This is a genomic window from Proteus columbae (assembly GCF_002777965.1).
GTDB lineage: Bacteria > Pseudomonadota > Gammaproteobacteria > Enterobacterales > Enterobacteriaceae > Proteus > Proteus columbae.
On the sequence record NZ_NGVR01000009.1, the window covers coordinates 1 to 57,671 of the forward strand.

At 37.8% G+C, this 57,671-nt stretch carries 49 protein-coding genes, 1 other RNA gene and 1 pseudogene (1 of these 51 running past the window's edge); 16 read left to right on the forward strand and 35 right to left on the reverse strand.

All coding sequences use genetic code 11. The features are described 5' to 3' along the window. Positions 1-1,473: 1,473 nt before the first annotated feature. The 3 genes from CBE70_RS04100 to CBE70_RS04110 all read left to right on the forward strand — a co-directional run bounded on the left by CBE70_RS04100 (position 1,474) and on the right by CBE70_RS04110 (position 3,798). Positions 1,474-1,764, forward strand: coding sequence for a putative quinol monooxygenase (locus tag CBE70_RS04100; protein ID WP_100158342.1), 291 nt, complete (start codon positions 1,474-1,476; stop codon positions 1,762-1,764). A 198-nt stretch (positions 1,765-1,962) separates the two neighbouring features. Further along, a complete protein-coding gene (gene yafC, locus CBE70_RS04105; protein ID WP_100158343.1) occupies positions 1,963-2,862 on the forward strand; it encodes a DNA-binding transcriptional regulator YafC in 900 nt (299 codons plus the stop codon). A 357-nt stretch (positions 2,863-3,219) separates the two neighbouring features. Further along, positions 3,220-3,798 (forward strand): NAD(P)H-dependent oxidoreductase, encoded by a 579-nt coding sequence (locus CBE70_RS04110; RefSeq protein WP_100158344.1) that lies wholly within the window; start codon positions 3,220-3,222, stop codon positions 3,796-3,798. 109 nt (positions 3,799-3,907) lie between these two features. Here the strand turns inward: CBE70_RS04110 and CBE70_RS04115 are convergent, their stop codons facing one another. Beyond that, on the reverse strand, positions 3,908-5,458 hold the full coding sequence (locus CBE70_RS04115; protein WP_100158345.1) for a methyl-accepting chemotaxis protein: 1,551 nt from the start codon (positions 5,456-5,458) through the stop codon (positions 3,908-3,910). A 507-nt stretch (positions 5,459-5,965) separates the two neighbouring features. Here CBE70_RS04115 and CBE70_RS04120 point away from each other — a divergent pair. The 3 genes from CBE70_RS04120 to CBE70_RS04130 all read left to right on the forward strand — a co-directional run bounded on the left by CBE70_RS04120 (position 5,966) and on the right by CBE70_RS04130 (position 10,018). Further along, a complete protein-coding gene (locus CBE70_RS04120) occupies positions 5,966-6,547 on the forward strand; it encodes a histidine phosphatase family protein (protein ID WP_100158346.1) in 582 nt (193 codons plus the stop codon). A gap of 67 nt (positions 6,548-6,614) precedes the next feature. Beyond that, on the forward strand, positions 6,615-7,502 hold the full coding sequence (locus tag CBE70_RS04125) for a PhzF family phenazine biosynthesis protein (protein WP_100158347.1): 888 nt from the start codon (positions 6,615-6,617) through the stop codon (positions 7,500-7,502). 278 nt (positions 7,503-7,780) lie between these two features. Further along, a complete protein-coding gene (locus tag CBE70_RS04130; protein ID WP_100158348.1) occupies positions 7,781-10,018 on the forward strand; it encodes a TonB-dependent hemoglobin/transferrin/lactoferrin family receptor in 2,238 nt (745 codons plus the stop codon). 113 nt (positions 10,019-10,131) lie between these two features. Here CBE70_RS04130 and CBE70_RS04135 read toward each other — a convergent pair whose 3' ends face one another. The 29 genes and pseudogenes from CBE70_RS04135 to smpB all read right to left on the reverse strand — a co-directional run bounded on the left by CBE70_RS04135 (position 10,132) and on the right by smpB (position 44,443). Continuing rightward, positions 10,132-10,743, reverse strand: a complete 612-nt coding sequence (locus CBE70_RS04135; protein WP_100158349.1) for a protein-methionine-sulfoxide reductase heme-binding subunit MsrQ — start codon at positions 10,741-10,743, stop codon at positions 10,132-10,134. Next, complete coding sequence (msrP, locus tag CBE70_RS04140; RefSeq protein ID WP_100158350.1) at positions 10,743-11,753, reverse strand: protein-methionine-sulfoxide reductase catalytic subunit MsrP; 1,011 nt, start codon at positions 11,751-11,753, stop codon at positions 10,743-10,745. Before msrP ends, CBE70_RS04135 begins: the two co-directional genes overlap by 1 nt. Positions 11,754-11,861: 108 nt before the next feature. Beyond that, positions 11,862-13,220 (reverse strand): heavy metal sensor histidine kinase, encoded by a 1,359-nt coding sequence (locus CBE70_RS04145; RefSeq protein WP_100158351.1) that lies wholly within the window; start codon positions 13,218-13,220, stop codon positions 11,862-11,864. Further along, on the reverse strand, positions 13,195-13,887 hold the full coding sequence (hprR, locus tag CBE70_RS04150; protein ID WP_100158352.1) for a response regulator transcription factor HprR: 693 nt from the start codon (positions 13,885-13,887) through the stop codon (positions 13,195-13,197). The genes CBE70_RS04145 and hprR overlap by 26 nt, the downstream gene beginning before the upstream one ends. A gap of 771 nt (positions 13,888-14,658) precedes the next feature. Further along, positions 14,659-15,585, reverse strand: coding sequence for a hypothetical protein (locus CBE70_RS04155; RefSeq protein WP_100158353.1), 927 nt, complete (start codon positions 15,583-15,585; stop codon positions 14,659-14,661). Further along, positions 15,585-16,736, reverse strand: coding sequence for a DUF3696 domain-containing protein (locus CBE70_RS04160; protein ID WP_100158354.1), 1,152 nt, complete (start codon positions 16,734-16,736; stop codon positions 15,585-15,587). Before CBE70_RS04160 ends, CBE70_RS04155 begins: the two co-directional genes overlap by 1 nt. Next, entirely contained in the window at positions 16,726-18,696 is a 1,971-nt protein-coding gene (locus tag CBE70_RS04165; RefSeq protein ID WP_100158355.1) for a DUF262 domain-containing protein, read from the reverse strand. The genes CBE70_RS04160 and CBE70_RS04165 overlap by 11 nt, the downstream gene beginning before the upstream one ends. Before the next feature lie 112 nt (positions 18,697-18,808). Further along, on the reverse strand, positions 18,809-19,933 hold the full coding sequence (locus CBE70_RS04170; RefSeq protein WP_100158356.1) for a DNA cytosine methyltransferase: 1,125 nt from the start codon (positions 19,931-19,933) through the stop codon (positions 18,809-18,811). A 457-nt stretch (positions 19,934-20,390) separates the two neighbouring features. Then, a complete protein-coding gene (locus tag CBE70_RS04175; RefSeq protein WP_100158357.1) occupies positions 20,391-20,843 on the reverse strand; it encodes an IrmA family protein in 453 nt (150 codons plus the stop codon). Between the two features lie 64 nt (positions 20,844-20,907). After that, positions 20,908-21,396, reverse strand: coding sequence for a hypothetical protein (locus CBE70_RS04180; RefSeq protein ID WP_100158358.1), 489 nt, complete (start codon positions 21,394-21,396; stop codon positions 20,908-20,910). A 275-nt stretch (positions 21,397-21,671) separates the two neighbouring features. Further along, positions 21,672-22,055 carry a hypothetical protein gene (locus CBE70_RS04185; RefSeq protein ID WP_232797354.1) on the reverse strand — a complete coding sequence of 128 codons (384 nt, stop codon included), beginning with the start codon at positions 22,053-22,055 and terminating at the stop codon, positions 21,672-21,674. Continuing rightward, a complete protein-coding gene (locus CBE70_RS04190; RefSeq protein ID WP_100158359.1) occupies positions 22,052-22,759 on the reverse strand; it encodes a helix-turn-helix transcriptional regulator in 708 nt (235 codons plus the stop codon). The genes CBE70_RS04185 and CBE70_RS04190 overlap by 4 nt, the downstream gene beginning before the upstream one ends. Positions 22,760-22,970: 211 nt before the next feature. Then, positions 22,971-23,806: pseudogene (locus tag CBE70_RS04195) on the reverse strand (DUF932 domain-containing protein). Between the two features lie 13 nt (positions 23,807-23,819). Next, entirely contained in the window at positions 23,820-24,245 is a 426-nt protein-coding gene (locus CBE70_RS04200) for an antirestriction protein (RefSeq protein WP_088206864.1), read from the reverse strand. A 91-nt stretch (positions 24,246-24,336) separates the two neighbouring features. Next, positions 24,337-25,209 (reverse strand): GTPase family protein, encoded by an 873-nt coding sequence (locus CBE70_RS04205; RefSeq protein WP_100158360.1) that lies wholly within the window; start codon positions 25,207-25,209, stop codon positions 24,337-24,339. A 238-nt stretch (positions 25,210-25,447) separates the two neighbouring features. Then, positions 25,448-27,085 carry an ATP-binding protein gene (locus CBE70_RS04210; RefSeq protein WP_232797355.1) on the reverse strand — a complete coding sequence of 546 codons (1,638 nt, stop codon included), beginning with the start codon at positions 27,083-27,085 and terminating at the stop codon, positions 25,448-25,450. A gap of 106 nt (positions 27,086-27,191) precedes the next feature. After that, entirely contained in the window at positions 27,192-28,334 is a 1,143-nt protein-coding gene (locus tag CBE70_RS04215) for an SIR2 family protein (RefSeq protein ID WP_100158362.1), read from the reverse strand. A 9-nt stretch (positions 28,335-28,343) separates the two neighbouring features. Further along, on the reverse strand, positions 28,344-29,558 hold the full coding sequence (locus CBE70_RS04220; protein WP_100158363.1) for a restriction endonuclease subunit S: 1,215 nt from the start codon (positions 29,556-29,558) through the stop codon (positions 28,344-28,346). 2 nt (positions 29,559-29,560) lie between these two features. Beyond that, the gene (locus tag CBE70_RS04225; protein ID WP_100158364.1) at positions 29,561-31,039 is read right to left on the reverse strand and encodes a class I SAM-dependent DNA methyltransferase; all 1,479 of its coding nucleotides are present in this window, start codon (positions 31,037-31,039) and stop codon (positions 29,561-29,563) included. Between the two features lie 3 nt (positions 31,040-31,042). Beyond that, positions 31,043-32,815 carry an AAA family ATPase gene (locus tag CBE70_RS04230; protein WP_100158365.1) on the reverse strand — a complete coding sequence of 591 codons (1,773 nt, stop codon included), beginning with the start codon at positions 32,813-32,815 and terminating at the stop codon, positions 31,043-31,045. A 1-nt stretch (position 32,816) separates the two neighbouring features. Beyond that, the gene (gene hsdR / locus CBE70_RS04235) at positions 32,817-35,132 is read right to left on the reverse strand and encodes an EcoAI/FtnUII family type I restriction enzme subunit R (protein ID WP_100158366.1); all 2,316 of its coding nucleotides are present in this window, start codon (positions 35,130-35,132) and stop codon (positions 32,817-32,819) included. A 455-nt stretch (positions 35,133-35,587) separates the two neighbouring features. Then, on the reverse strand, positions 35,588-36,154 hold the full coding sequence (locus CBE70_RS04240; protein ID WP_232797356.1) for an inovirus Gp2 family protein: 567 nt from the start codon (positions 36,152-36,154) through the stop codon (positions 35,588-35,590). A 343-nt stretch (positions 36,155-36,497) separates the two neighbouring features. Then, the gene (locus CBE70_RS18465) at positions 36,498-37,088 is read right to left on the reverse strand and encodes a serine integrase family protein (RefSeq protein WP_232797357.1); all 591 of its coding nucleotides are present in this window, start codon (positions 37,086-37,088) and stop codon (positions 36,498-36,500) included. A 194-nt stretch (positions 37,089-37,282) separates the two neighbouring features. Further along, positions 37,283-37,864: a hypothetical protein gene (locus CBE70_RS04250; RefSeq protein WP_100158368.1), complete on the reverse strand. Its 582-nt coding sequence runs from the start codon at positions 37,862-37,864 to the stop codon at positions 37,283-37,285. Positions 37,865-38,430: 566 nt separating this feature from the next. Further along, a complete protein-coding gene (locus CBE70_RS04260) occupies positions 38,431-39,108 on the reverse strand; it encodes a DUF1963 domain-containing protein (protein WP_100158370.1) in 678 nt (225 codons plus the stop codon). Positions 39,109-39,305: 197 nt separating this feature from the next. Further along, a complete protein-coding gene (locus tag CBE70_RS04265) occupies positions 39,306-42,929 on the reverse strand; it encodes a DEAD/DEAH box helicase (RefSeq protein ID WP_100158371.1) in 3,624 nt (1,207 codons plus the stop codon). 250 nt (positions 42,930-43,179) lie between these two features. After that, positions 43,180-43,353: a hypothetical protein gene (locus CBE70_RS18270; protein WP_157925992.1), complete on the reverse strand. Its 174-nt coding sequence runs from the start codon at positions 43,351-43,353 to the stop codon at positions 43,180-43,182. 181 nt (positions 43,354-43,534) lie between these two features. After that, positions 43,535-43,901, reverse strand: a transfer-messenger RNA (tmRNA) gene (ssrA, locus tag CBE70_RS04270). A gap of 59 nt (positions 43,902-43,960) precedes the next feature. Next, a complete protein-coding gene (gene smpB / locus CBE70_RS04275) occupies positions 43,961-44,443 on the reverse strand; it encodes an SsrA-binding protein SmpB (RefSeq protein ID WP_069367807.1) in 483 nt (160 codons plus the stop codon). Between the two features lie 156 nt (positions 44,444-44,599). Between smpB and CBE70_RS04280 the strand changes: the two genes are divergently transcribed. Further along, positions 44,600-45,034: an SRPBCC family protein gene (locus CBE70_RS04280; protein WP_006533588.1), complete on the forward strand. Its 435-nt coding sequence runs from the start codon at positions 44,600-44,602 to the stop codon at positions 45,032-45,034. Continuing rightward, complete coding sequence (locus tag CBE70_RS04285) at positions 45,024-45,320, forward strand: RnfH family protein (protein WP_369961909.1); 297 nt, start codon at positions 45,024-45,026, stop codon at positions 45,318-45,320. Before CBE70_RS04280 ends, CBE70_RS04285 begins: the two co-directional genes overlap by 11 nt. A gap of 208 nt (positions 45,321-45,528) precedes the next feature. On the opposite strand, the gene bamE is transcribed toward CBE70_RS04285, so the two are convergent. From bamE to nadK, 3 genes are all read right to left on the reverse strand, one after another. Next, positions 45,529-45,891 carry an outer membrane protein assembly factor BamE gene (gene bamE / locus CBE70_RS04290; RefSeq protein ID WP_088495022.1) on the reverse strand — a complete coding sequence of 121 codons (363 nt, stop codon included), beginning with the start codon at positions 45,889-45,891 and terminating at the stop codon, positions 45,529-45,531. A 113-nt stretch (positions 45,892-46,004) separates the two neighbouring features. Beyond that, entirely contained in the window at positions 46,005-47,666 is a 1,662-nt protein-coding gene (gene recN, locus CBE70_RS04295; protein WP_100158372.1) for a DNA repair protein RecN, read from the reverse strand. A gap of 87 nt (positions 47,667-47,753) precedes the next feature. Further along, entirely contained in the window at positions 47,754-48,653 is a 900-nt protein-coding gene (gene nadK / locus CBE70_RS04300; RefSeq protein ID WP_100158373.1) for an NAD(+) kinase, read from the reverse strand. A 100-nt stretch (positions 48,654-48,753) separates the two neighbouring features. On the opposite strand from nadK, the gene grpE reads away from it, so the two are divergent. Continuing rightward, positions 48,754-49,365, forward strand: a complete 612-nt coding sequence (gene grpE, locus CBE70_RS04305) for a nucleotide exchange factor GrpE (RefSeq protein ID WP_100158374.1) — start codon at positions 48,754-48,756, stop codon at positions 49,363-49,365. Between the two features lie 117 nt (positions 49,366-49,482). Here the strand turns inward: grpE and ung are convergent, their stop codons facing one another. Further along, the gene (ung, locus tag CBE70_RS04310) at positions 49,483-50,163 is read right to left on the reverse strand and encodes a uracil-DNA glycosylase (RefSeq protein WP_075673659.1); all 681 of its coding nucleotides are present in this window, start codon (positions 50,161-50,163) and stop codon (positions 49,483-49,485) included. 334 nt (positions 50,164-50,497) lie between these two features. On the opposite strand from ung, the gene grcA reads away from it, so the two are divergent. Beyond that, entirely contained in the window at positions 50,498-50,881 is a 384-nt protein-coding gene (grcA, locus tag CBE70_RS04320; protein WP_023581591.1) for an autonomous glycyl radical cofactor GrcA, read from the forward strand. 139 nt (positions 50,882-51,020) lie between these two features. Here the strand turns inward: grcA and srmB are convergent, their stop codons facing one another. Beyond that, positions 51,021-52,385, reverse strand: coding sequence for an ATP-dependent RNA helicase SrmB (gene srmB, locus CBE70_RS04325; protein ID WP_100158375.1), 1,365 nt, complete (start codon positions 52,383-52,385; stop codon positions 51,021-51,023). Between the two features lie 264 nt (positions 52,386-52,649). On the opposite strand from srmB, the gene trmN reads away from it, so the two are divergent. The 6 genes from trmN to lepA form a co-directional block, all read left to right on the forward strand. After that, entirely contained in the window at positions 52,650-53,405 is a 756-nt protein-coding gene (trmN, locus tag CBE70_RS04330; RefSeq protein WP_100158376.1) for a tRNA(1)(Val) (adenine(37)-N(6))-methyltransferase TrmN, read from the forward strand. 295 nt (positions 53,406-53,700) lie between these two features. Next, positions 53,701-54,279 (forward strand): RNA polymerase sigma factor RpoE, encoded by a 579-nt coding sequence (rpoE, locus tag CBE70_RS04335; RefSeq protein ID WP_006533574.1) that lies wholly within the window; start codon positions 53,701-53,703, stop codon positions 54,277-54,279. A gap of 38 nt (positions 54,280-54,317) precedes the next feature. Continuing rightward, entirely contained in the window at positions 54,318-54,944 is a 627-nt protein-coding gene (gene rseA / locus CBE70_RS04340; RefSeq protein ID WP_269800193.1) for an anti-sigma-E factor RseA, read from the forward strand. A gap of 47 nt (positions 54,945-54,991) precedes the next feature. Then, positions 54,992-55,960: a sigma-E factor regulatory protein RseB gene (rseB, locus tag CBE70_RS04345; RefSeq protein WP_100158378.1), complete on the forward strand. Its 969-nt coding sequence runs from the start codon at positions 54,992-54,994 to the stop codon at positions 55,958-55,960. A gap of 13 nt (positions 55,961-55,973) precedes the next feature. After that, positions 55,974-56,438, forward strand: a complete 465-nt coding sequence (rseC, locus tag CBE70_RS04350) for a SoxR-reducing system protein RseC (protein ID WP_100158379.1) — start codon at positions 55,974-55,976, stop codon at positions 56,436-56,438. A 301-nt stretch (positions 56,439-56,739) separates the two neighbouring features. Then, positions 56,740-57,671, forward strand: the 5' portion of a protein-coding gene (gene lepA, locus CBE70_RS04355; protein WP_100158380.1) for a translation elongation factor 4. Its footprint extends 865 nt past the window's final position; 932 of the gene's 1,797 nt are visible here — the first part of the coding sequence; the start codon lies at positions 56,740-56,742; the stop codon falls past the right edge of the window.

The following is a 57,671-nucleotide window of genomic DNA, read 5'->3' on the forward strand; positions in this document are numbered from 1 at the left end:
ACTGTTATTTTTTATTTCTCACTTTGTTTTTACTTGTTTTTTATTGCTTAAAATATGTTTATTTTTTTGTTTTTAATTCATTTTTATTTTTATTTAGTGTGAAAATATAATTTATTATTACTTGTTTATTTTTATTTTTATTTTTTTTAATTTAATGATTTTAATTATACAAAATTAATATTTTTATATTAACTGTTTAAATAGATATTAATATGATTTCCTCATCAATGATTAACTTCTTTTGGTATCTAGAACCGCATAATCACTCGCTTTTGAATTGAGTTCAATTGTAATACAAATCAGCGAGATAGTGAATCTATGATAAGCAAAATAAATAACAAATGAGAATGGTTCTTTTTAGCGATCCTCAATTAAAGACATGATTNGATTAACTTCTTTTGGTATCTAGAACCGCATAATCACTCGCTTTTGAATTGAGTTCAATTGTAATACAAATCAGCGAGATAGTGAATCTATGATAAGCAAAATAAATAACAAATGAGAATGGTTCTTTTTAGCGATCCTCAATTAAAGACATGATTGACGTGATCTTGATCGTATTGGTAAAAATAAAAAGTCTATTTTTCTTATTCTTTATGATTGAGGAATCGTGAAATAAATTCTATTTAATAGAAGAGAAATGTTTATTTAAGGACATTTCTTACCTTTTTTAAAGTGTTTGATTTGACTGTTATAGAACAAAGATAAGATATGAAATACTTTTTAAGTAATAGTCTCATTTTTAGATGAAATATTAATTTTATCTGGGTAATTGTCATACAAATATTCAAAGTAAAATAGGTGATTGGAAAGTGAGTTTGCAGATAATTATTTTCAGTTTAACTACGTAATAATCTCTAGCGGAATATTTTCTTGAGTGTGTAAATGTGTTGCTGTCTATTTTGGCTCTATAAAAACGTATCTCACAATAAGTGACATAACCCTAAAATTATTATGGGAGTATTAATAGTGAAAAGATTATTTTCATCATTAAATAGCTCTGTTTTGATAATGGAAATCAGCGATTATGTTAGCGATGTTTTAGGATTTAACATTTGGCACTATCCATAACCGCTGAAATAAATTGGCAAAAGCAAACAGTTTGTCTGATATTGGTAAAATTGTTTACATTTTATTGGCAACGTTGTTACACATGAAAAAAAAGAACCAAAGTGTGAACTAGGTTCATTTTTTTCGTTGAGATGAATGCGTATTAATGGATAAATCAAATGCCATTATAGAAGCTATTGCAATCACACTAGTGACAGAACCGTGATTAACTGTTCATTATGTTGATTGGAGAATTTAACTCAGTGACAACACTTAGTCATAATTTCCTCGATGTAAATTCAGTTTCTCCAATGAAAAGTACTTTTGCCTAAATGTAAATAATGAAATGAAGAATTATGCTAGAGTAATTTCAGACCGTTATTTATTTATCATTTACACTTATGTTGGAATACAGGACATTATATGAATAATATCAGATTGATAGCTACGATTGTGGCAAAAGAAAATCATGAAAATGAAGTATTATCTGCTTGCAAAGCAATGATAAAACCAAGTCATCAAGACGAAGGTTGTATCCAATATGAGCTTCATAAGGATACTACTCAGCCAAGAACCTTTATTTTCTTTGAAATATGGGAAAACCAAGGTGCCATTGATAAACATAATGAAACGGCACATATGAAAGCATTTGTCGAAAATTTAAAAGATAAAATGGATTCACTAGAGATTAAATTTATTGAGAAATTAGCTTAACGCTATTTTTCCTCAGTGAGTGCGTTAAGCAGGTATGCCATTAAGGTCTATCTGCTTATTTTTTGGTAGGCATTACTTATAGTGGATTATGACTAATAACTCACTATTTCTCTCTATTATTAACTTAATTGCAATAATGAAAAAATATTCGTATTCTTAAATTTCAGTACGTTACTTAATGCTACCGAGGTTTATGATATGAAAGCAACATCAGAAGAAGCGCGTGTATTTGTTGAAGTTGTTGAACATAAAAGTTTTACAAAAGCTGCAGATAAACTGAATCTTGCTAATTCAGCGGTAAGTCGTACTGTAAAAAAATTAGAAGATAAATTAGGCGTTAATTTGCTTAATAGAACGACACGCCAGATCAATTTGACCGCAGAAGGTGAACTTTATTTTCAACGCATGAAAGTGATATTGCAAGAGATGCAAGCGGCTGAAAATGAGTTACATGGTACACAAAGTTCTCCTAAAGGTTTACTGCGTATCGATGCGGCTACACCTGTGGTATTACATCTTTTGATCCCTTTTATTTCTGTTTTTCGCCAACAGTATCCTGATATTATTTTGTCGTTAGTCTCCTCGGAAACCTTTGTTAATTTAATTGAGCGTAAAGTGGATGTTGCTATACGTGTTGGCCAATTAACGGATTCAAGTCTACGAGCACGCCCGCTATTAAATAGCTATCGTAAAATTGTGGCTTCACCGAAATACCTTGAGCGCAAAGGAACACCTAAGTCGGTTGAAGATTTAAATCAGCATACTTGTTTAATATTTACTGAGCCCGCTTCATTAAATACATGGCCATTAGAGATTAAAGATAACGAGTTAATAACGGTGACTGAGGGAATTTCCTCAAACAGTGGCGAAACATTAAGACGGTTATGTATTAATGGTGAAGGGATCGCCTGTTTATCTGATTTTATGTTGGATAAGGATATTCAAGATGGGAAATTAGTTGAATTATTCAATGATGAATTACAGCCTGTACCTTTACCATTTCATGCCGTTTATTATAGTGACAGAGTTGTGAGTCAGCGCATTCGCGTTTTTATTGATAGCTTAACTCAATATCTATCTGACACATTAAAGCTGTAACTTTTAGCACGCTAATGCACTTAATTTCTTACAGCTTATCTTAGTGTGATAGTAATTTAATTCTATTGGGTTAGAAGATATTTTTATTAATGTTATAACAGCCGAATGTTTAAAAAAATAGCCTGAACAACAATAGACTTTTACCTAAAAAGCAATAATCTCTATTATTAATACACATAATCGTAAAAATGGATTATTTTGGTTTTTTATGCTTTTTATTGTTCATTTATTTCCAATTTAAAGAAAATAATCCTGAGTTTTAATTTATTGCGGCATTTGGTGTTGTGTGTGGATTTCTTAATTTCCTGTTAAATTAACGCTATTAAACGTATCGTAAGAGAAAATTTAGGAATTAGAATGAATATTTTACTGATTAATGGTGGTCAAAACTTTGGTCATTCTGCGGGTCAATTAAACCGCACATTACATGATGTTGCAGCTGAACATTTAGTCACATTAGGTCATAGCGTTAAAGAAACTCAAATAGAAGAGGGCTATGATATTGATGACGAAATTGAGAAGTTTTTATGGGCAGACACCATTGTTTATCAAATGCCTGGCTGGTGGATGATGATGCCATGGAAAGTAAAAAAATATATGGATGATGTTTATACATTTGGTCATGGCAAATTATATGAAAATGATGGGCGTACGCGTCGTGATCCTAAAAAGCAATACGGTACAGGGGGGTTGCTACAAGGGAAACAATATATGATTTCCGTGACGTGGAATGCGCCTGTTGAAGCCTTTAATGAATTTGGTAATTTCTTTGATGGTAGAGGTGTTGATGGTGTTTATTTTGCTTTTCACAAATCACAACAATTTTTAGGATTATCTCAATTACCAACTTTTATGGTCAATGATGTTATTAAAGAGCCAAGTGTTGATAATGATATTGCTGAATATAAAGCACATTTAACTCATGTATTTGGCTGAGTTTATTGTTCCGTCTAGCCGTTTGGCTTATGCTTAAAACATGTTTAAAGGTCACTATGATAGAAGATTAGTGACCTTTATTTTTTCAATAAACTTATTCAACTAAATATTAGATATTTTTAATCTGAAAGTAATTTACTAATTTATTCAGATTAAGTGCTTGTTCATTTAGTGAACTCGCAGCGGCTACAGATTCCTCTACTAATCCCGCATTCTGTTGAGTTGTTGAATCAAGCTGGCTTATAGCATTATTGATTTGTGATATACCATCGCTTTGTTCATTACTGGCTTGCCCAATTTCACGCAATAGCGCACTGATCTCTTCGACATCGGTGATCATTTTTCGGATTTGTGAGCCGGCTTGCTCAACTAATTCCATTCCTTCTTGTGTTTGCGTTGATGAATTATCGATAAGTGTGCGTATATCATTAGCGGAGTCTGCACTTTTTTGTGCCAGCAGTCTAACTTCACCCGCAACAACCGCAAAACCTTTACCATGTTCACCTGCTCTAGCGGCTTCAACAGCTGCATTTAGTGCAAGAATATTAGTTTGGAATGCAATGGCATCAATTAAGTTAATAATATCTGTCATTTGAGACGATGAGCTATTAATGGCTCTCATTTTTTCAGTTAGCTGAAGCATCATTTCGCCATTATGATGTACAGCGATTTCAGTTTTTTCAGCAACACTAATCGCATCATGAGTATGATCTGCGGTGTTTTTAACAGTTGACGTCATTTGCTCCATTGAGCTTGCCGTTTCTTCTACTGATGTTGCTTGTTCTTCTGTTCTTGCCGCTAAATTTTGGCTACCAGCTGTAATTTGTTCCGCTGCCGACGAAATATTTTCAGCGCCATTTTGTACATTTTGCACAACTTCTAATAGGTGCAATTTCATTTCAGCAAGGGCTTGTAATAATATTCCTGCTTCATCCTGATAATCAGTATTCACTTCTTGTGTTAAATCACCATTAGCAATCGCTTTAGCAAAGTTTATTGCCTTCTCTAATGGAAGAGTAATGCCTTTAGTAATAAACCATCCTAAAATACTGCCCACAATAATACTGATGAGAGTTAATAATACTAAAAAGATTCTTTTCTCGAAAAAATCACGTTCAACCGCGTCACCAGCCTCCACCATTTTTTGATTTTGTAATTCGATAAACTCTAATATTTTATCGCGATACTTTAATTGAATAACGGAAGTTTTTGTGATCAGTTCATTAACGGCAGCGTGTCTGTTATTTTCATTAAATGCCTTCACCACAAAGTTTTGAGAGTTTATATATTGCTGACGAATATCATAAACCTCAGCTAAGATTTTTTTTGATTCAGCATCGTGTGTGGTTTCGTCTAACTCTTTCAGTAATTGTGCAACCTTAGCGGTTATCTCTGCTTTTTTGCTCTCTTGTTCAACTGCTAAACTTCCTTGCTCATCAAGCATAGTGAGTTGCTGAAATATAATAAATTCATTGAAATTATTAATCAGTAAATTGGCTTTGACTGTGGCTGGATAGATATCATCAACAACATCATGAATATCTTGATTCGCGCTATTTAAACCCATTAATGCGAAACCGGAACCCAACATAATTAACATCACAAAAGTTGTAAATGCGATGGTTAACTTTGTACGAATTTTAAAGTTTTTAAAGAACATGCTTAACCCTGGATAAATAATAATTAATAAGTATTGGTAACTTATTTAAGAACAAACAGTATCGGTAAGCAGTGGCAGAACTTTAGTCATTAAACTAAATAAAAGGAGATAAAAAGGCTTGCATTGATTTTTAATACATTATTTTTATTGTAAAAAAGAGATTTCTTCCCTTTTTTTATCTAAATGTGCTGAGTGTTTAAATTTCATTCAACTTTATAAATTTGAACGTAAAGTAATAGAGAATTAAAAATATTCTTTATTTTCCGTTAACGATTGTTTGTTCGATTTTAATATTTGTTAATTAATATTGTGGTATTTAAAAGGTAGAACAAAGGTCAACAGATTATAAGAGTGGCAAAATGTACGCTATCTAAGACTCGCTCACCTCTGAAATGCTTTTAGCTATGATAGACTGAGTGACTTAAAACAGGTGAGTTTATGGTTAATGTTAGATGTGTTTTAACTTTCCATATTTCTTATACTCAATTGACTTAAAGGTAACGCTGTATGCGCAGTGTATTTATATTTTTGAGCATATTTATTTTAGGATTTAGTCATATGGCGTATTCCGATCAAACACTGGTCTTTATAAGACATGGTGAAAAACCTGATAATGATAGCGGGCAACTGACCTGTAAAGGGTTAAATAGAGCATTAGCTTTACCTGATGTGCTTATAAATCAATTTGGTAAACCTGATGCATTATTCGCCGCTGCACCTAAACAGAGTAAATTAGGCAATTCATTGCGTTCACTCCAAACGATTTCGCCTATCGCTATTAAAACCTCATTGCCTATTCATCTTCAATATCATGCTAAAGAGATAAAAGAATTGCGTGAAGATCTACTAAACCAGCAATATAAAAATGCAGTTATTTTTATTGCATGGGAGCATGATAATTTAGTTAAAGTTGCACGAGATATCATGAAACAAGAGGGGGGCGATCCTAAATTAATCCCTAAATGGAAAAGTAGTGATTTTGATAGTATTTATATCTTAAAAATTATCCGAGAGGGTGATAAGAAAAGCGTTATCTTTGAACAAAGACAGCAAGGATTAGATAGAGTGTCAGAAATTTGCCCTAATTAGTGGGTATTTTATAACACTCTATTTTTACACACAGATTTAATACGATTTGAAATAATGCAGGAAATATATGCAAAATGAAGTTATAGGTTCAGTAGAGCACGAGATCAAAGTTCACCTTGTAAACTCATTTACTCGAAATAATAAAGGTGGTAATCCTGCTGGCGTGGTACTTAATCCCCCTCAATTAAGTGATGAACAGAAAATTGCTATAGCTAAAGAAGTCGGATTTTCTGAAACAGCTTTTGTTTATCAAGGTGAAGAGACTGATTTTAAGGTTGATTTTTTCACCCCTGAAGGTGAGGTCGATTTTTGTGGTCATGCTACATTAGCGGTATTTTTTACTTTATCTTCACTCAATTTATTGGCTTCTGGTCATTACACACAAAAAACGAAAGCAGGTATTTTAAGCGTCGCAATTGATACTGAAAATGTCGTTATGGAGCAAACACTGCCTGTTTCACGACAAGCTCCAAATATCGATGCTGTGGCTGCTGCACTGGGAATAAATAGTGAAATTATTTCAGCAACAGGCTTACCTATTGAGATATTTTCAACGGGATTACCCGATATTCTGATCCCCGTACAATTTGGGCAATTAGATACGCTAAAGCCTAATTTTGAAGCAATTGCAAACTTAAGTCGTGAATTTAATACTATCGGTTTTCATGTTTTTGAGCTTAGCCAAGATAAAGAAATTACTGCTCATTGCCGTAACTTTGCGCCTTTATATGGCATCAATGAAGAGTCTGCAACAGGAAGTTCTAGTGGCGCTTTAGGCTGCTATCTTGTTAAGCATGTTTTCCCTCATAAGACACATTTTCTATTAGAGCAGGGGCGTGCAATGCAATGTTCTTCGCTTATTCACGTTATTATTGATTCAACGGAAAATACAATTAGTAGAGTGAGAGTGGGTGGAAAAGCGACAATGATAGGCTCGAAGATTATTATTCTTTAAATAACTAGTGGTGTTTTATATAAAGTGATTCCTAATAGGCTCTAGTCTAAAAGCTAGAGCCTTTGTGTTTTAAAATGTTGTTTAATTTTTGTATTTATAATTCTGCAATCTTTTATTCTTAAAAAATATATTTAAACCAATATATATAAACATAAATATAATTAATTTGTTATTAATTAGATAAAGCAACTAAATTTCCAATTGTATTACAATTCCTTTTATTAAATTGAATGCTAATGATTATAATTATCATTCGTCACTTTAACTAAGGGGTGTTTATGAAAAAAACGTTATTCTATCTAGTTGTTACCTTGATATTTTTTTTTAATAATAAAACTATAGCTGAAGATATTCTTTATGTGATTGAAAAAGAAGAAGAAAAAGTTAATGAAAAAACATTAAATTCAGAACAATTGGAAAAAAACTTGATATTTAGCATGGAAGATATTGTTCGCCATCTTCCTGGTGTTGGTGTCTCATCCGAAGGACGCTTTGGTAATAATGGATATGCAATAAGAGGTGTTGATAAAGATCGTGTTGCTATACAGGTTGATGATATCCCTCAAGCAGAAACTTTCGATAATACCATTTATAAAGGTTATGGTTATTTTAATGGGAGTATGAATGATATAGAAACAGAACATTTAAAGTCTGTAATTATATCTAAAGGTGCTGATTCTATATTTTCAGGTAGTGGAGCATTAGGAGGGGCTGTAAAATACGTTACCAAAGATCCTGCTGATTTGATTAGTGAAGGCAATTGGGGGTTTGTTTCTCGAAGTGTTTATACTTCTAAAAATAATGAAAAAATGCAAACGATAGGTATTGCAACTTCCCAACAAGATGTAGAAGGGATGCTCTTATATGTTTATCGTAATGGACATGAAACTAATAATTATAAACATGAAAATGATATATTCGGTTCTGCTAGAGGAACACCAGATCCTCAAGAAAAAACGCGTCATTCTTTACTATCAAAGATTAATCTATTAGGTATTCAAAACCATAAAATAGGTGCTACTTTTGAATACAGTGAGGGTAAAACATATACAGATGAAAAATCTTGGTACTTATTTTCTTCCTATTATCGTACTGGTGATGATTTATCAAAAAGAATTAGATATACACTCTCTGATACGTGGACTCCAGAAAGATATATTGACAGTATGACGACAAGCTTTAATTGGCAAAAAATAGAACAAAAAGCATTTAGCTCTACGTTTGATGAACATTATAATGGTCATTATTATGATATTTTTGAAGAAAATAGTAGGAATATCATTCAATATGGTAGGTTTATTAATAATGAAATAGTATTAATGCCATTATCTTTATTTAATACAACGCACTCATTAGCACTACGAACTTCATATTCTACAAAAACACTTAACAATAAAAATACAGATACTAAATATCTAGGAAAACCTAAAATACCTTATCAATCTAATTATAGCATCATCAGACCTGTATATACTCAAGATATTAGTATTGCTTTTGTTGATGAAATAAAAATGTTTGATGACAAATTAAATGTAGTTTTAGGTAGTAGATATGATAATGTTTTTCATCATACAGATAATGTTAAATTATCTTTAGCGAAAGATAGTCATCTCACTGATAATCATTATCAGGCTTTATCTTTGGCATTATCAACCAGTTATAACATAACACCAAATTATACTTTCCAATATAAAATTGGGCAGGGGTTTCGTATTCCAACAGCTCAAGAGCTTTATTTTGATTATGGAGGTAATGATGCTCGTAATCGCTTAGAGCCTAACCCTAATTTAAAGCAAGAAAAAGGATTAAGTAATGAAATATCATTAAGTTATAATAATGATAAATTATTTAATAAAGTAAATGTATATTATACTAAATACAATAACTTTATTGATCTTAAGCAGAGCGAAAAGCAAGTTCCTAATCCGTGGTATAATCCTAATATGGGTGATAGTTATTGGAATAAGCCAACATTACCACAAAATCATCTTCAATATAGTAATGTTGCCTCAGCATACGTTTATGGTTTTGAGCTAACGAATGAAATTCGGCTTTCCAAAATATTTGGCTTAGATAATATATATATATTGCGTAATACATTTAACTATACACGCGGAAAAGATGCTTCTGGAGATTCATTACTTTCTGTACAACCTTTTAAATGGGTTTCTTCCTTATCTTATGATAATGCGGATAGAAAATATGGTGCAGGGATATTTATGACTTATTCAGCACGAAAAGAAGGTAATCAAGCAATACGGAATGGTCGTGAATGGCCATATCTTAGTGATCCTTATACTGTATTTGACACAACAGCTTACTATAATGTAAATAAAAATATTGTATTGCGTGCAGGGATTTTTAATTTATTTAATAGAAAATATAGTACTTGGGATGCATTAAGAAGTCTGCCAGAATTTGGTACAACAAATCAAATAGATCGTGATCGTCTTGGTTTACAACGTTTTACTGCTCCTGGGCGTAATTTTTCTATGGATATATCATTGTATTTCTAATGCTGAATAGATAGGTAACTATTTAGTTTATTACAATTTGTTAAAGCCTCTTAAATGAGGCTTTAACAAGATAACTTATATAATATTAGAATTAAATTGGTGGATAGGCTATTCTATATATTAGTTGGTTTGTTTTTTTTCTTTTGCCAAAAGTGAAAAAGGTAAGTTAATCCAATAATAATTAGATAAATAATAGGCTCTGGTGTTGGCGATTTTAATGATAAAAAATAATGAATATAGGCTAATAATAAGAGTGGATAAAATAGACTATGTATTCTTTTCCATTCTTGATTAAATTTATTTTTTAACCAATCAAATGAACTTATAGCCATCAATAATAAAATAATCCAACATAAAGCTCCTATAATAAGATAAATATGGGAAAAAACCTCGCTAAAAAAGAAAGTAATATTTTTCCAACCTATTTCAAGTAGCAGATAACTTGCTAAATGTAAATTAGCCCAAAAAAAACACCATAATCCTAATAGCTTTCTTACTTGAAATAATGTGTTTAATTTTAAGTAAAAGGCAACCATTGGGATCAGAGCTAATATAATTAATAAACGCAACGCTGTAATTCCAGTAAAATGCTGAATATCTTTTGAAGGATCTGCGCTGAATTTTTGCGTATAAGTTGCATAAATAAGCCAAGTGAAAGCCAATAAACCAATAAGATGGAATATGGTTTTTAATAACTTAACTTTTATTCCATATATTGGTTGCATTAAAAATTTCTCCGCAAATCTAAATCTTTATATAAATGCGCGACTTGGTCGCTATAGCCATTGAACAATAATGTTGGTTGTCTTGTAACTTGACCTAATCCACCTGTGCCTATAAAGCGTTCTGTTGCTTGTGACCAACGAGGATGGCTAACATCTGGATTAACATTTGCATAAAAACCATATTCATGCGGTGCTGAAAGGTTCCATGTTGTTGGTGGAATTGACTCAGTTAAACGAATTTTGACAATGGATTTGATCCCCTTAAATCCATATTTCCACGGAACAACAAGGCGAATAGGTGCACCATTTTGGTTTGGCAAGGATTTTCCATATACTCCTGTCGCCAATAATGTGAGTGGATTCATCGCTTCATCGAGCCTTAATCCCTCGACATACGGGTATTGCAAACCACCGCCAATGAAGCGACTATCTTGTCCGCGCATCTCCTGTGGTGCATAACGTGTTTCAAAGGCAACATATTTTGCACGACTATTGGGTTCAACCAAAGAAAGTAAGCTCGCTAATGGAAAACCGACCCAGGGAATGACCATCGACCATGCTTCAACACAACGCATACGATAGATACGTTCTTCTAATTGAAATTTACGATTAATATCGTCTAAGTTTAAAGTAAGTGGGCGATTAACTTCACCATCAATAGTTAATGTCCATTCTTCTGTTTTCATTGTGTGTGCATACTCAGCAGGATCGGATTTATTAAGGCCAAATTCATAGAAATTGTTATATCCGATTACTTTATCTTCATGAGTTAATTGTAATGAAGATTGATATTCTTCAGGTTGAATAAATTGTAATTCTTTACGGGATGATTTTGGTGTTGTTGGTTTGTTATCTTCAGTAAACCATGAAAATAAATCGGCTTTTACAGTGGATGAAACCGCTATTCCAGCAGTGCCGATGCCTAATAATTTTAGTAAATTACGTCGTTTCATCATAAAAACAGATTCAGGTGTAATTTCTGATAGGTTATTGTTCCTGTTTTTTTTCATGATGTTACCTCTACATAATTAAGAAGATATTAGATTGATAAGTTAATTATGCAGAGATATTTTATAAAAAAGCTGACAAAAAGATGACAATTTTGTCATATCGCGTAATTAGCATGGAAAGGTTAAAATAAATACATTATGTTTTCCAATACGCTTGTAACTGACTTTACCCTCATGTAATGTCATAATTGCTTGTACAATTGATAAACCCAAACCATTTCCATCTGTTGTCCTTGCATTATCACCACGCCAAAAACGAGTAAATATTTTTTCTTGTTGATTCAATTCATCACCAATATTACTGACACAAATCACTAACTGATTTTTTTCTTTTTTACATTGAGTGATGACTTGTGTATTAACAGGAGAATATTTAATTGCATTTGAAATGAGGTTCATTAATATGCGAGTAAAAAGTAAGTGATCTGCACTAACTGTTAATGTTGTTGGCTCTTTTAATAAGGTGATTTGTTTTTCTTCTGCATAAAATGAAAATAGATTATAAATTTCATCAATTAGATCCGATAAATTCAAAGTTTCTCTATTTAAAATAATATTTTTATTTTCAGCGCGAGCGATAAATAAAATATTTTCGATTATTTTTGCAAGTTTATCCAATTCTTCAATATTACTAATAATAATTGATTCATATTCTTCTACGCTACGAGAGCGTTGTAACATAATTTCATTTTGAACTTTTATTGCATTAATCGGTGTTCTGAGTTCATGAGCCAAGTCATCTGCTAATTGAGTTAGCTTTACAAAATCATTTTTTAACCTTTTTCTCATTATATTTAATGAGTCACCTAAACTTTTCAGTTCACTGGGAAGTTGTGAGATATTTATAGTTTGGCTAAGAGTATGTACATCTGTTTTTGCTGTAATTTGGCTAAGAAAACGGATATCTCTTAGCCCATGTTTAATTAACCAAAAACTTAATATTCCCATAAATAAAATAGAAGCTAATGAGATTATCAATGTTTTACTTAAATATTCGCTTAGCATACTGATACGCACAATAGATGCTTTGGCGATCACTACATTTAACATGCCTATTGGTGATTCTATTGTAAAGTTAATAGCAGAAACGGGGACTCCTGATTCTGTTTCCCAACAAGTAATAATATTTAAATCGATATTCTTTGTATCAACAGTTTTTAGATGATTTGTAAATAAAATATCTGAATTAGTATCAACTAAAATTTTATTATGAGCATCAGTAATATAAATAATATCTTGTTGCATATCCATCATACGTTGAAAATAGATTGGTAATGTTTTGATATCAATTCCGCTATTAATTAACTTTGCTAATTGGTCTGCACGGTTTACAAGTAAGGCATTATCGCGAGATATTAATTCATTTTTAAGCGATTGATAAAGCGTTAAAGACATAAAACCTGCATTTGCAATCATCAATATGATAAATAAAGAGATGATTTTAAATCTCAGTGATTTTGTTTTCATTATTGACTCCATTTAGCCTATATCCCATTCCTCTGACCGTTTCGATTAATTTGATTTCAAATCCATCATCAATTTTTTTTCGTAAACGACGGATAGCAACATCTACAATATTAGTATCACTATCAAAGTTAATTCCCCAAATCTCGCTTGCAATTAATGTCCTCGGTAATATTTCATTAATATGTAAAGCAAAAAAAAGTAATAATGAATATTCTTGTCGTGTCATAGGGATGTGTATATTATTACGCTCCACCTCGTGACGAGATAAGTTAATTTTTAAATCAGCAATTTCAATAATTGTTGAAATATTTTGTTGAACTCTTAATTGATTTTTAACCCTTGCTAATAATTCTGAAAATGAGAAGGGTTTTACTAAATAATCATTTGCTCCTAATTCTAGTCCTTTAACACGATCATCTACGGCATCTCTTGCTGTTAAACAAATCACAGGCACTGATTTCGATGTACGCAATATTTTTAAAATATTCCAGCCATCCATTCCTGGGAGCATAATATCAAGAATAATTAATTTGTAGTCATTTTCTAATGCTAAATAGAGTCCATCTCGACCATCACTTGTAATATCAATAGTATAGCCAGCTTCCTCTAATCCTTTTTTAACCCAATTAGCTGTTTTTTCATGATCTTCAATTAAGAGTATTTTCATTATTATTCCCTTAAATTCTTTAGAATAGGTATTTTGTATTATTTTAAACCAGTCATATATAGGATTAATAGAGCTAATTAAATATGATAGTTTTTACTAAAACTGAACTTGTAATAATAGGTTTGAGAGACTCATTACATTGTTATTAAATAGCTTTTATGTAAAAGAGTAAATAATTAGTGTTATTTCAGAAATTTTTATGACAGTAGATTCACTTGTTTTTGTATTCTCATTCTTGAGAAAAAATTGTAAAAATTATATGTATGCGGTTACGGTTTGCAATAATCTATGATGAATATGCTATAAAAGTTGAAGAGGATGGATGTATTTGTTTGGTCATTGAAAGTAAAAAAGGCCCACCGAAGTGAGCCTTTCTAAACTTTAAATGATCCGCGTGTCATTTGCGTGCCATTCATAGTCCTTTTGTTGTCAGTGTGTAGTCCTGATGATTTCGCTAACTTCTTGTTTTTGAAACCGTAGTCCTATCACTGACCCACCAAATTTGGGCTGGCGGAGTCTGAATTCGTCGCTTAACTAAATGATTTTATAGTCCTAATGTTCAGTTCAACTTTTCAAAAGTGCCTAATAAGGTGCCTAAAAATATTTTGACCAAATAATGCATGAAAAAGAACTAGCTGATAATTTAATTATAATACTATATATGGTCTATAAGCCAATAAATAAGTAGAATGAAGAAATAGCAATAGAATTAATCTGTCGTATTTGCTATTGCTTAAAAAAACATCGATAGGCTCAGTCTATCTCTTTTGATTAGCTTTCTGGAGCGTACCGATCTTGAGAATCATGAGTTGAAATATGTGGCCCTATGGCTGCGATTGCTATTTTATACTCTGATTCATTTATTGGAATAAATCCAAAGTAGATACGTTTATGGTAATGCTTAGTATCCCCTTCATTGTTGCGTTTAGAAGGTTTCAAATGGTAATTACAATTTAAATTTGGGTATATATGCCCATTATATTCAAACTTAAACTGAAAGTGCTTATGTGAATGACCTTGTGGGGTACAATCATAACCAGCTTTCGAACCAATACTTCTAGTAAGTCTAAGAAAGTTCCTATCAGTAAATGGGCTTGAATCATTTAAAGCGCGTAGACATTGAGTTATAGCTATCGAATAATTACAAAAACCATCTGAAACTCGACTTAAAGTAGCTTCACAGTCAGCATGATATTCAATATTTTTAAAATGGCTTTTAGCACGAGTGTAGTAGCTTTTCTCATTAATGGGGTAGTTGCCAAGGAGATACTCATAAAAGAAATAAAAATCATCAGTGGTACTTATTAAGTGAAGAGCATCAGCAGAGTTAAATCCATTAGGCGCGTACAAAGCGCACCAGAGGTGATTGTCTACGTCTGGTGATGCAGATATTTCTTTTAATTTTTCCCCAGTATGCTGTTTATTAAATCCGCTAAAGTATTCTCGATGCAATTTGCTGATAAAGGCTGAGACGACTAATCTGTCTTTACCATAAGAAAAATTATCAAATTGTTGTCTTAATGAGTGACCAAAGTATTGATCATCAAGAATATCATTTGCTAATGAGAGGGTTACACTGTCTCGCTTAAACTGGTCTTGAAGGCGTTTAAGTTTAGAAAATTGCTCCTCTACTTCATCAAAATTATTGAAGTGATAGCATTCAAAGCTAAAATTGGAAAATCCAATGATTATATTCATTATTTTTTACCAAATTCTTTCTCAGGTTCTTTACCACTCATCAAAATGTCCATATCAATGAGTTGCTGATCAAAAAAATCAGTAGGCCACTCAGATAGCTCTCCTTGTGGTGTTACAGTTATCGGAATAACTTTGCTGCATTTCTCCGTTGAGTCTGCTACTACTTGATAAATCTTTATTTTTTCACAGTCTACCTTATTTAACCTAGGCATCAAACGCATTCCATTAATTAAATGGTCACTGTGAGTTTCGATGATAACTTGCACCCCAGCTTGGGCTGTAAGGGCAATTAAACGTCCAAGATAGCTCTGTCCTCTGGGATGTAAATGCGCCTCAGGATTCTCAATAATTACTAAGCCACCGGGGCGAGTAAAGAGTAGAGCGGTGACAATTGAAAGAGCATAACTGACACCAAACCCAACATTTTGAGATTTTAGATTTCTATTACCATTTTGCACAAAGATATTTACTGATGTAGAAGCTTCTTCAAATAATTGCGAGGTTACTGAGATACCCGGACTAATCTCTTTCAACCAAGCATCAATCTGCCTATTTAGTGAGGTTTGTTCTTCATCAGGGTGTAATCTAGGATCTATTTGGGCATCTTTGGGATTATCAGCCCCTCCTACAAACAAACGCCTAGAAGTATCTGACTGGGATAAAAACTCTGAAGTAAACTCTCCTTTAGCTCCTAACCAATCTTTATGAAAACTATCAGATTTTTTAATCTCGTAATTAACTCTTGGCCCATAACGTTCAGCTTGAAGATATTGTATATTATTTGTTAGATATTCTAGTTCAGCAGTTATTTCAATAGGTGTTAGTGCAGTTAAGTGTTTATTAGATATCTTTTCTTGTGTATCAATATCTGTAAAACCCCAAGAAATAGTTCCTGAATTGATTTCCAACTCGATGTTTAGGCTAGTATCATCAGCATTTTGGTGATGAATATCTTTGAGAGAACCTAGCTCAACTAAATTACCATTTAATGCAACAATAGATTTAAAGCTAGATTGAATAGGTACTGATATTGCTTGAATAGCAGTACTTTTTCCGACTGAATTATTACCACAAAACACAGTTAGCATGGAAAACTCAATCAATTCATCTTTATACGATTTGAAATTATGTAATCTTAATTTATTTATCATTATATTTACCCAGCACTGGTTTTATATCTACATCTATGCCTGTTGATTTCTTAATAATATTCCTAAAAGCATTGAATCTATAAAGTATAGTAACTCTCTTACCAGTAGAAGCTGAAATTGAGTACATAAAACCACGATTCTCTATTTGATATTTATCAGATTCCCAAGTTGCAAACTCAGTTGAATCAGAGTCAATGGCTCGTGATAATTCGTTGATAAAATCATCAATGTTTAATAGAATTTGTTCTATTTGATTTTTATCTAAATTAGCAAATATAGCTATAATAACTTCAAACAAAGGTTTACTAATAGGTGCACTTTTTCCGACAGTTGATGATTTTCTAAATGCTGCACCAGCAAACACTTTATGAGCTAAACGTAACCCTTGTTTAAATTTATTTTCAAGCTTGAAAAATATAATATCACTATTTTCTGAAATTACGGCTAACCCTTCATCAATAGAATCAGCATCCTCTAGGAACAATTTATGCTTATTAATTACTTTCATAGTTAGAGATAAAAATTCATTATAAGTGCTATAATTAAAATCTTTATAACCTAACACTATATAGGATAAAGCAGATAGGCAAAGCTCCATATCTTTTTGTCGTTGAGGGCTTACCTTACTATTGGTCGATTCAATAAATTCAGGGCTAGAAGATAAATATCGTAAAAAGGTAACACTTGATCCTTGGTACATTGCTGAGCGTATTTCTTGATTACTTAATTTTACACCATATGTATTAATTCGATGGAATAACTCAACGATTAGGCTATCTTTATCAGATTCAGCATCAATAACATGAGCTGTAATTTGGTATTCTCTTATTTTACGTTTATCTAGCCTACTAAGTTCGCTAAAGTATGTTCCATTATAATTATCATCTAGAGTAGTTAAATTTGCTAACTTAAAACTATCTTTCATAAAGTCAAAAACTGTCGTAATACGCTGAAGCCCATCAACAACAATCCAATCACCATTTTTTTTCTCTGCAAAGTAAAAAGCTGGCAAAGGTAATCCCATTAGTATTGACTCAATAAGTTTAGACCTTTTTTCCATAGACCAAATACGATCTTTGCGCTGAAAATCTGGTTGTAGTTCAATTTCATTAAAACTAAGGCGATCATATATAAGGGACAACACTGGAGTTATATGTCTAATACGCAGACCATCCTTATTATTCTCGTAATGAACTATTTCTCCATTTATTATTAAGTCGTCATCAACATCAATTTCATGATCATCAGTTTCATTTTCTATTCCTGTAAATGCTTCATCTTCAATAAGCTCCTCGACTGACCTGATTTCAGTTAGTTTATTATAGGAGTCTTCGCCTTCACTTATTTGATATAATTCATTTTTAAGGGTTACTATAGAGTTGTTAACATCACCTTCCAAGCTATCTAATGTTCTGATTGTTCGGTTAAGCTCTTTACTAATTTGGGTATAGGATAATCCACTATCAATATGGTTTAAAGTTGTCTTTAACTTGGTTAATATTTCATTTTGCCGAATGGATATATTTTGATTGCTTAGGGAGAGGTAGTTATCAATTTTAGATAATAAAATGCTTAAGTCATCACCTGTGAGTTCGGATAAGGTACCTAATTCATGTACAGGCTCAGTCCGTAAAAAAATGTGTTTTTTACCCTTAAATCGAAAGTGTTGTATATATGGCAAATGAGCGAATACTGTCTCCGGTTGGTTACGGCTACTACCACTTCCATATAATGCTTGATCAACATTACAAAACCCTTTGTATATTAAGTCGTTCCAAATCGCTTCTAACTCGGTAAAAGGGCGGCTATTTCCTAACTCACTAGGAGAATTAGATATATAATAGCTCTTGAGCTCGTGATCAAATTTTGTGATATATATAGGAGCAGTTTTAGGATTGATGGCTTGAAGTGGTTTCCCAACTAATTTTTCAATGTCTAATAATATATGTTTAAATTTCATAGCGAACCTAACTTATCCTATACAATTATCATTAGCTTACCAATACTTGTTAAGATGTACTAGGGCTCAATGTACACATAAATGAAAAAGAGCCCTATAAATATACTATTTTTTATAATGTTCCGAGATATTTTCTAATTGTTTTAGCTATTCCTAGCGCAGCAAGGTATGGAACACCGTTACCTATAGTTTTAAACATGTCCGATAACGTCATTGTTAAAGGGAGATGAAAATCTTTTGGTAATGATTGGATAGCTAATGATTCAGCAGCACTGAGTCTACGAGGGTGATATGGATGTAAATGAACCTCATTATTCCCATAGGCTGCTGTTGGTGAATATCTAAAACGATGTAAACGTTTGAATGATTTTTTACTCACATCACCCTCTTCAACGGTTTGAAATCGTTCAGAGTATGGCTTGAAGTAATATTTAGCATTAGGATGTTTATAAACATCATTTTTCTCAAACCAGTATTGAATCGTAAGTTCTTTAAAAGCCTCTAATTTTTTTGGGAACATTTGTCTGGAATTAGCTACCTCTTTGAATGGATTTGTTGTTGGCCATAAATTCTTGTCAAAAACAACTTCTTTATCAAAGATGATTTCTTGTTTCCAATTAAAGTTTGTTTCTAGATGATTACTAGACAAATTTTTTACATGTTTACTCAGGATACCAAACATTAGTATTCTATCGCGATCTTGAGGAACACCATACTCAATACAGTTTGTCAGTCTATCCGTTAACACGTAGCCCGCATCTTCAAGTACTTGTTTCATTTCATCATAAAATTTGCGGTGCTTTGTTGTTCTCCATAGTCCTTTTACGTTTTCAAACAAGAAAAAATCAGGTTGATTATTAATGATTGCATCAACATAAACTTTAGTTAATCTACCATTATCCCCTTCCGAGCCTTTATGTTTACCTGCTACGGAAAAGTCTGGACAAGGGGGGCCACCGATAAAGCCTACTAAGGATTTACTTTTAGCCTCTATAACATAATTTTTTAGCTCATCTTTTTTGTCACCATTAACATATTCATCAATACTACCTAAATGGTAACCATATTTAGGGGCTGGTAAATTCATTTGTTGCCGTGAGTATGTATAGGCCTCTAGAAAAGGCTTGTGAAACTCGTTGACAAAGGAAATATCAAAGTCTGACATTTCAAAGCCAAGGTCTAAAAAACCGCTACCAGCGAAGAAAGAGAATACAGTTGGTTTGGAAGATGAAAACATAGAGCCTTTCAATGTTAATAGTACCTATAAATTAATGAGCTATATTACCTTAGATGGTAATATAGTAACACTTACGCTGACAGCTTTCCTGCATAGTTAAGCAGTTTATTGCAGATTGCAAGAGGATTGCTTTAGGCATATTGAAAAGCGCAAGTGTTAGATGAAAAAGTGCAGCATTATTATAGTATTGCACCGCGATTGTTATATCATTTTGGGGATAGAAAAATGCCGAGGTGTTTTTCACTAAAAAATCACAACCGTTTGTTTAACTTAATAAATTTATCAACGCCATTCATGGAACGAGTTGGAGTGATTTTTAGCTTTAGTAATAGGCTTATAAAGTTTTTCCCTTAAGCTATATTGGACGTTCACTCCATTTAAAATAGAATTACTAAAAACAAAAGTGGCAGATCTTTCAATCTGCCACTGGTTTCTTTGGTGTATAACTAAAAAATGATTATTTTTCCCCTGCCACCGACATCTTTGCCAGCTCCGGATTATTGGCCTGAAAGATAGATAGTGGCAATTCAACCTTACGACCATTCTGATCTTCTACCGCTTTAACAACCTCAAATTCAGCAACATCTTCACAAGGAATTTCCAATCCAGCAAAGGTGGCACGAGTGGCGCTAGAATCGCCAAAAGGTTCCACTTCCAGTACCGTATCCCCTAATACTTTTCCTTGCCCATCTTTCATTCGCAGCGTTAGTTCAAGCGCGCCAAACTCTGCGTGGTCTAGAACCATATGGTTACCGCCATTATCGAGAGTAAATGAGTAACCACAGTAACCTTGGTTAATAAAATTTGAGCTCGTATGTGTGATGCTCGCATAACGCTGTTGTTCTTCAGCGAAGCTAAATGTGCTAACTGCCAATAGTCCTATCGCAAATAGGCTTTTTATCTTATTCATTACGTTACCTTTAGTTATCTTTTATCGTTCTCGCTACCACAAATGACAGTAGCGAGAATGTTATTTATTGTTGATTGGTTTGCAATCCACCTTTAGTACGGTCTTTTTCTTTCCAGCGCGGTCGGTTCTTGCCTGAGAACTCTTTTTGCATACTCCAATATCCAATGGGGTAACGGGCTACAATCGTCCCGCCAACACCAATATCGACCGAAGAGTACTGACCATTATTAATGGTTCCTTTTTGGACATAGGCGTTAGGGCTACAAGTGCCCGTATCGCGTTGTTGCCAGTTTCCGTCAGTTCTTGCCACAATATAAAAATCACCAAATGCGCAACCTGATGCTGATTTATGATTCAGTACAGCAACATAATGCTTGGTTGAGCCTACAATCCTACAGGTGCTGTTTTGGCTTCCACACACTTGCCATAAGGTTTTACCGCCATCCCCTTTATATTCCCAAATGGTATTTTTAGGGGGTTGGCTGGTGGCAGAGACGGGTGACGTCATCAACCACAGTGAGGCTAATTCAGTCACAACTACATATCTTTTCATTATAAATTCCTATCAATATAAATAGAAACGTCAGATTGACGCTTGATGAACACCGTCTAATGGGTGCTTGGTTTTCCCTGATATGGCGTATTCGGTGGTTATCTGGTGAATAAGGCATTCACAACAAAAATTGCTGATCATGTTCAATGTGATGACTGACGGTTTAGTCGCATTGAAACCCAGTGACGAATTCGTCGATGAAGATAAAAGGCAATACCACTGGCGATAAGTAAATCAACCAGTAATATCGTGGTGGCGATACCTTCAGTAAAACCTTATAGCCAACCGGATGACATGATAATCAGTAGGCTAGAGAGGGCTAATCCGATAATGATGGACGAGATAATGGCAATTAATTTGGGGTTGAAATGAATTTTATAATCAACCCCCTTGAAAGCACTCAAAATCCATAAGCCTAATTGCGCCAAGAGTTGTGGGATAACCAACGCCAAGAGATATAAAACGAAGTACATCAATGTGATCCCATACGGGTTCATGATAAGGGCGATAAGCTGGAAATGTGTTAACAATACGCCAGTGATCCATTTGTGACCGCAATCGTGGCACATCCAGCCCGTACCCCATGCAATGATGTCTTGCTCAGAAGAACAGTGAGGGCAATGGGTTGGATGCGATGCTGGTGGGGCTAATAACGTCATGCTCGGCTCCTTTCTTTGTGTGATGGAATAGCGGTAAGTACTTGTGATATCAATCTAAAATGCGGTAATGCTGCGATAAAACTGTTTTGTTGTGACAATTGCATCACTGCGTGTTTCGGTGTGAAGGGGGCATTGAGTAGTTGAACTTGCTGGATATCATCTAACAATAAGACATGCACTTTCTGGTGGTATTCCGCCAGTAAATACCACAGGCCTTCACGGTAAATCAGTTGATAGGGTTGTAGTGGATTAAAACGATGCTCTGGCGTGAGTAGGCTAATAGATTGCTTACTGGTAATGGCATACACCAATTGATAGAAATGGTCGGCATGCAAAGCCGAAATCTTATGGGCGTGATGCCAAATCAAACAAGGTGCATGGGGTTGTTGGGTTAACAGTAACCCCAGTAAGCGGCTGTCTAGCCCCGGAAACAACCGAGTCATCCCAATCTGTTTCACAAAGGTCAGAACATCTTTGTCTCGATAAGCTTTTAGCGTATTGATGGGTAAGCGATAACAACCTTGCCGACCTTCTACACCCAGATAAGCCAAGCGTTCACGTAAATCCCGTTGTAACGTGCGTTCAGAAACATTGAACTCTTGGGCTAAACATGAGAGCACAAGGCTTTCTCCTGCCATTAAGCGGGCAATCAACGCAGAGAGTCGCACAGCCATGCGGTCATATTTTCGGTTGGTCTGAAACATAACGTATTGCTCTCAATAACGGACGTTAGGAAATTAAGAAGTAAGGGAGTTTAACTTAGGGGATTGACAGGTTATGTCTGTTGGGAAAAATTATCATTCGGCTTTTTAGTGAAAAACCACTACAAGTAATTTATTGATAAATAATGTTATGTCAATTATTTGAACAATAAGGAGGTAGGGCGTAACGACACAACCTGTCAGGGCGGGAAAATTAGTTGGGTTGGCGAGGGGCGAGTTGATTAAATAAAGTATCGGCCATCACCCACAGGGCTTTATTGAGTTTAATATCACCATCAATTCCATTCACCGAACGAGTTCGGGCACGTTTACCTTTTGCAGTGCGACCAGATAATCCTCCTTTAATCAGGTTTTCTTGTAGACGTTGGTACACTGTCCAGAGGTCTTCTTTCTTATCTTCAACGCGTCGAGGCTGTAGAATTTGCTCTCGCGTGACGGGCTGGAACTTTTCACCAAAGCGGTAGGTCAAAGCTGCTTCAGCAAAGGCTTGCTGGGCTGGTGGGGGTAACAATAACGATTGCATACTTTCGCGTTTTTCAGCCACTTGCTCAAACGTATCGAGTACCTCATATGCCCCTTCAATTACTTTACCCACCACATCCCCTTTATGGGCACACGTACTTCACCTAACACATCACCGCACACCAAACCGTTGGAGCATACAGCTCTAAAGAGTCCCGGCAACATCTGGTAGCTACTCGAACCGTCATGGCTATTGAGCAAAATAATTTCAGGCACTTGTACGCCCGTAATTTGGTCATGTCGCCGAAGTCGTAACATATGCTTGGTGTGCTCTCGACGGCTGACATCACGCACTCGAGTCTGGCAGGCAAAGAACGGGTAAAAGCCTTCTTTTTGTAGGCTGTCTAACAAGGTGATGGTGGGAATGTAAGTATAACGTTCACTGCGTGACCCATGCTTATCTTCGGAGAAAACGCTCGGTACAGTACGAAATAATTCTTCAATGGTGAGTGGACGGTCACGGCGAATACTGTTAGCAGAGCCAAAACGCGAAGCTAATAAACTCATGATAGACTCCTGATTAATCAATTAAGTGGAAAATGGCAGCGGACTCGGGATGTTGTGAAGCGTAGTCACGCAGCTGATAAAAGCGGTCGCACATCACTTCACTTTCTGTTTGGAATGACCAGATGCTGTACAAGATCAGACACACCGCAATCCCTGCAGCCTCTTGGCTCACGGTGGCTTCATTGCAGTTGTGCATGTTGAATAGGGTTAAGGTATCTGCGTTGATATCGGGGTAGATAAAGGCACCGCCATTATTAAGCGAGCCGTACTCCCAGTAACCGCCATGATATTCGTCGCAGAATTGACCCATCGTGGTGAAGATCACCACTTCAAAGGTAGCCCAGCCTTTTACTGCACCAAAATGGTTGAACCAAAAATCTAGGCGTTGCTCATCAGGGACTAATTCCATTGTGATAGCAGATTCAGTTGAATGATTCATTAGTTGATACTCCATTAAAAAGAAATAAAAAAGCGCCAATCCCGTTAAGGACTGGCGCTTGATGTCATCAATGTTGTGTTAATTTAAGAAGTTAAAAGAAAAAACTCCACAGGGATTTAGCGACGGAGACGATGCTATTTTTGACCGTACCAATCGTACTTTTCATCAAGGCAGGTAGGGGAAGGATGTCTATCAGCGTATCGACGATATCGCTGACGCATTGCCCAAAATCGTTACGTGCCGAAGTTTCTACAGATTGCGTTCGATAAGGGAGGTTCAGTTGCCTGGCTACCCCGCTACTGGCCTGCGCTGGTAACGCCTGTATTAATTGCTCTGCTAATTCAGTGAGTTGAAAACCTTCTACCGCAGAGACTGTCATCACAGGGTGGTGTGGCTTGAATGCTGTTATCACAGCTTGTTGCCTCAATTCCAAGTTAGCTACTTGCTCAGAGGATGGTTGCTGGCACACTTCATCCCACTGGCGACAGGGCTCTATTTTGTCTGCTTGGTTCAGAACAAATAGAAATTGCTTAGGTTGGTAGCCACATTGCTCAGTAAGAAAGCGATAGCACTGTTCATCGGAAGACCATGCACGATCATCCGCTTTGAGTACCCAGATGATTAAATCCAGTTCTGGCAATAAGTTATGGTATAACGAGTGGTATTCTCTATCTCGTTCAAGGCTTTCACCTACGCCGGGTAAATCAACAAAGGTGAGCGTATGGTTGTTCATCGTCATACTGAAGCGTTGAGCTTGTCGTGTGCAGCCGGAGACATCACTCACAGGTGATAATGACGATTGAAATAGTGCGTTGATAAGACTGGACTTTCCGGCTCCAGTTTTACCCATCAGGCCGATGGTGGGGGAGTAGTTGATTAGGTGGTTTAGTTGGTTGAAAAAAGAGGTTTGGAATGAATGAGGTAGTGCTGATAGGAGCGGTTTGAAGTGAGAGTTTTGAGGCATATTACTCCTTGAAATAAAAGAAAATTATAGTTATTCAAGAAGATAATATATATCTTAGATTTTTTGAAATTATTAATACAATAATATCAAAAGGATACTCAATGCATATTTAGTTGTAAGTGCAATGAAGAGAACACGTCCACATTGAGTAATTAAGGTACGTTGCCTATTGTGCACTCAACTTAGTTATTCACTGAGTATCGTCGTTTTGTGTGGTAATCTATGAATGCTGCAATAATTACTTAGTTTGATAACGCCACTTCATAGCCACATCACCAATTTGCTCGATTGTCATAGCCTGTTGCTGCCATCCCTTGTCAAAATCTATATCATTTGAGCGAGGTAATTGTTCATCAGATAAGCTTCTAATCACCACTCTGGTTGGTAACGTTGCTGCTTGGCCGACAAATATGGCTTCTTGACGTCTGAGACCTGAAAGCATTTTTGTTAAGCCAGACATTGAATCAGGCAATATACTGCGAACATGCTCGCGGTCAGCATCATTAGTTATACGAAGCACGATCCATGAATTACATTGCGACAGCACTGTAGATTCAACTTCACTAGGCCTTTGTGAAACTAACAATAAGCCAACGCCATATTTTCGACCTTCTTTAGCTATACGGCGAACTGCAGATTGTGCCGCCTCATATTGAGCTTCTCCACGATTCGGTACGTATCGGTGAGCCTCTTCACACACTAAAAGTACAGGACTATTTTGCCGTTCGGTTTCGGTTTGCCAGACTTTAAGTTGAAACACGATTCTGGCGATTGCAGCACTAGCTACCCCTGCCACTTCATTAGGCACACCAGACAAGTCAACAATTTGCACAGTGGTTTGCTGTGTTAAAAACTGGTTTATGATTGCTGGTAGTGGATCTTCAGTTGCATCCCAGCTTTTCATCATAAATTTGAGTCGAGCGTCTTTTAGCAGTGAATCAATCTTGCGAATGACTTTATTATAATCTTCGTGATCTTTTTGAGTTTTATTTGATGGTCTTTGCTGATTAATTGCTCCAATTAATCCTTCTGTATACAGCTCATCATCTTTTTTTCCGAAATTATCCAGCCCACAACTATCCCCCAGAATATAAGGAACGGGGGAATCAACCGTTAATTGATTTTTATCAAGCCCAAGTTGTTCTGCTGCCTGCTCACGTACAGCAATCAACGCATTTTTAACAATGTTTGATTGCGAAGTTGCTGCAAACTCGGTCTTACCGATAAACAAGCTCAATGACTCTTCTAAATTGAGTAACCAATACGGTAGTTTTAGCGAATCTTCATCGGTCGATAAACGTTGGTGAGCAGGGAACGCTTTGCCGTATTCATTATGTGGGTCGAGGATAATAATTTGTGGATGCCAGTATCTATGCTTAGCTATTTCCCCACGCTCAAGAATACTGTGAATAACAGCCGCAACAGTGCCTGACTTGCCGGCACCGGTAGAACCAAGGATGGCAGTGTGCTTACCTAGCAATTCATTTAACTCAGCGTAACAAGGTGCACCGCCAGAGCCAACATGCTCGCCAAGTTGAATAACGGCACCTTTGGCGTCACCGTAAATAAACCTAAGCTCTGATTTGGGTGTCAGGTAAATGGTTTGCTGTGGTAGTGGATAAGTAGCAACACCGCGTTCAAACGCAAGGGCAAACTCATCTTCACCTTTCCTACGCCACTCACCCTCTCCAAACAAGTCAGCTTCAATAATTCGTTCATCGGAAGATGCTACAGGCAAGCCTTTTTCTAGCTGGTAGTCAGCCTTCATTCGTAATCGACTGACTAAACCATAAATAGAGCGGCGGCCAAAATGAACTTTAATGATTGAGCCAAATTGCCCAATTGGATAGTTTTCGCCAGCAAATACTCGGGACAAGTCTGAAATAGTAGGGTCTAGCTCGGCGATAATGCGCGAGCCATCTACCTCAATAATTTTCCCGATAGAGAGATTTTCAATGGGGTTTATGTATTTGTTATCCATATTAAATATCTCCTTCAAGGATTTGGGTTAGGTTTTCAAATCTCCACCATTCAATACTTTTGGTTGAGATTGCCTTTTGCTCTGCGTGGAAAAATCCTTTATCAGTAAAGATCAGTACTTGTTCGTTAATTGAGTTATCTTTATACCAAGTCTGCAATACGCCACTAGGTTCAGCGTCGCTAGTAAAGGCCATCACGGTTAAATTACCATTTGAAGCCCTTAAACCACGTTCAATTTCTAGGTTGATGTGTGCATCACCAAAACTGTACCCAGTGATCAATAAAACACGTTGACTGCCACCTTGCGGGTTTAAAACTGCTCTAGCTCGATGCATTAAGTTTGCATAGGGATCGAGCTGAGTTTCACTGTATTTAGTCGAAGCTGGCCAAATCATAATTTTTGCCGCTTTGTCTTGGTTCCGCTTCAAGTGTGGAGCAATACGCAATGGTGTAGATGAAGAAGCATGCTCAGCCCAATTGATGGAACCATGTAGCTTAAATACTCGGGCATCTAGATTGTTCTGTTCAAATATCGAAGGATTCCACCACCCAGATACACCGCCCTCTAAACCGTCTGCGTATCGAAGTTGTGATAGTGCGAGTGAGTCTTCAATTAACGTATCGTAGTTCATCACTAAGTAATCAATGGTGTTCGATAGGGTGTCTTTACCTGGCCGCATTGGTCGATGCAATGCTTGAACAAAACGCTCATGCACAGCAGAATCTACTTCAACATTAATCACGTCAAAAATCGCAAGTTTTATCTCAATTATCGCTTGTAATAACTGATTGTTGCTATATTCAGTGCCACCAATAGTCACCTTGCTCGCTGTTACGTTGCGATTTGCTCGACGAGCCGTGATAGCAAGCCAATCGACGAGTTCACTTAAGTAATCTTCAATGTGTGAAGCTGGATTTGCACCTGCAAAAGAGTTTTGTATGGCAATCAATATCTGTTTGGAATCGTAGGAGAGCTTTTCACTGTTTAGAGCTTTCTCTGTTAGCTGGTTCGTTAATGGAAGGCCAGCACAATAACTCGCCCCTGCGCCTAACAGAACCGCTTTTGAATGTGAGAGTAATTCTTCAAGTTTATTAATTGCTTCCCTAAACTCTTTTTGTTCAAAAACTGTGGTATCGAATGCCATACTCCCTCATTAGAGCTCGCCTTTAAAGGCAGAGTCGAGAATTGATGTCTTGAGCCGATTCAATAGTGATATTTTCTCAAGAATTTCAGCTTTGCTCTTTCTTGTTTTGGAGATCAAAGCATTGCAATCAGAAACTGCTTTAACAATAGCGTCATCATGATTTGGTAAAGGAATCGTCAAATTTTTAAGATCTGTTATTGATAAATTCGGTTGGTTAAGAGATTTTGATTTTTCCTGTACATAGTTTTTTGTACGGGATGACTGCAGGTAAAGGTAAATGAAATCTAATACATGTTTGTTATGTGAAGTTATTGCAGCGACACGCTGATTTACTAGCGCTCCACTATAAGTTTCAGGTACTCGGCAAACTTTCAGCCCACCATTAATTATCGGACGAGTTAATGCGATTACGATATCGTTCGTCTTTGCTGCAAATCTCTGATATTCACTTTCATAATTAGCTGGCAGAAACTCTCCTATATTTTCAGTAAACTCATTAACACCAACGTTGGTTATTTTGATCGACTTAATTCCAGATTCCGAAGTGAAATCTCCGCTCTTGAATGCATAGCCAGATATAAATTCAGCCAACTTTAATAAAGGCAGTTCGGGGGTTGTTTTTGTGAGTTCAGCAAAATAGGAGTCAAGCCCATTCTGAGATAGCGCATCTGCGAGTGTGACGCTTTCCTGCAAATGTTTGATGGCGGTGTCAATGCTGGTAAACAGTGTATCTAGTTTTGCGACGATACGCTTTTGTTCAATTATTGAAGTAACAGGTACTTTGGCTATTTGAGTAAACAGTTTGGTTGTAGCTCTAGGCATTCGTGCTCCTGAACAATTATTCATTGCCAAATCAACGAAATACTGAGAGCGAAGATAGTAAGCCAAAAAGCCCGGACTAATTGCATCAGAACATTTAAATGGGATGATTTCTGTAGTAGCTATTCCATCTACTTTAGCCACAATCACTTTATTTAAGTATGGCCTTAACTTTCCATAAAGTACCATCCCTTGCTTGAACGAAACTTTTGTACTACTTATTTCCGAACCTTTGGTCGGAGAGTTACTGATAACTCTCCCTGTATGACTTTCAATGTTCTCTAAACCAATATAGTTATATTGTTCTTCAGGGTTGGGTTCCACAGTTTTTCTTGACGGAGTGCAGACATCGGTCAAATTAGTCCACTCCCACCCCTCCGGTAGTTTATACAAAACCTGTTCCATGCTTATTTCTCCGCCAATAGGTTTTCAATTTCATCTAACAAGCCTGACACCAGTTTTTCTTTGGTGCGGATCTGCTTAAGAATATCGCTTGGTGCTAGATGTTCGGCGTCTTTTTGCTTAGCTGGATTTTTAGCGGATAGGTCATAGTCTTCAGCTAATTTACTGGCTGAAACTGCCCAGGAGCGTTCGGTAGTTTCGCGGCTGTTATACAGCTCGACAAACTCTTTTAAGTGCTCATCGTTGATCGGCTTGTTTTTGGTAAGCTTTTGCTCGGGCTCACATTCGTAGTACCACACGTCACTGGTACCGCCGCTGCGCTCAAAAAACAGCACGTTGGTTTTAACACCCGAATATGGCAAAAATACCCCTGCGGGCAAGCTTAAAATAGTGTGCAGGTTAAAGTTTTCGAGCAGTTCCTGTTTGACTTGTTTAAAAGCATTGTTGGTTTGGAACAGTACGCCTTCTGGAACGACGATCGCTGCTTTGCCGCCACTTTTTAAGGTTTTCATAAAATGTTGTAAAAACAGCAATTCAGTCGCGTTACTCTGAATAGGAAAGTTTTGTTGTATTTGCGATTTCTCTTTACCACCAAATGGGGGGTTAGCCAAAATAATATCGTAACGATCTTTTTCCTGAATATCGCGGATATTCTGGGTAAGGGTATTGCCACGGAACAGGTTGGGTGACTCGATGCCATGCAAAATCATGTTCATCATACCCATCACATATGCCAGAGAAGTTTTTTCAAAACCATAAAAGGTATCGCGTTGAATAAAATTCCATTGTTCAGTGGATAATTCGCTTTTTTTAGTTTTCAAGTGTTCAAAAGCTTCAACCAAGAATCCACAAGAGCCTGCTGCAGCATCATAAATGGTTTGTCCTGCTTGTGGGTTAATGGCCTTGATCATGGTGCGTACTACAGGGCGTGGTGTATAAAACTCACCCGCGTAACCACCAGCATCACCCATGTTTTGCAATAAGCCTTCATAGACCAACGAGAGCTCAAACATTTCATCACTGGATTGAAAATTCAGCGTGTCGATAATATCCAGTACTTCACGTAGTGTATGACCCGAGGCAACCTTGTTGTCTAAGTATTGAAAGATTGCCCCAATTTTATAGGCAAAAGATTTAGGATCTGAGCCAGTGGCCGTGATATTGGCAAAGCTTTTTAAATAAGGAAATAACTCATTGTTGACATAATCGGTTAAGTCATCACCAGTGCGAGCTTTATTGATATCTAGTTTGCCATCGGTGTTTTTCGGACAGGCCCAATTTGACCAACGGTGCTTTTCATTTAATACAGGTTGATAGTCTTTCCCTGATAGTACTGCTTCATCTTCTTTGTCAGACTCGTAATCATCCAAAAACTTTAAGAACAACACCCACGAAGTTTGCTCGGTGTAGTGCATAGCCCCACTAATGCCATCGTCGCGGCGCAGTATGTCGGTAATTCGGTCAATCTTTTGTTGTAATGACATGGCTTATAGTTTTCCGATAATAAAATTGTACATATTGGTGATATCTTCGCTGATTTCTTCTGGTGGAATCAGGTCGATATAGGCTTGGAGTTTGTCAATGTCGAGGCCTACACCATCGGTGTTAATTAAAGGGTTAATAACATCTTTGGCATTCAATCGGCGAATATCGTCGTTATCACCTGGGTTGTTTGGTTGTAAATGACTTCGCTGCGCAATATCAGGGTTGTTGATTGCAGCGAGCACGTTGTGATGTGACAGCGCTGTATGCGAAAGCAAGTAATTTTTGATTTCGCGACGTTTCCAAGTCAGCAAATGGCAGTTTATTCTTTCTGGGCAAGGCAATCCTAAGTCAAATATGGCGGAGTGATCAACACCAACTACTTCGACACCGCTTTGTGCGTGAATGTTAGCTTCAGGGAGTTCGTCTCGATCGCATATCATGAACACATTTGTTATTTTACGTGGATGAAGAGCTTTATCTTTTTTGTGTACTTCAGCTTTGCACACTCTGAGATATTCTTTCATGTCCCTCAATTCATGCAGCCACTTGAGTTTTGACGCACCAAAGCTGTCACCCACCGAATTGTAACCAGATGATTTTGCTATAGGATTTATTGAGGACAGAGGCCTCCAATCAAGCCTTTTTTGCTTTGCTAATAACTCAAAGATCTTCCAGTCGTTATAGTAATCAATCAAGCAAATGTTCTTCAATTTAGAGGCTATTTCTAACTCAACGACTTTACTTTTGGATAAAATTTTCAATCTTTCCAATAATTTTTGAGACTTCTGCTCATTTTTTATTTGCCCATTTTCAACCAAAAACAATGATTCGAAGTCATTCTCAGCGATTGAATCGACTAAATGAGTTGTGGTTATGACTTTACCTTTAGTTTTGCTTAGGATGTCCCAAAGTAGCTCAACGTTTTTATGGTGCAGGTGTGAGTCAACTTCATCAAACATGAAAAGAGAAGAAGTACTATCAAATAGATCAATTAGTGAGGCTATGAACAAAAACTGATATTCACCATCACTTAGTGATGAAAATTCAATATTATCAGTTAGGTAAAGAGATGTTTCAGATGCTGAAAAGAAATATTCGTTGTATGACCCTTCGATTAGAAATTTTGTGGCATCGACTGTAGAGCCATCAAAAACATCAAAAAATTGTTCATAAGTTACTTCTGCTTCTGTTGACTTTAAGCCTTTACCTGTTTCTATCAGAGCATCAAGGTCAGGAAGCGTTTCGATCTTTTCGAGAAAAGCATCAAGTCGCTGATTAAAAGGCCTTTTTCTTATCGACGGGTGTTCATAGTCTTTAGCTTCAGCTATCTGGTCTTGTTGTACATTCTTTATGTAAGCATCAGGAACAGATATTTTCAGTCTCAATTTAACTGAAACTTGATCCTGGAATGCCTTGTGGTTGTTAACAAAATTAAAAACTAAGCCGTTCTTCTTGAATGTGTAGGCGAGAAACGTAAGGAATCGAACATCTTTCTGAGTAAAGAAAAGGCTAGAAAAATCAATGTCACTTATATCTTTCCTTGATCGTAAAGAGGTTAATCTTCGTTCAAAAAAGGAAGAGAAGTTTTCATTTTGTCCTGAAGTCGCACAGATCAGCTGAAGCCTGTCGCTAGGTTCTGCAATCTGCTTTCTAAAGATTGAATGTAAAATACTGGATTTACCGCTGCCATTTTCACCAATCAAGGTCGCAACTTTGTCGATATGTAGGGTCTGCGGCTGATCGTACAGCGGGTTAGGTGCTAGAGTCAGTTCCATTTTAATTTACGTGATAAAGCTGTTGTTGTAATTGTTTAAAAGCGGCCAGTAAATAGGCTGGCTTTCCACCGAATGCTGTTGAGGCGTCTTTCACTGTACCCAATCCCGATAGCTCAATGAGAGCAGGTAAGCGCTCGCGTGATAACTCAGCGCTGCCAGTTTGCTCATAACGATTGAGCACAAAGTGTAAAAATTGCTGAGCCTTTTTTTGCTGGTATTGTTCAAAGAAGGCGCTATTAGTACGTACTTGGTCAGCACGCGCTTTGCGAGTTGCCATTGGCTGTTCAAAGGCTAAAAAGGCCAGCAGGTCGAAGATATCACACTCTTCTGCTTCAAATATCCGCCGCAGCGTGGCAAGTTGTTCTTTGTCAAAACCTGTTTGCACGAGTTTATCGAGTAAGGTTTCTCGTTCATCGGGGTCTGACCAAATCTGACGTAGTTCCTCAACCGATTTAAATAACCCTGGTAACTGGGTTATTAGACGCTCAACAAATTCTTGCACCGTTAGTGGCTTGCCATTTTCATCGATATAGCGAGTTTCAATATCAATCACTTTAAGTTCACGGTGTTTGCTCAGTTTTACTTTTAAGCGGGACTTTGGCTCGCTAGGCTCGGGATCTGAAGCATCTGTTCCTTCAGATGGCTCTGGTGTGTAAGGTGGTGGTATTGGTTCAGTAGTGCCATCTGACTCTGTTGCTTCAGGTTCGCCATCCCAGTCTTTGTCGTAAAACTTATTAGTTGCACCGCGAAAATCGATAATGGTAAAGTAGTCTTTGCCATCAAAAACACGGGTTCCGCGACCCACAATTTGTTTAAACTCCACCATTGAGCCAACGGTTCTATCCAGTACTACGTTACGCACATTACGGGCATCAACTCCAGTGGTAAGCATTTGCGATGAGGTAATAATGGTAGGAATATCTTTGTCATTATCCTGAAACTTTTCTAGTAATTCACGACCTACTTTACCCTCATCACTGGTTACACGAACACAGTAGTCTGGGTCTTTTACTTTTTTGTGTCTGTTAATCATATCGCGCATGGTGAGTGCATGATTTTGGTTTTCACAAAAGATGATGGTTTTTTCTAGGGGGGTTATATTGTCTAAAATAGCTTTAGCGACCAGTTCGGTACGTTCATCGACCTCAATTTTTTTATCGTAATCTTCTACCTGATAAATATCTTGCCCAGATTCGCCTTCGATCACTTGGTCATCTTTGGTTAGCACTAGTTCGTCTAAGTTAGTTCGCACCCGTTTGACCCGGTAAGGAGTTAAGAAACCATCATTGATACCATCTTTTAATGAGTATTCAAATGCAGGTTTTCCAAAGTAGTTATATGTATCAATGTTTGCTTCGCGCTTTGGTGTGGCCGTAAGGCCCACATGTATTGCACTACTAAAATGGTCGAGAATAGCTCGCCATGAGCCAGTTTCATTAGCGCTTCCGCGGTGGCATTCATCAATCATAACTAGATCAAAAAAATCACTTGGATAAGCTTTGTAATAACCCTCTATATTTTCTCGTTCGGCAATAGCTTGATAGATAGCAAAAAAGATATGTGCGTTAGTTGGCACAATCCCATGACGCTTTCTTATTTCTTCACCATTAATCTTAATTAGATCTTTTTCATAAGGGTTAAATGTGTTGATCGCTTGGTCTGCAAGTATATTACGATCAGCTAAAAATAATATTCTAGGGCGACGAGTGCCAGGTGATTCTTTGTTCCAACGAGACTGGAATAGTTTATGGACGATTTGAAAAGCAATAAAGGTTTTACCAGTGCCCGTAGCCAATGTTAAAAGTATACGGGACTCTCCTTTACCAATGGCGTCAGTGGTTGCATGCACCGCTAATTCTTGGTAATAACGTGGGTGCATTGCTCCTTCTAAGTGAAAGGGGACATTTCGAAGCTGTTGGCCTAAGTTGGAGTGAATACCAGCATAGCGTTTTTCTAATTCTTCAGGTGTCGGATAAAACTCGATGTAGTCACCTTTTCCAGTTTCTAAGTCGAACTCATAGGTTTGTTTCCCATTACTCGAATAGACAAAGCGGACGAGTAGCTTTTTAGCATAGTCAATGGCTTGTTGGAGACCTTTGGTTGGATGCTCGGATTCTTTTTTTGCTTCAACTACAGCAAGGTAACGATTGTCTTTGTGAAGTAGATAGTCGACAAAACAGCGGCGACCACGTATTCCACCAGCAAGTTTGCGTCCATCGGTAAAGAAATGCTCTCGAATTATATTACTTGGCTGCCAATATGCAGCCTTAAGTGCTGGATCTATATAATTAGCTCTAGTATCTGCTTCCGACGACATATCCACACTCCTTGATGCCCATTGGTTTTTACTATCGTTTATTGTTCTTGTTAATGTGTTGCTAAACGGATAGATAAATTACTAAAGTAAGTTACTAGTGTTGCTATATTCACTCATTAGACTAACTACAACAACTAGGTAGTGGTAGCTTGTATTCGTTTAATGAGGCCTTTGTCACATGTTACAAATTAAACATAACAATTTGATTAATAGTTGATTTTTCTAATGTTGAGTTTAATGTATTACGATTGCTTATATTACCATTAATATGATTTTTCTCAAATTATTCGAATTGAATGAAGTGAGTTAGGAAGATGGGAGTACAATCGTTTTCTTACGCATTGAATAGTAACGTTCATTGAGTGTGATACTAGTCTGTTATAATGATAGGCTGGCGGTGTTACCAGTAGGAATGCTACCTAATTATATAGGTGGCATTAAGGCCACCACAAATATCAATACTGGCTACGTCCTAAACTACGACGCACAGGGCTGTACTGCTTGGAGTATTCTTTTGCTAAATAACTCAAACGTTTCATGACTAATTGGTAATCGTCAGAAAATGATGATGAAAGTTTATTTAAGCAATATCGGCAGTTTTCTGGGTAGTGTACTAATGTGCCTGTATCAAAAGAAGGATCAAATTCAAGCTGTAATGCATTGTACCAAGCTGTGGTGATCATGGTCCGTAAACTAGGCTCAAACGAATTGTAGTCCCCTAAGTGGTAGTATGCGTCTTTATTGAAGACTAAAAATACATGATAGTGAGGGAGTGTCGCGGTTGCGATTTCTTTTACCCACATATAACGCATGTTGTTTTCAAAAGTACGTTTACCTTGAAGCTTTTTACGGTGTTGATCGTGCTTAAGTTTAGCCTTTAAGGAATCAGTAAATCGGGATATAGGACTTCCTTCTAAATAAGGGAAACATGTCGGCATATCGCCATTATCGATAATAGGCGGAAAGTGAAGGTCAACTCGTATTACAGTGATACGAGAGTATTCCTTTAAAGCATAGTTCAATGTATCAGCAATGCATTCTAGATAAAATTCATTATATTCATTTTTAGACATGAGTGTTCCCTAGGATAATATTAATTTACCCTTTAATATGATTAAAGTAATATCGGGATAGGGCAAAGGAGCCGCGTTATCCCTTTTTGTATAATTTAGATAATAAGGTTTAAAATGGTTTTTTATTAAATTAGATATCGTCTCCTTGGCGGTTTTATATGTAATGCATCTCTACTATATTTTTTGTTATTTACTAGTTATGATAGATGGTATATATATTACCTATCCAACACGAAAACTATATTTAGATTCGTGCTGTAACTGTATTTTCTATTAATTAATTACTCTGGAGTTAGTCCTGTTCGAAAATATCTTTATTCCAATGTCGCTTTATAGTTGAAATACTAATGTTAAGCTTATTTGCTATCTCCCGCTGTTTATATCCCTTGCACTTCAGCTCGTAAATATAATCCTTATACTTACTTCCTGCTGGTCGACCTAATGACTTATTTTGGGATAACGAAATGTAATGTCGCCTGCTTAGTTTTAGTGCTTCATAGCTTTCTTCTAAATCATTTAATAGATTCAGCACGTCTAGCAAGAAAAACTTCTGCTCAAATATATTCGTGATAGACTGATTAAGAATGATAACAGCCATACCAAGTTCGTGGCATCGAGATAAAATCTGTGCAGCCTGCTGAGTATTATTTCCTATATCATAGAGGCTCCTTGTTATTAAAGTGTCTTCTGGTGTTAAAATATGGTCAATATGCTCCATAAGTTGTGGTGGAGGAAGTTTCACATCAAGCAATGGTTGACGTTCAATGATGATGTTATCCTTAACCTCAGGGCAAAACGTGACAATTTCCTGTGTGTATTGCTCAAGATTTGCTAAGGCATCACTGTCATCATGTCTTACTCGGATGTATGCATAATGGCTCATTTTATTCCCTTAGGTATCAAAAAACGCATTAATGACCTGTTATAGTGGGTTTATGATTATGGTGTTTGAGCTTTTGTCTATTCTTCTGCTGGCATTATTCCTATCAATAGCCCCAATTAGAATGCACTGATGGTTTGTGTGATAAATCGGTATAAAAGCCTCATAGGTATGTTTTAACTGTACCTTACTTTTCTTTATCGCTTCTTCAATGCCAAGAAAACAATATCATTCATCGGTATATTAATGATCCCATTAAAGTCAAAAATGTAATTTTTATACTCAGTGTTTTTAATTAAAATTGTATTTGATAATCCACCTGCTTTATGTAGCTTATAGTGAACATGCCTATCAGTATAAATAAAGATAGCCTTCTTAATATTTGGTTCGCTAATGTAGTGTTCTAGTTCTTCTTGAATGCTTATTTTTTCTTTGAGGCCAACTTTAGGGCTTTTAAATGCATGAGGATAAGCATGTTGATCAATAATGACACCTTTTTCTATTATGTGCGTTTGCCATATATCTAAAAGATGTTCAGCTAAAGAAAATGTCGATGCTTTCCCTTGATAATTTATTGAAGATTTATCTGGGGAAAATAATTTACTTTCAAGCTCGTTAGTTAATTGAGTGTATTGGTTTATCTCTGAAAGTAATGGGCAAGCACTCTTTAATATACTGGATATTAAAGATGAACGTGAAGTTTTATGCTTACAGCAGTACTCATCTATCTGTTTTAAACTTTTTTCATTTTTTACAGTAATAGTTATCCGTTGAGACATGATAATTATCCTCTCTTAAGTTTTGTATAAATAAATTTTAACGTTATTGAATAGTCAATATTCGATAATTTAGGCCAGTTTTGGTTTTACTTCTTTAACTTCTTCACAATAATAAACATTCTCAATAAAACATTAATATCGTTAATGATAAAATAATGACTAGCTATGTTGACTCTCGTTGAAGTAACCAATCGTTGATTTCAGATTCGATCCAACCAACAGATTGTCTGATCAAGTTCAAGCCCAGATTAGACAAGCGCTTGAGCATGTAGCCATTATGGAGTTTAAAAGCTAATGGGACTCCAACTAATTGTAAAAGCAGATCTTAATAAGATAGAAAAAACGCTGGGATCATTGATATCAGAATGTGAAATTTTCCCAGTCGCTGAAGGGCTTTTTGGTATTTCAATTCCGAAGAGAACTCTCTCATCCGTGGGTGAGGATGTCGTTCTACACAAGCTTGAACAATTGAAGCGTTTTGACCTCTGGGAAGGAAGCAGGCAAAAATCTAAGCGACGTTGGCTCTGGTGAGTTTAGGTTTTGAGCAAAGATCTGACGTTGTACCTCTAATAAAACTGACATGAAAACGTCCAGACCCCCTCTGGTGACTTGTGAAAGTAACCAATACCATTGTCAGCCCACATCCAGTTTACTTTTTCCTCAGATCCCACTTGAAAGACAAAATCTTGAATTCCCGCACCATGTTGTATCTCCATCGGATAGCCTCCGACTTTGGTTCCTCTATATCGATTAAAATCATTAAAGAAGCAGTCACTTGCTTCCTCATCCTCGTTTACGTCAGAAAGGTCAACAATATCCCAAGCATCCTCCCATCCCGGAGCATCATCATTGACATGCAACCATCGAATCGGAAATGCACGGTACGGCGTGTCTATTGCGGGTAATAATTCCAGTCCCTCAAGAGAGGTATATTCTCGTATTAGCCAACCTTCGCCATGCGGTTTATCAAACGGGTGGCTTTCCATATTGTGGTAGAGTACTAGAAGTGCAATGCCCTTCAATTGTTCAGGGATCACGGGAAGCTCATCTACACGGATCTGAAGAAGCGGAAACATTGGCAGACCTTGCCAAACTGGTAATCCTTCACCCGGTAGAGCGACCCCTTTCAAAAACCAAGATGTAATTGGGTCTGTTGTAGGGCGAAAACCACCTACCTGTGCCACCGATGCGGGACGTAATTTAGATCTGAGTTCTTCTAAAACTTGCGTACTCTTAGATTTCATGTTCGTAGCCTTGCGTATTCCTATATTCTTCAGTGTCTAAAATAGAGCTATTGTTAGTATATCTTGTAATTACTGACTAACAGTCTCATGAATTTCTGGATTACCTCTTCTAACACAGAGCATTTAGGCCGTTACTGACATAAACTGAAGATTAGTTACGAGTTGGTACTCATTATTGAATACCAACTTGTATATTGTCAGGCTGATTGTGCCAATTGTCGTTGTAGGACCTGTAGGCTAGTTCCTGCTCCAGCCCATGCGACAGCTGAACCAACCACATATAGGTTTTGCTTAGCTCGTGAGACGGCTACATTAATAATGTTTGGTGGACTTGCGGCCCACTGACGAGCCCTTTGCTGACTGGCTTTCGGCGCACCAAGAAGCAGGATAACCGTATCTGCCTCTCGGCCTTGGAAAGTGTGAATAGTGCCTACACGATCACGACTCCACTCATCGAACTTTACACCTAACTCCTTCAGCAGACTAGTCTCACTGTTGAGACGCCGACGCATTTGTTGTTCTACGATCTTGAATGGTGTGATGATAAAGACATCTGGGTTTGTAATACCCGATGCCGCTAATTTTTTAAGCATTTGCACAACCATGTCTCCCTCGTCGGTACACCATTTCGTTTCGGCATCGCCATTGACGTCGAACCAGCGTGATTGACCCAACGCCGAGCCAATAGAACCCGGTTTTTTAGGCCTGACGGCATGGACCATCTGCCCTGCATAGGCGATAGCGTTAGAGACATCGAACATTGGATTCTGGCAGCGTCTGTGAACAAGGAGTGGTAATCCAACCTCTCGATCACCAGTATCCGCGATGAAAGTGGATTTGAAGCGCGATGCTTGATCCGCAAGTGTCTGCGTAGATGCTGTGGGGGCAGACCACTCTAACGGGTCAATATCGAAGAACTGGCAGATTGCGGTGTTTAGCTTCTCTGGAAGTGAAACCACTGGAGGGATCTGCAACGGGTCGCCTACCACAATAGAACGCTTTGCCCGCATGATAGCGCCAATTGCAGCTTGAGGAACTGCTTGACCCGCTTCATCGACTAGAAGCCAGCCAATACTTTCAGGAGGAAGATCTCCGAACATCGTCCGGACGGAGGCAAAGGTTGTGGACACTGTCGGTACCACCATGAAAAGGCTGGACCAGAGGTCAGGGAGAAGTCTACGGTGAGCGGGGGATTGAAATGCGCCAGCTACCATGCCCGACATCAATAACCCAAGATTGTGTTGCAAGTGGTTAGCCGAAGCATCGATGAATGCTTTATGCACAGCCAAGGCGGCGGCGAAGAGATCCTCTCGCAGGCGATGAATTTCATCGGGAAGCCATGGCGCTGTCAGGTGGATAGCCTCGTGCTCTCGCTCGAAGAACTGCTCATCAACGACTCTGTCACCCATGAGATTTCGAGCCCGAGCTGCTGTTGCCTTCAATTCCTCGACTATCTGCCATTTGCTTGAAATTTCATTTTCGAGTTGCTGTAACTGGGACTGAGCATTGTTCCATTCAACCCTTGCAATCCCAAGGTTTTCATTCACGATCTGTACCTGTGAGGCTGACTGTTGTAAGGTTGCTGAGAGATTTTTCAATGCCGACTTCCACGACTTCCAGGCTGCAGTCCCGAACAAGCGAGAGAAAAAACCTGGGCGACTAGCAAGATGGCTATCGAGCAAAACCTTGCTCAACTCGGCTTGCGACTTTGCCTTCTCCTGTTCCCTATGGGCAGATTCAGCAATCTGGCAGGTTTGTTCGATGGCTTCATTTAGGCTAGGACGAAGTTGTTCGAGTTTTTGAAGTTCAGTGGTCGCCCCCTTGAGTGCCTGAATATCTCGGCGCATCCTTTCGATAGTGGCTATTTCAGTATCTATCGTTTCCTTTAGTTTAAGGAATATGGTTCGTGCTTTTCGCCAAGCAGCGGCGGCGTCTGCTTCGTTGGTGCTGGGCTGCTCATTGATGACTACGCTAGGCATCACTCGATCAATGATTGCACCCGTTTGTTCATCCTTGATTTCACGCATGACGTTCATTCCGCGAGCAGCTTTCAGGTAGGTAAGAAAACCGCTGTCCTCATTCCACCAGAAATTTTGCTGGAAAGCACCTCGATTGCTGCTATTGCCAAGTGCGGCGGCAATCAATCCCCAAGTCTCGATAGGACCGGATAGAGTCGTATCCTCGGGCTCGAAGGAGCCTGTGCGTTTGGGGTTTGCAATTAAGTCACTGATGGAGCGGAAGTAGGCAATCTGTTCATGGCGGCCATTAGCTTCTTTGAGGGGAAGCTCTTTGCTGACGTTTTCAACCGCTTTGTTATTGGAGGATGCTACGACGATTTCATGGCCTTTCAAGGATTCATGTAACCTGTAGAAGTGCAGAAAAGCATTAGAGCCAAATGCTTGTTTCTCTCCTGTTGTGGAAAAGGCGTCCTGCGGTTTATTGAAGGCGGCCATCGCTGTGGCCCGATCAAGAATGCAACCAACAACGATATCTCGAAGAAGAGTTGTCTTTCCTGTGCCTGGTGGTCCATTTATACCAATGATACCCGGAGCATCAATCAGCTCAACACGTGCCGCATTCACAGCGGCCTGTTGAAGCAACACCAATGGGTGACCACCTTGTGAAGGCCAACGAGCCTGTGGCATGAGAGACGGTGCGACGAACGGCTCGACTGCTGAAACGGGGGACAACACATCGATTTTCTGGTTAGGTCTGCCTATTCCCATGTAGCGCTGCAAACCAATTCCTGCATTATCCGCCTCGATCAATTTTGCTGCTTCGCCAAGATCTTCGAGATAGAAAGAATTCAGCAATGAAGGCTCAGGTGGTGTTTTGTTCTTGAAATAATGAAATACTTTGATTACAAATGAAGGTGGTTCAACCAAATGCTCGGGTACATCGAATTGTGACACCAGCCATCTATGAGCATTAATAATAGTATCCAGATCGATCGGTATGGGTTCTCCATCCTCGTTATGGCGGAGAACCATCTGCTCTAAACGCTCGATAATGTGCCGTTCTACTTTAGGCCAAGCCCCTAAGCTACCAAGCTTCAGATCGAGTGCCGGCTTGAGCGCCCAAGCAAAACTGGAGACAGCGACGCCGTTGTTTTCAAGTACAAAGCCTTCCTTGTCGACCAAGATTGAGCCTATGGCTGCTTTTTTTCCATCCGGCCTTGATTGCTCCTCATCCTCACCAAAAACCTTGACCAATTCGTCTGTCGCCTTGTCGAGTGCGATAGCGCCGAGGATGATTTCGAAATAAAGCTTATGTTTAGGCTTGCTGCGGGCATTTGGTCCCCATGGAATACCCTGACTCAATAGGGCTACCCTAGAACGGTCACCAGATGCCATATCTTCTGGCCGCTTATAGCTTTGAGGTGACAGCGCTTCGAGCGCAGTCCATGCAGCCAATATTGCGGGCGCATCATTCACCTTACCAGATGGAGTGAGAGACGGGAACGAACCTAGATCAATTTGATCATTGTCGAATTGCTGTCCTATGTCTGTGTCTGGAGTATGCTCACGCTTTAGTTGTACCGTCATTTCGGGTGTGTTGTGGGCAACAACTTCGGATGATTGAGTGAATGCTGAATCAGGATGAAGCTCTGATGGAGTGGAACTAGGCATGGAGACTAAACTGCGATCGTTAATGGTGGTTAGGGCTTGCTCGACTTTAGTCGTCAGCATTCGCGCTTTAGCTGTGTTTCGAAAGGTCAGCTCGTTTAATAGTCGTTCAAGTTCACTAGCATTATTGTGCGACCGTTCGAATATTGCTTCCAGATCGACGATTGATTTTTGAAAATACTCCCTTGTCGTCATTTATTTCTTCCGCTCTAAATTTCATCAATTGAGAGATATTATACTGATTAGATTGATTTCTAAAACTGTTAACTTCCTTTGTTGGTCCTAAGTGAGCTATACCAGAAGACACGATGTCCGCTTAGAGCGAAGAGCGGACATTAAGCGCATAAGTGAAAAAAGCGCTGGTTTTTCATCCAGACTCTGTTAACTTGAATGTCGATGAAAACAAACTTTGTACTATTCAAATCAATCATTATTATCACCTATCTTATTTAGGTGGGATAACGTTCGCCATTTTCCCGTCGGTAAGGCGGGCCTTACCGGTAATAATCCAGTGAGGTAAACAATGGACATAAATGAAGTAACAACGCCTGAAAAACCTGTCCTGCGGTTTAGCTGCTTTGATTTCGGTATCGGTTAATGGCTTAGTTTTTCTTGCCATGAAAAATCTCCATGCGTTTAGACCCAACAAAGATGTTAGTTCTTTTCGTTGGGCCTATCAATGGGCCTAAAGTAATTAGCTTGGGTGGGATAAAATAGGACAGTGTAGGACATAAAAAAGCCCGCAACTCATTGAGTTAGCGGGCTTTTCAGTCTTCTTTGGACGTCCTTAGAAGATAATTTGGTGGAGCTGGCGGGAGTTGAACCCGCGTCCGAAATTTCTACATCCGCGGCACTACATGCTTAGTCTAGTCTTTAATTTCACTTACCCACTGCGGACAGACACGCCATGAATAAGCTAGCTTGATTAAGTTTAACGCTTCAACCCCAAGCTAGGCATCCACGCGATCTCTTTTGGGTTTGACCTCTCTTGATCCCCGTCTTAAGAGCGGAAGCTAGGGAGAGAGGGCTCTAAGCAGGTTATTAAGCTGCTAGTGCTAGTTTGTTTTCGTCGTTTGCGACTATTTTTTTGCGGCTTTTTACGAGGCCAACCGCCCCTCGGCATGCACCTTGGGTTTCGCAAATCCCGTCGAATCCAGAATCAGCCCCAAGTTGTTGAAAGCGAGTATACCAGAAAAATACTTGTAATTGCTAGTACTTAACGCAATTTAGCGGTTAGCATTTTTCATGATACGTGCTTTGTCTAATTTCCACTCACGATCTTTAATGGTTTCACGTTTATCGTGATCTTTCTTACCCTTCGCAACGCCAATTTTGATTTTGCACCAAGCGTTTTTCCAATAAAGGGAAAGAGCAACAACGGTGTAACCATCACGGTTGATTTGGCCATAAAGGTTATCAAGTTCACGCTGTTTTAATAATAGTTTACGGGTACGCGTTGGGTCACAAACCACATGAGTTGATGCAACATTTAAAGGAGTAATGGTTGCACCAAAAAGATAAGCTTCACCGTCACGCATGACAACGTAGCTATCACTGATGTTGGCTTTTCCTGCACGTAGTGATTTAACTTCCCAGCCTTGTAGCGCCAAGCCCGCTTCTATCTCATCTTCGATGAAATATTCATGGCGAGCACGTTTGTTTAACGCAATGGTCGCAGAACCAGGTTTGTGTGATTTTTTCTTTGTCATAATGTCCACATTATACTGTATGAGCAATAGAAAGAAATCATTTAACCGACTGTTTTCTTTTCAATTGCATAAAACTTAAGCTATATTCCATTAGATTTTTAATTAGTCACTGTTCAATGATATGATCACACACAGTGTTGTCGTACAGGAATAACTATGCCTCAGATTAGTCGATCTGCTCTTGTCCCTTTTAGTACAGAGCAAATGTTTAAACTGGTTAATGATGTTCTTACTTATCCTGATTTTCTACCAGGATGCGTTGGAAGTAAACTGATCAAAAGCACACCAGAAGAAATGATTGCATCAATTAACGTCTCTAAAGCGGGGATTAGTAAAACATTTACTACCCATAACTTTTTAAAGACAAATGAACGTGTGGATATGCGTCTTGTTGATGGTCCCTTTCGTAAATTAACTGGGGGATGGGTGTTTACCGCACTTGATGATAATGCGTGTAAGATAGAGTTTCAGCTAGACTTTGAGTTCACCAATAAATTAATTGAGTTGGCTTTTGGACGTATTTTTAAGGATTTAACGAACAATATGGTTCAGGCATTTACTCACAGAGCGAAAGAGATCTATCGTGACTAAAATATGGGTAGAGGTAACTTATGCGTTGCCTGACAAACAGTACCTTATCCCTGTTGAACTAACATTAGGGGATACTGTTGAACAAGCCATTATTGCTTCAAATATCTTAACGATTTGTAATGATATTGATCTGACAAAGAATAAAGTGGGTATCTATAGTCGACCAGCAAAGTTAAGTGATAATGTGCGAGATGGTGATAGAGTTGAAATTTATCGACCTTTAATTGCTGATCCTAAAGAAATGCGTCGTAAACGTGCTGAGAAAGCACGACAAAAAGCGGATTAATATCATGCTGTTCGCTCCAATAGGGTGAGCATCATATGCTGCATTGATAGGACGTTTGATTACAGACAGATATAATAAAAGACAACACTGTTATAAAGTAATTTCCCTTTATATAAAAACACACCCCAACGTCAACTTTAACGTATGGGGTGCAATTCACTTTTGCCAATCTTATACAAAACTAAGCCTTCTTAGCACTGTAATCGAATTACGATTTTGTTGCCGGTGCTGAGAAGTTAGGCATATTGCCTTGTTTATCAATCTTAGTCAGTATGCCATTGCTATCAAAAGTCAGGGTAAGAGTTTCTTGACGTACTTCCTGATGACCAGGCTCTTCACGGAAAACATAATACCAAGTCTGGCTTCCGAAAGGATCTTTAAGCATTGGCGTACCAAGGGCAAATTGAACTTGCTGCTGTGTCATTCCTTGCTGAACTTTTGCGACTTCGGCTGGCGTTAAATAATTTCCCTGATTGATATCTGGGTGATAAACCAGTCTCTCGAACATAGAGCAACCTGAAGTCATTACGACTAAAGATAAGGCGGCAACTTTTAACAGTTTAAAACGCATGGTTATTACATTCCTTTTAGGGTCATAGTGACGATGATAATCGACAACGCAGCAATTGAAAACCTTTCACGCTCTGCCTATGACCCTAAATATCAATAAAAGTTTGTTAATCGTTATGCAGCCAACAAATCTTTCGCATTTGCTAAGGTATTTTTGGTGACTTCACTGCCTGCTAATAAACGAGCGAGCTCTTGTAGACGTTCTTTTTTCGATAACAGTTTCATGGTTGTTTCAGTTTCTTCACCATTTGTCTCTTTATTAACGAAATAGTGTTGATGACCACAACCTGCAACTTGAGGTAAGTGAGTGACACACATAACTTGAGTTGATTCACCTAACTCACGGAGTAATTTACCCACAATAGCCGCTGTTGGGCCACTGATACCCACATCAACTTCATCAAAAATAAGTGCTGGGGTATCCATTTTTTTGGCTGTGATCACTTGGATTGCGAGTGCAATACGTGATAGCTCACCGCCTGAAGCCACTTTAGAAAGTGCTTGATGAGGTTGTCCTGGGTTTGTGGTGACATTAAATTCAACTTTTGTGGCACCATCGATTTGCAGTGAGCTGTCATCAAAATAGGTATCAACAGTAAAATAACCATGTGGCATTGATAACTGATGCATACTGTTAGTGATAAGTTGGCTTAATTCATTTGCATATTGTTGGCGAACTTGATGCAATTGCTTTGCAACATCTAATGCAATTAAATGGTCAGCTTTGACTTGTTCTATTAAAGCGTCACAATCATCATTTTGACGAAGTAGGGCATTCTTCTCTTCAATTAATTGCTGATGAAGATCATAGAGTTCTTCTGGTGCAACGCGATGTTTACGTGACAAACTAATGTACTTAGACATGCGTTTTTCTACTTCAAATAAGCGATTCGGGTCCATCTCTAGGCGATCGCTATAATGACGAAGTTCATCACTCACTTCACTAATTTGAATCGTTGCTTCTTCTAACATTTCTAGTAGTGAATTGAACTGACTTTCCATAGAGGTCAGTTCAGCAATTTCATGTTTAGCTACATTGAGCATACTTAAAATATTTTGCTCTTCGTTGTCGCTTAAAATTTGTAAACTATTTTGGCTTAGCGTTAAAAACTGACCGCAGTTAGAAAGACGTTTATATTCTTGATCTAATTCTGGGTATTCGCCTTGTACTGGCTGAAATTCATTGAGTTCTTTTAAATGGTAATCAACCAGTTGCTGTCTTGCTTCTCGTTCTAAAGAGAGTTGTTGAAAAGCAGCTAAAGTTTGGCAACTTTGATGCCATGTTTGATAAGCCGATTTCATGCTTTTTAACAAAGCCGGTTCATGGGCATAGATATCAAGCAGTTGTTTTTGATAGCGAGGTTCTAGAAGTTGTTGGTGAGCATGTTGCCCATGAATTTGAATAAGTAAAGAACCCAGTTCTCTTAATTGTGAAAGAGGTACGGAAGTGCCGTTGATAAAACCACGAGAACGCCCATCAGCAGAGATAGTCCTTCTTAATAGGCACTCGTTATGATCATCAAGATGATGTTCTTCAAGCCAACGTTGTGCGGATGGCGTGTCGGAGAGTGTGAATCGCGCACATAAATCGGCTCTAGTTGCACCGGGGCGCACCATATTGGCATCACCACGGTTACCTAAGCATAAACCTAGTGCATCAATTGCAATAGACTTACCAGCGCCAGTTTCGCCTGTAATGGTGGTCATGCCACCAGAGAAATCGATTTCAAGTTCACGGACTATGGCAAAATGACTAATGGTTAATTGAGTCAGCATAGTGCCTCTCCTGTGTATAAAAACATATCTGTAATTACATACAGTATAAACTGGTTTTTTATACAGTAAAGTAGTGAGGCAAAAAAATTAAAACATTTTTTTCGACCAACCTAATTTTGAGCTGAGTGTATTAAAATAATTGTAATCAGTCGGGTGAACTAAATTGAGTTTTTGACGACTTCTTTTAATAATAACTTCATCACCTTCTTTAATTGGTAACACTAATTGGCTATCGCAACTGACTTCATAATCGATATTTGTTTGTGAGAATTTTAAACGAATTTGGCTATCACAGCTGATAACTAAAGGACGTGCTGATAAGGTATGTGGAAACATAGGCACAAGTGCAATAGCATCAAGATTTGGGGTTAAAATAGGACCACCCGCAGAAAGTGAATAGGCCGTTGATCCCGTAGGTGTTGCAATAATTAAGCCATCAGAACGTTGAGAGAAAGCAAAGCGATCATCAATGTAAACTTCAAACTCAATCATATGAGCAACTTTACCAGGATGAAGCACGACTTCATTGATTGCTGTACCAATGCGATTTCTTTGACCTTCAGCACAGACGCGTGCTTCAAGTAAAAAACGCTTTTCTTCATGATAGTGTCCAGCTAACACATTGGTTAATTGCTGTAAGGCATTATCAGGATCAAGGTCAGTAAGAAAGCCTAAATTACCCCGGTTAACTCCAATCACTTTGATATTATAACGAGATAAAACGCGTGCAGCGCCAAGCATATTGCCATCACCACCAACAACAATGACAAGATCAGCAACTTTGCCAACTTGTGTTAAATCACCGGTTTGTGCATTTTCTAGTTTTAGTTCTTGAGCAACTTGTGTATCAATAATAACGTCATAGCCTTGAGCCAATAGCCAATGATAGAGCATTTCATGAGTTGAAATTGCTTCAGGGTGGCGTGGATGGCCAACAATGCCAATGCATTTAAAGTGTTTTTCTTCCGTTACGGTATTATCTGGCATTTTTTTACCCTCGTTTTGCGCCAATTCCTTGAAACCCGTTTATTGATCCCCATAATAAACTAAATATGAAGATGAATACCAAAACTACGCGGAGATGTTCATGAGTAGTAAAGAACAAAATGTACATGAAGAGCAAGTCTCAAAAGAAAAAGAAGGAATGGAATCTGCAATGAATGAGTCTCAAGAGCCAACAATGACCGAAGAAGCACAAGCGGATTTTAATGCTCAAGCTGAATTAGTGGAAGCATTAGCGCGTGTTGATTCTCTCGAAAAACAACTTGAGCAATCTCAAAAGACAGAGCGTGAAGCAATGATCCGTGCTCAAGCTGAAATTGAGAACATTCGTCGTCGTACTCAACAAGATGTTGAGAAAGCACATAAATTTGCGCTTGAGAAATTTTCTAATGAGTTACTGCCTGTACTCGATAATTTAGAGCGTGCTTTATCTGCGGCCGATCATGAAAATGAATCATTAAAGCCAATGATTGAAGGGTTAGAATTAACACTGAAATCATTTTTAGATGCTGTTCGTAAATTTGGTATCGAAGTGGTTGAAGAAAAAAATGTGGTATTTAACCCTGAAGTTCACCAAGCGATGACTTTAATTGATAGCCCAGCACATGACTCTAATCATGTTGTTGATGTTATGCAAAAAGGATATACCTTAAATGGTCGTCTATTGCGCCCAGCTATGGTTATCGTTTCTAAATAATATCGATAAAACATTCGTTATCACATGAGTTATTACATGTAGATAAAGTAAACCGCACAATATGAAGATTATTTAATATTCTTGTTATTGTGCGGTTTTATGTTTTATAGGGTGATTTTATTCAATGGGATCAAGATGCCAATTGATTGGTGTGCGGCCTTGCTGCTGTAAAATATCGTTGGCTTGTTTAAAATGACCACAACCTAAAAAGCCTCTATGGGCTGAAAGCGGGGATGGATGAGGTGCTTTTAAAATAACGTGTTTATTTGTATCAATAAAACGTCCTTTTTTCTGAGCATGAGCGCCCCACAGTAAGAAAATAACCCCATCTCTACGCTGGTTGATCTGTTCAATTACTGCGTCAGTAAAGATTTCCCAACCATAGTTAGCGTGAGAATGTGCTTGGCCTTTCTCTACCGTCAATACGGTATTAAGTAATAAAACGCCTTGTTTTGCCCAGCTTTCTAAATAGCCGTGGTTAGGGCGTTTAAAATCAGGGTACTCTTTTTCAAGCTCTTTATACATATTGACTAATGAAGGTGGTGCTGGCACGCCTGGTCGCACTGAAAAAGAGAGTCCATGTGCTTGATTAGGGCCATGGTAAGGATCTTGCCCCAAAATAACTACATTCACATTATCAAAAGGCGTAAAACGAAAAGCATTAAAAATATCTTCTTGAGGAGGATAAACAATTTTACCTGCGGCTCTTTGTTGTGCGACTTGAGACATAATTTGATGAAAGTAAGGCTTCTCTTTTTCAGCGCCTATCACATCATGCCAAGTTAATGGTGTAGTCATAACCTAAAATCCTTGTTGATATCTTATAGTGCCTAAGCTTACCGATTTCATCAGGGGAATGAAAATATTACGGACTAAAAATAAAAATTAATTGATTTCTCAACTTTTATTTGAAAATTTACAAAAAAAATTGCAAATTAGCGATAAATGATTATTGATTTAAAACAACACTTTGCACCTTATGAGGTAAAGTGCTTATGAATTTTATTGATATTTATCAAAGAATGACACCATTTATACTGGTATATAAGTAGACAGAAACATTGGTTAGACCAAATACCCAAGTTCTGATATGAGATTAGAATTTGATTTTGCGCCCAAATTGGAGGTCGAAATGATTACTGGTATCCAAATTACTAAAGCTGATAACGATGATTTATTACACTCTTTCTGGTTATTAGATGATGAAAACGGCGAAGCTCGTTGCATCTGTGCTAAAAAAGGCTTTGAAGAAGGCCAAGTGATTAACCGTAAAGAGTTAGGCAATATCGAATACCGTGAAGTGCCTGTAGAATCTAAACCGGTTGTTCGTGTAGAAGGTGGTCAACACCTTAACGTTAACGTATTAAGCCGTGAAACACTGGAAGATGCTGTTAACAATCCTGAGAAATATCCTCAATTAACTATTCGTGTTTCTGGTTATGCAGTGCGTTTTAACTCACTGACTCCAGAACAACAACGTGATGTTATTACTCGTACTTTCACAGAAAGCCTGTAATCTTCACTAAAGCAATAAGTTAATAATGAGCTCGATATGAAAATATCGGGCTTTTTTTCTATAATAGAAGAAAAAAGATAAAAAACCGTAACTATATTATATAGCTACGGTTTTTTTATAAGATCAGAAAGTGTACAAATTATTCGTTATCAGTATTCGTTTCTTTTGTTGGTGCAGTAGGCGCAACATTTTTTTCTGTATGCTCAGCAACTGCTTTGCGACGTTTACCAATATTTTTACGATCGCGAGTCCGCACTTTTTCTTTAACTGCTTTTTTCTCTTCTTCTTTTTTCGCTTTGCGTTTAGCAAGTACTTTTTTAGAAGGTTTGAATGTTGCTTTCAAGCTTGGTGCTTTGGTTTCTGGACGTAGTTCAGCAACAACACGATATTTAATTGGCTCTTGAACGTAACGGCCAATTTTCCCTAATAATGGGTGGTCGTGAGCTTCAACTAATGAAATTGCGATACCTTTACGACCTGCGCGTCCTGTACGACCAATACGATGCAAGTAAACATCGGCAGTACGAGGTAAGTCAAAGTTGAAAACGTGTGTGATGTCATCTAGATCAAGACCACGAGAAGCAACGTCTGTGGCAATAAGCACATTCATTTTGCCTGATTCTAAACGTTTGATCGCATCGTTACGCTGTGTTTGCGCCATTTCACCTTCAAGGTAGCTACATTTAATACCTTGTTTTTCTAACGCAGTGACAAGCTCTCTTACACGCTCTCTTTTACGAACAAAGACAATCGATTTTTTAACATCGTCTTGCTTCAGTAATGCAGCAAGTAACGCTGTTTTATGTTCGAGATTATCAGCATGATAATAGAACTGTTGAATTTTTTTACGTTCACGGCGAGATGGATCAGCATTAAGCTCAACAGGTTCGTTGAGGATACGCTGTGCAAAATCAATAACCGCATTACCTTCCAGTGTTGCAGAGAACAGTAATGTTTGTTTGCGCCAGCGAGTTTCGCCTGCAATAGTTTCGATATCGTTAGCGAAACCCATATCTAACATGCGGTCTGCTTCATCTAAAATCAGCATTTCCACTGCACGGCAGTCAAAGTTTTCTTCTTTGATGTACTGTAATAAACGACCAGTTGTCGCAACAACGATATCTTGGTTCTCACTGAAGACTTCAGCGTGATTCATATAAGCAACACCGCCCGTGATTGTGGCGATATCTAAATGTGTGTGCGCACATAATTCTTTTGCCTGTTCAGCAACTTGCATGGCAAGTTCGCGTGTTGGTGTCAGGATAAGAATACGTGGCGGGCCTGATTTTTTACGTGGATAATCAAGCAAGTGTTGAATTGCTGGAAGCAAAAAGGCCGCAGTTTTCCCTGTGCCTGTTGGCGCAGAGCCTAAAATATCGCGTCCATCCATTGCAGCAGGAATTGCATCTGCTTGAATAGCAGTAGGACGTTGATATCCTTTTTCTTCTAATGCGGTCAATAAACTTTCATCAAGTTCAAGACTGGAAAATGTCGTGGCTGTCATTGTATACCTCTGTTTAGGGCGCGGATTTTGACATTATCCCCCGCTAAAAGCCAGAGGATTTACCGCTATCACATTATATATTACCGATAGACGAAGGTATTCGTTGTTTTTAGGCTTAATCTAAATAAGCGTGCATCGTATACAAATAGTTTAATGTTAAGATAGGGGCTGTAGAAACGTTATCTTACCATATATCTCTTTTTTCGTGACATGCTTGATAAGCAATAAAAAAGAGATTGCTGTACAAATCAATAGAGCCAATAGATGAATCAAAAGAAAGTGAAAAAAGCAGGATTACGCAAAGGTGGTTTTACATTTAAACAATTTTTTGTTGCTCATGATAAGTGTGAAATGAAAGTGGGTACAGATGGTGTTTTATTAGGGGCCTGGGCACCTATCGATAATGTAAAAAGAGCACTTGATATTGGTACGGGAAGTGGACTAATTGCATTAATGCTCGCTCAACGAGCGAATAAAATTGAGTGTATTGATGGCATTGAGCTTGATGAGAAAGCAGCATTACAAGCTACGGAAAATGCCCAAGAGTCACAATGGCATTCATTTATTCATATCTATCATAGTGATATTCATCATTATGCAGAGCAAGCGCAAAACAAGTATGATTTGATTGTTAGTAATCCTCCTTATTTTGAGCCAGCAATTGCTTGTCGTAATGACATTCGTGAGCAAGCACGATATACCAAAACCTTAACGCATGAGGGATTGCTGGATAGTGCGCAATCACTTATCACCGAAGATGGTTTGTTCTGTGTTGTATTACCTTATTCTATTGGTGAGCAATTTATTGAAATTGCAGAAAAAAAAGAGTGGAATGTTGCAAAACGCGTTAATATTAAAGACAGTGCAGATAAACCTTATCATCGAATTTTGTTAGCATTTCAAAGACAAAATCAAGGCAGTGTTGCATGTAGTATAGACGAACTTATTATTCGTAATAACGAAGGGCACTATACTGATAAGTTCCAATCTTGGGTGACTGACTTTTATTTATATTATTAAATCTATATTTAATAATATCTTGTTTAAGATAATATATATTGTTGTAAGTAATCGTATATATTTAAATAATATCATTGTGTTATCGTTTTTTTATTGGCAAATTGCATTTTGGTTGGGTGATCACCATGATGATTTTTTTGTGATTCATCTCTTAAAATAATGATTGAATTGAACTTCATACTATTTTTGCGCTCTAAGTCTTGTAGCTCATAAAACGAGAAGGAATAACGAGAGTAAATATGACGGAGTCATTTAAAAATAGTGTGAAGCTTGACTTCGGGAGAGTCCATCTCTAATGAGCGAGCAGTTAACGGACCAAATGTTGGTTGAAAAGGTACAAAATGGTGACCAGAAAGCCTTTAATCTGCTGGTCATCCGCTATCAACACAAGGTAGCAAGCCTGATTTCCCGTTATGTACCACAGGGTGATGTACCAGATGTTTCGCAAGAAGCCTTTATTAAAGCTTATCGTGCCATTGGTTCTTTCCGTGGAGATAGTGCTTTTTATACATGGCTTTATCGCATTGCTGTGAATACAGCAAAAAATTATCTGGTCGCACAGGGGCGACGTCCGCCTTCGAATGATTTAGATGCGAGTGATGTTGAAAATTTCGAATCACCTAATGCACTAAAAGAAATTTCGAACCCTGAGAATTTAATGTTGTCTGAAGAGTTACGGAGAGTGGTTTTTCACACCATAGAGTCATTACCTGAAGATTTAAGGGTTGCTATTACACTTCGGGAACTTGACGGGCTAAGCTATGAAGAGATAGCGGTCATTATGGATTGCCCTGTCGGAACAGTACGTTCACGAATTTTTAGGGCGCGAGAAGCTATTGATAATAAGGTTCAACCATTAATACAAGAGTTTTAATTGTGGGTGAACCATCATTGACTGAAGGGTACTTTTACATGCAAAAAGAAAAACTTTCTGCATTTATGGATGGCGAAGTTCTTGATAAAGAATTAATGGGTACAATTGCTCGTGATGACTCCATGAAAGAGACATGGCAACGCTACCATTTAATTCGTGACACAATGCGTGGTGATGTAGGTGAAGTAGTCCACTTCGATATCGCAAGTCGCGTTGCGCTCGCTTTAGAGAATGAACCTGTTCGCATAAGTCCTGAACAACAACAAGAGCAGCAACCTGCGCCATCACAATGGCGTCAGCACTCTTTCTTACAAACGTTACGTCCTTGGGCAAGTCAGTTAACTCAAATCGGTGTTGCGGCTTGTGTTTCATTAGCTGTTATTGTTGGTGTTCAGCAATATAATGGAAAAAGTGGTTCTGAAGATTTCCAAGTAGATACACCTGTATTTAATACTCAACCTATTATGGGTTCAGGTTCACCTGTAAGCTTAAATCTTCAAAATGATACTTTAGGTAAAGACCAGCAAACACGTTTACAAGAGCGTAATCAGCGCCTTGGATTAATGTTGCAACAGTATGAGTTAGATCGTCGTATCTATAATGCACCACAAAATGAAGCGCCAGTTAGCGCTCAAGGTGAAACTCAACCCCTAGCAGCACAGTAATAATAGATGTGAATGTATAAATAACGTGTGGGAATGAAACAGTCGTAATGAAAAAATTATGGTTATCCACCTTATTGCTGGTGGGCAGCCTGTCAATGCCGATACAAGCCTTGGCACAACCTCAAACAGGTAGTGTCGAGGCTTTGTTGCAAAAGATGGGTCAGACAAGTCAAAGCTCTACCTATGAATTATCTTTTATCAATATCAATTCTCAAGGTATTGTTCCTATTCGCTACCGTCACACTCTTATTGATGGCAAACCACTTGCACAATTAATGCAAATGGATAGTACTCGCCGTGAAATAGTTCAACGTGGTGATGAAATCAGCTATTTTGAGCCGGGCTTAGATGCTTTTAGCTTAAGAAATGATCATATCGTTGATTATATTCCTTCTATCATTTACCAAGATTTCAACGAATTATCCGGTTATTATAATTTTATTGATGCAGGTAGAACACATATTGGTGATATTCCAAGCCGAGTTGTTCGTGTGCTATCAAAAAATAATGACCGTTATGATTATGTCTTGTTTATTGATGAAGAAAGATATCTGCCTTTAAGAGTTGATCTGTTAGATAAGAATAATGACATCATTGAACAATTTCGAGTGATCACAGTTAATGAAGGGAGTGAAGTCGTAACTGAACTTAATTCATTACGTACCGTCAATATGCCACCTTTATTACTTGTACCAAAAGCTAAACCTTTGGTTTATAACTGGTCGGTTAGTCAATTGCCTGAGGGTTTTAAAGAGGTAAAACGCAGTAACCATCAAATTTCTGAAACTGAGTTTAGTCAGTCTATTTTATTTAGCGATGGCTTATTTGACTTCTCTATTTATGTTAATAAAAGTGGTCAACACGTTAATTCGCCCGAACGCGATAAAATGTTAAGGTATGGTCGTAATACAATTTATACCTATGACAAAGAAGGTAATGAAATTACCTTTATTGGTCAGTTACCATTTCCTACAGCACAAGCAATAGTTAATAGTGTTGTATTTACGAAAAAGTAAAAGGGTATAAGTTATGGTTAAAGAGTGGGCAACAGTTATACATTGGCACGAAGGACGTGCGTTATTACGCTACGGATCTTCTTCTGGCTGTGGTAGTTGCCAAGCTCGCGCTGCATGTGGTTCTTATTTATTAAATAAAATAGGACCTGAGACAGTTCATCAACTCGAGCTTCCCGTTGCACAACCTTTAGTCGAAGGGCAAAAAGTGGAAGTGGGAATACCTGAAAATAATCTACTTCTTTCCGCAATGCTAGTGTATTTAACGCCACTTATAGGCTTATTTATTGTCGCAGGCATTGCGAGCCTTTGGCTTTCGAGTGAATTTGCTATTTTTTGTAGTGGAATTGTGGGCGGTGCCCTTGGTTTTTTATTTGCCAAAAAAGTAGCGACTTGGTGGAGCAAAGATGAAGGTTTTGAACCTATTGTATTGCAAATAGGGCTTCCACCTCATGAACTTAAAGTTCAATTTCAAGAATAATGAGTTGATTAAAAAGATGGGGCATTTGCCCCATTATTTTTGTCATGCTGCTTTTGTAATAATATCTATCTTAAATTAACACGTTTCTATATCTGGAAATTGCCCGCAAAAAATTACAAATAAATGCAAGTCTTAGCATAAATGTTTGTGTTTGATGAACGTTTCTTTGAGTATAATGTCTCTAGTGTGTAGAATGCGTCATCAATAATAACTCCTGCAATATAGAGTTTTCGCTTTGTGTCCATGAATGACTCCAAAGCCAGATTTATAGAGCAAAGCAATAGAGAAAAATAATTTCAGAATGAAAAACATACGTAACTTTTCCATTATCGCACATATTGACCACGGTAAATCGACGTTATCAGATCGAATTATTCAAATTTGTGGTGGCTTATCAGATCGTGAAATGGCTGCGCAGGTTCTTGATTCTATGGATCTTGAGCGTGAACGTGGTATTACAATCAAAGCGCAAAGCGTAACCTTGAATTACACCGCTGATGACGGTGAAGTTTATCAGCTTAACTTTATCGATACCCCAGGACACGTTGACTTCTCTTATGAAGTATCTCGTTCACTCGCTGCATGTGAAGGCGCCTTATTGGTCGTAGATGCTGGGCAAGGGGTTGAAGCGCAAACATTAGCAAACTGCTATACAGCGATGGATATGGATCTCACCGTCGTTCCAGTTTTAAATAAAATAGATTTACCCGCAGCAGAGCCTGAGCGTGTTGCTGAAGAAATTGAAGATATTGTGGGGATTGATGCCACAGATGCAGTGCGTTGCTCTGCAAAAACAGGTATTGGTGTAAAAGAAGTTATCGAACGTCTTGTTAAAGAAATTCCAGCACCTGAAGGTGATGCCGATGCTCCATTACAAGCACTGATTATTGACTCTTGGTTTGATAATTACCTTGGCGTTGTTTCACTGATCCGTGTTAAAAACGGTAAAGTCAGCAAAAACGATAAAATCAAGGTAATGAGTACGGGGCAGGTTTATAACATTGACCGTATTGGTATTTTTACACCAAAACAAATTGATACAACCACGCTAAATTGCGGTGAAGTAGGCTGGGTTGTTTGTGGTATTAAAGATATTTTAGGTGCGCCAGTAGGGGATACCTTAACAGCAGCGCAAAAACCAGCAGATAAACCATTGCCTGGTTTTAAAAAAGTTAAGCCACAGGTTTATGCGGGTTTATTCCCAATTAGCTCTGACGACTATGAATCATTCCG

Bases quoted from the DNA above. Each gene is read 5' to 3' on its own strand.
- CBE70_RS04250 (WP_100158368.1), bottom strand. From the start codon at position 37,864: ATGTCTCAACGGATAACTATTACTGTAAAAAATGAAAAAAGTTTAAAA.
- grpE (WP_100158374.1), top strand. From the start codon at position 48,754: ATGAGTAGTAAAGAACAAAATGTACATGAAGAGCAAGTCTCAAAAGAA.
- CBE70_RS04135 (WP_100158349.1), bottom strand. From the start codon at position 10,743: ATGCAACCAATATATGGAATAAAAGTTAAGTTATTAAAAACCATATTC.
- CBE70_RS04280 (WP_006533588.1), top strand. From the start codon at position 44,600: ATGCCTCAGATTAGTCGATCTGCTCTTGTCCCTTTTAGTACAGAGCAA.
- trmN (WP_100158376.1), top strand. From the start codon at position 52,650: ATGAATCAAAAGAAAGTGAAAAAAGCAGGATTACGCAAAGGTGGTTTT.
- CBE70_RS04175 (WP_100158357.1), bottom strand. From the start codon at position 20,843: ATGAATAAGATAAAAAGCCTATTTGCGATAGGACTATTGGCAGTTAGC.
- CBE70_RS04115 (WP_100158345.1), bottom strand. From the start codon at position 5,458: ATGTTCTTTAAAAACTTTAAAATTCGTACAAAGTTAACCATCGCATTT.
- CBE70_RS04165 (WP_100158355.1), bottom strand. From the start codon at position 18,696: ATGAAATTTAAACATATATTATTAGACATTGAAAAATTAGTTGGGAAA.
- rseA (WP_269800193.1), top strand. From the start codon at position 54,318: ATGCAAAAAGAAAAACTTTCTGCATTTATGGATGGCGAAGTTCTTGAT.
- CBE70_RS04265 (WP_100158371.1), bottom strand. From the start codon at position 42,929: ATGACGACAAGGGAGTATTTTCAAAAATCAATCGTCGATCTGGAAGCA.
- msrP (WP_100158350.1), bottom strand. From the start codon at position 11,753: ATGAAAAAAAACAGGAACAATAACCTATCAGAAATTACACCTGAATCT.
- CBE70_RS04260 (WP_100158370.1), bottom strand. From the start codon at position 39,108: ATGAAATCTAAGAGTACGCAAGTTTTAGAAGAACTCAGATCTAAATTA.
- CBE70_RS04110 (WP_100158344.1), top strand. From the start codon at position 3,220: ATGAATATTTTACTGATTAATGGTGGTCAAAACTTTGGTCATTCTGCG.
- recN (WP_100158372.1), bottom strand. From the start codon at position 47,666: ATGCTGACTCAATTAACCATTAGTCATTTTGCCATAGTCCGTGAACTT.
- CBE70_RS04205 (WP_100158360.1), bottom strand. From the start codon at position 25,209: ATGCCTCAAAACTCTCACTTCAAACCGCTCCTATCAGCACTACCTCAT.
- CBE70_RS04155 (WP_100158353.1), bottom strand. From the start codon at position 15,585: ATGAATATAATCATTGGATTTTCCAATTTTAGCTTTGAATGCTATCAC.
- rseB (WP_100158378.1), top strand. From the start codon at position 54,992: ATGAAAAAATTATGGTTATCCACCTTATTGCTGGTGGGCAGCCTGTCA.
- CBE70_RS04185 (WP_232797354.1), bottom strand. From the start codon at position 22,055: ATGACGTTATTAGCCCCACCAGCATCGCATCCAACCCATTGCCCTCAC.
- CBE70_RS04160 (WP_100158354.1), bottom strand. From the start codon at position 16,736: ATGATAAATAAATTAAGATTACATAATTTCAAATCGTATAAAGATGAA.
- CBE70_RS04215 (WP_100158362.1), bottom strand. From the start codon at position 28,334: ATGGCATTCGATACCACAGTTTTTGAACAAAAAGAGTTTAGGGAAGCA.
- hprR (WP_100158352.1), bottom strand. From the start codon at position 13,887: ATGAAAATACTCTTAATTGAAGATCATGAAAAAACAGCTAATTGGGTT.
- yafC (WP_100158343.1), top strand. From the start codon at position 1,963: ATGAAAGCAACATCAGAAGAAGCGCGTGTATTTGTTGAAGTTGTTGAA.
- CBE70_RS04125 (WP_100158347.1), top strand. From the start codon at position 6,615: ATGCAAAATGAAGTTATAGGTTCAGTAGAGCACGAGATCAAAGTTCAC.
- CBE70_RS04120 (WP_100158346.1), top strand. From the start codon at position 5,966: ATGCGCAGTGTATTTATATTTTTGAGCATATTTATTTTAGGATTTAGT.
- CBE70_RS04180 (WP_100158358.1), bottom strand. From the start codon at position 21,396: ATGAAAAGATATGTAGTTGTGACTGAATTAGCCTCACTGTGGTTGATG.
- bamE (WP_088495022.1), bottom strand. From the start codon at position 45,891: ATGCGTTTTAAACTGTTAAAAGTTGCCGCCTTATCTTTAGTCGTAATG.
- ung (WP_075673659.1), bottom strand. From the start codon at position 50,163: ATGACTACACCATTAACTTGGCATGATGTGATAGGCGCTGAAAAAGAG.
- CBE70_RS18465 (WP_232797357.1), bottom strand. From the start codon at position 37,088: ATGAGCCATTATGCATACATCCGAGTAAGACATGATGACAGTGATGCC.
- CBE70_RS04190 (WP_100158359.1), bottom strand. From the start codon at position 22,759: ATGTTTCAGACCAACCGAAAATATGACCGCATGGCTGTGCGACTCTCT.
- CBE70_RS04130 (WP_100158348.1), top strand. From the start codon at position 7,781: ATGAAAAAAACGTTATTCTATCTAGTTGTTACCTTGATATTTTTTTTT.
- nadK (WP_100158373.1), bottom strand. From the start codon at position 48,653: ATGCCAGATAATACCGTAACGGAAGAAAAACACTTTAAATGCATTGGC.
- CBE70_RS18270 (WP_157925992.1), bottom strand. From the start codon at position 43,353: ATGGCAAGAAAAACTAAGCCATTAACCGATACCGAAATCAAAGCAGCT.
- CBE70_RS04220 (WP_100158363.1), bottom strand. From the start codon at position 29,558: ATGGAACAGGTTTTGTATAAACTACCGGAGGGGTGGGAGTGGACTAAT.
- rseC (WP_100158379.1), top strand. From the start codon at position 55,974: ATGGTTAAAGAGTGGGCAACAGTTATACATTGGCACGAAGGACGTGCG.
- hsdR (WP_100158366.1), bottom strand. From the start codon at position 35,132: ATGTCGTCGGAAGCAGATACTAGAGCTAATTATATAGATCCAGCACTT.
- CBE70_RS04170 (WP_100158356.1), bottom strand. From the start codon at position 19,933: ATGTTTTCATCTTCCAAACCAACTGTATTCTCTTTCTTCGCTGGTAGC.
- CBE70_RS04145 (WP_100158351.1), bottom strand. From the start codon at position 13,220: ATGAAAACAAAATCACTGAGATTTAAAATCATCTCTTTATTTATCATA.
- CBE70_RS04230 (WP_100158365.1), bottom strand. From the start codon at position 32,815: ATGGAACTGACTCTAGCACCTAACCCGCTGTACGATCAGCCGCAGACC.
- rpoE (WP_006533574.1), top strand. From the start codon at position 53,701: ATGAGCGAGCAGTTAACGGACCAAATGTTGGTTGAAAAGGTACAAAAT.
- CBE70_RS04225 (WP_100158364.1), bottom strand. From the start codon at position 31,039: ATGTCATTACAACAAAAGATTGACCGAATTACCGACATACTGCGCCGC.
- CBE70_RS04100 (WP_100158342.1), top strand. From the start codon at position 1,474: ATGAATAATATCAGATTGATAGCTACGATTGTGGCAAAAGAAAATCAT.
- srmB (WP_100158375.1), bottom strand. From the start codon at position 52,385: ATGACAGCCACGACATTTTCCAGTCTTGAACTTGATGAAAGTTTATTG.
- CBE70_RS04200 (WP_088206864.1), bottom strand. From the start codon at position 24,245: ATGAATCATTCAACTGAATCTGCTATCACAATGGAATTAGTCCCTGAT.
- grcA (WP_023581591.1), top strand. From the start codon at position 50,498: ATGATTACTGGTATCCAAATTACTAAAGCTGATAACGATGATTTATTA.
- smpB (WP_069367807.1), bottom strand. From the start codon at position 44,443: ATGACAAAGAAAAAATCACACAAACCTGGTTCTGCGACCATTGCGTTA.